This is a genomic window from Geomonas subterranea, from assembly GCF_019063845.1.
GTDB classification, from domain to species: domain Bacteria; phylum Desulfobacterota; class Desulfuromonadia; order Geobacterales; family Geobacteraceae; genus Geomonas; species Geomonas subterranea.
On the sequence record NZ_CP077683.1, the window covers coordinates 1322841 to 1380511 of the forward strand.

Sequence of the window (57671 nt, forward strand, 5' to 3'; positions counted from 1 at the left end):
CCACTGGGCCAAAAGTTTCTTCAGCAGCGAGAATCTTCCAGTCAACGGCGTGATGCCAATGGCGGCGTTCAGTAACTTCGATTCCTGGGGGGCGCGATCCAGCGCGAGCAGGGTGTACTTCGCGGAGTCGTTCCAGAGGCAGGATTTTTCCAGGGCAAAGGCGTAGTACATCAGAAAGAGGTGGGACTCGGACAGTTCGATGGCCTTCAGGTACTGGGCGTGCATCGTCGTGATGTCGTGCTCCAGGCACGCGACCAGCCCGAGCAGGACATGAGCGGAAGCTGGATCTTTTTTCAACAGGGAGTGGGCTGACTTCTTGTAGGTCGCCAGCTTCACCCCCTGGGTCACGTCCCTGCGGCTGAATGCGCCCAGTTCACGCAGAAGCTTCCCGAAATCAGGCTGCTTGCGGAATAACATGGGGCCCCTCAGCTAAGCCCGGTGCCGCAAAACCTGCATGAAGTCTCGCGCCATTTGCTGAACTCGCCGCACTTTGGGCATTGCCGGTAATGCCCCTCTACCGTGCGGAGCGGGCGTTGAAAAAAGGTGATCATCACCGTGGGAGCGAACAACCCGTTCAGCAGAAACCACAGCAGCGGGTTGCGTCCCTTGGTGTAGGCGACCCAGGCACCGAGAGTCCCCGGCAGGAGGAAAAAAACGAGAACAAATCCCCATTCCATCATGTTGGTAGGCATGTATGCTCCATACTCGGCGTGCCCGTTCCCTTTCTATCGGGAAAGGGGCTCGCTGTTGCTCTCCTCCCCTGCGGGAGGGTAAGGGGTGGGGGAAGATACCGGGGGGGCGCTCTCAGGTTCTGGGTTCGGTCCTGGTGATGGTGCTGCGCAGTTCCAACCCGAGCAGGTCGGCGGCTTCGTGGACCGCGTTAAGGTAACGTTCTCTGAAGTGCGGCAGCCCCCCGGTAGGGTTGCCGTGTTCATCCCACGGCAGCTCCGTGCGTGACAGCACGATGAGGATCTCCTCCAGGGCATCCCTTTGCTTTCTCAGCTCGCGGATCTCTTGCAATGCCTCGCGCAGCAGCTCTGCCCCGTCCGGGTCCTCGGAGATCGCGGATTGCAACTTCTGTAGCATATCGGTCATTGGTGACTCCTCTTGAGTGGAGCGCATGGTAACAGCGACTGCGTATACGAGTCAACAGCCTTTATGGGGCTGAATTCCCGTGAAATTTCAAACTTCGGCGGACTCCTCCCTGCCCGTCGCCACATTTCTTTTAATTGCCAAAGCGTAACAAAGGCTTTATGCTCTCCAGTCGCAGTCACCACTACTCAAACAAAGGATGATCATATGACAAGATTTGTGACGCTTCTTATCGGCTCCGCACTCGCCTCTCTCATCGCCTCGAACGGCTTCGCAGCGGATGCCGCCCCCGTTGCAGCCCCGGCTGCGACACCTGCCGCGGCACCTGCAGCAGCTCCGGCTCTGGCACCTGCAGCGGTAGTCGCCCCCGCTCCCCCCGCCAAGGACGAGGCGAACTCCGCCACGATCAAGGTCGCTTTCATCGACATGGCCAAGGTAGCCGCTGAATCTCCGGAGGGAAAGGCCGCGAGCGAGTCGTTAAAGAAGAAGTCGGAGCAACTGCGCAACAAGCTCGACGCCAAGACCAAGCAGCTCGAGAAACAAAAGGCCGCCATCGAGGCGAAGCTCCCCACCATGACCCAGAAGGAACGCGCCGCCAAGGCGGCAGAGTTCCAGAAAAAAGTAGAAGAATACCAGAAGCTTGCACGCAACAGCGAGCTGGAGGTGAACAAGTTGCAGGACAAGCTGACCAACGAGATCGGAGGCATGATCAAGAAGGCAGCCAGTGACTACGCCAGGGCTAACGGCTACCTGTTGGTGGTCGAGGAAAAAGGGGTTCTCTTCACGGATGAGAAGGTGAAACCCAAAGACATCAGCGACGAGGTTGCCGCCGAGCTCGGCAAGAAAGGGAAAAAGTAATCTTCCTCGCCTTCAAGCCGCACCGCTCACCGTTACACCATTCGCCGCCTGGGACCTCCCGGCGGCGAAGTTATTTCCAGCCCAGGGTCCGCCCACCGCTTTTATCCAAAAAAATTAGTAATCGTTAAGAAAAAAATTCAATCGTTGATAGAATGTCACCCTGTTTCTTGGGATAGCAAATTCCGGGCTGCACAGGGGACTATCGATGATGCCACGACTTTGTCTTATCTCGCTCTGTTTGGCGCTGGTCATCTCCTGCCGGTTCGGGGTCGCTGAAGCGACTCTCGGTGAACCGGCCGACACCATCGCCAGGGACACGAAAAAGTTTTCCGGTGTGCTCCAGAAATCCACCAACCGGGCCAGGTACCGCGTTCAGTCCATCGCGTCAGGGGCCACGGCCACTACGGTGCGGGAGTACGTCGCCCCTTCCGGCGTCGTGTTCGCGGTGGCCTGGAACGGCCTGGTTCACCCGGACCTGCAGGTGCTGCTCGGCAACTATCACGACGACTACCGTAAAGGACTTTCGCGGAACGCGCGCCAGTCCGGACGCAGGGGAGCCCGGGTGACGACCGAGCGGTTGGTGGTGGAAACCTGGGGGCACATGCGCAATCTGCAAGGGCGGGCCTATCTTCCCGGGCTCCTGCCCGAAGGAGTGAGCCTCGATGAGATCCGTTAACCTGACGGCAGTCATGATCGTGGTAGCTGTACTGGTCTCATTGGCGGGGTGCGGCGGGGGCGGGAACAAAGGACCGGTCCTGAGGTCGATATCGGTAACACCGGGCAATTCCACACTCTCCGTCGGCGCGACCGGGCGGTTCACCGCTACCGGCACCTACTCCGACAACAGCACGCGTGATATCACCAGCCTAGTCACCTGGAGTTCCTCCAGTCAGGGTGTAGTGACCATAAGCAACGCGACGGGAACCAGGGGGGCGGCCACCGCGTTTTCTGTGGGAAGTACCACCGTAACGGCGACGCTGGGAGCGATAACGGGGTCCACCAACCTCACCACGACGCCGGCATCCGTCCCCGCCGCCAACGTCATGCCCCTGACCGTGAACGGATCGCTCTGCTCCGCGGGAAGCTACCTCAACAAGGCCTGCGTCAGCGTCACCATCTGCACCCCGGACCTCTCCGTCTGCCAGACGGTGAACGACATCCTGCTCGACACCGGCAGCTATGGATTACGGGTCTTCCAGCAGGCGATTCCCAACCTGACCCTGCCGCCGGTGGCCAGCGGCGCCGGTTCTCTCACGGGTTGCGTCCAGTTCGCCGACGGCAGCTCCCTGTGGGGTCCGATCCAGTCGGCCATGGTGAAACTGGGGAATGAGCCGTTCGTACCGGTCCCGATCCAGGTGATAAATTCGAGCTTCGGTTCGCTCCCCCTCCCCTGCTCAAACGCCGATCCCACCCCGGTCTCCTCGGGCTTCGCGGGGATCCTCGGTGTCGGGGTCTTCAAGGAGGATTGCGGCCTTGGCTGCGTCTTCACCGCGGCCAACGGCGTATATTACAGCTGCACCGGAGCAACCTGCGTCGGAACCACGGTCCCTCTGGCCGACCAGGTCCAGAACCCCGTTGCCGTGTTGCCGGTGGACAATAACGGGCTGATCGTGAGCATGCCGTCGGTCCCCATCGGCGGGGTACCGTCGCTGGACGGATCGGTCGTTCTTGGCATCGGCACCAGCACCAACAATACCCTTTCCGGCCCGGTGGTCCTGAGAACTGACTCCACCGGGGACTTCACCACCGTCTTCAACGGCGTGACCACGAACGGCTTCGCGGATACCGGTTCCAACGGCCTGTTCTTCCCCGATACCGACCCGGGCGTGCTCCCGGTATGCCCGTCGCCCAACACCGACTGGTACTGCCCCCCCGTGACCCGGTCTTTGCTGGCGACCAACGTGGGGGCCACGGGCACACCCGTTTCCAACGTGAGCTTCAACATCTCCAATTTCAACACCCTGCTGAGCAGCCCCAACAGGGTGTTCAGAGACATCGGCGGGCCATCCGGCTTCGGATTCGATTGGGGACTCCCCTTCTTCATGGGGCGCAGCGTCGCCTTTGGCATCGAAGACGAGACATCGGTTCTCGGCACCGGACCCTACGTCGCCTATTGACCGATTCTCATCATGGTTCTTCGAAAGCACCTTGTCTCCCGGCAGGGTGCTTTTTTACATGCATGATCGCAGAGCTGTACTTGAGTTTGACCTGGCCCGCACCTTCAGATAGTATCCTCTGTGTCGTATCCTGTTATCTGCGTATCCGGAGGGTATCCCTTTGTTCAGGTCATTACTGATTGTCCCCGCCGTGCTCTTTGCCTTAGCCCACCCTTCGTTTGCCGCTCCTCAGGTTCCCGCGAGCAAGCCGCAAACCGCGGAACAGGAACCGCAAGCGAAGCCTTCGGCAACGGAGCGAGCCGTGGTGACCAGCCACAAGGCCCGCATCGGCGGTAAAGAGCTCTCCTACCAGGCTTGTGCCGGAACGCTGCCGGTGCAAAATGACGCCGGTGAAACCGAGGCCGACATCTTCTACGTTTCCTACCGGGTGCAGCAACCGTCCCCGGCCAAACCCCGTCCCCTGCTCTTCGTGTTCAACGGCGGTCCCGGCGCCGCTTCCGTGTGGTTGCACCTGGGGGCGCTCGGGCCAAGGCGTGTCCAGATGCTTGCCGACGGCAACATGCCGCAGCCCCCGTTCCACCTGGTCGATAACGCTTCCAGCTGGCTCGACGTCGCCGACCTCGTGTTCGTCGATCCCGTGGGTACCGGCTACAGCCGCGCCGTCAAACCCGACCTCACCAAGAAATTCTTCGCCGCGCAGGCCGACATAGATTCCCTGGGGCGCTTCATCCGGCTCTACCTTACCCGCAACGGGCGCTGGGACGCACCGGTCTTCCTGGTGGGCGAGAGCTACGGGACTTTCCGTAGTGCCGGACTTGCGGAATACCTGGCGGAGCACGGTGTCGCCCTGAACGGGCTGATCCTGGTTTCCAGCGTCCTCAACATGCAGACCATCTCCTTCGATTACGGCAATGAACTCCCCTACCAGCTTTTCCTGCCAAGTTACACGGCGACGGCCTGGTATCACCACAAGCTCGCACCCGAAATGCAGGCCGACCTCGACCGCACCCTGGCGCAGGCCGAGCAATGGGCGGCGACGGAGTATCTCTGGGCACTTAACAAAGGGGACCGGCTCACCGCGGCGGAGCGCAAGGAGATAGCGGAGAAGCTGGCCCGGTTCACAGGGCTCAGCGTCAACCTGGTCCAGAACCGGAACCTGCGGGTAGACAACAGGGATTTCGCCAAGGAGTTGCTGCGCGGCGAGGGGCGCATCGTCGGCTTGATGGACAGCAGGTTCAACGCGGAGAACCCCGAGCCAGGCAAACACCTGGCGTTCGATGCGACCATAGCGACCATTCGCCCCCCGTTCACCAGCGCGGTGAACGCTTACCTGCGGGAGGAGCTTGGCTACCAGTCGGACCTGGAGTATTTCGTGCTGGGGGGCGGCATCGGCCGTTGGGATTGGGAGGCGAAAAACAGCTACGCGGACACCGGGGAAAACCTTCGTAACGCCATGGTGAAGAACCCCTACCTGAAAGTCCTCGTGGCCTCCGGCCTGTTCGACCTGGCCACCCCGCACTTCGCCACCGACTACACCCTGTCACACCTGGGGCTGGGAGGAGATTTGCGCCAGAACATCTCCGTGAAACGGTACCGGTCGGGACACATGATGTACCTGGAGGAAGACTCACTGGTACGGCTAAAAATGGATGCTGCAGAGTTTATCGGCACAACCTTGAAGCGCTAGTTCACGTTATTGCCAGAGCGCCGCAGGGGCCGGAGTCTCGATCCTGTCCTGCTCTTCCCTGGGGAGGGCGGAAAAGAAGTCGAGCCCCGTCTGCCTCTCCACCTCGCGCACCGGGACCAGGTACTTCGGCATGTCCCGGGTGTCCAACGCTTCATTGGGCATGATCAGGGCGAGCGCCTCGTGCCGGGCCGGATCGAGGATCACCTTGTACAGCGCGGACGGCACCGCGACATGGTTGCGGCCGATGGTCTTCAAGGCCCCGCTGTAGACCGGCCCGCTGTAGATGTAGAGTTCTCCCCGCTTCTCCACCCACTTGCGCACCTTCCCTTCCAGGTCGGCCCATATGCCGCGGTTCATCCCCTCGCCGGCCTGCGGCACCATGTTGGAGAGGTAGAAACTCTCCGACATGGCCTGTTCATCCCACGCCATGTCCGCGGCGGGCGCCATGTGCCCCCGGTCATAGCCAGAGCCCCTGTAGTCGGAGAGTTCCGCGCGCTCCCCCTTGGGAAGATCGGCATCGGGACGGAAGTTGTTGGCGCGCTTGAGCTTCGCCTTCAGCCGCTCCCTGGTCATCCTCTCGACGACCCATACTGGCGTCTTTTTCAGGGCATCGTGGCTCAGCAGGTAGCCTTTGCGGCAGAGAATATCGCCGCTTTGCCCGGGAACGCCATAGGCGGCGAACTCCTGGCATTCCTCGACAGGTCCGCCGAAGGCGGAAACAGCCGATAACAGGACCAAAAAGACGATATTGAGGAGAGTATTACGAGGCATGGGACCGCCGGAAGGCTCCGCCGAGGCGGGCGTTTTCGCGGCAGTTTAACAGGATGAAGCGGTGCCATGCAACAGTAATGGCACCCTAGAGGAGATCCCGCTCTGTGGGGTGGGACTCAGAAAAAAATTCCGCAGACTGTTTACACAACTGAAATCTGGTTTACTATTGTGACGATTAGGTTTGGCTAATACTCACCGTGAGAGGTACAACTGACAATGCACGAGGGATTCCACTCCGAACACAGCCACAGAGCGTCCACAAAGAGTTTCCGTCCGACGGGTATGACCGAACAGATCGCAGAAGTTAAGGCAAAGCTGATTCACAATGTCAGGCGCAACTCTAAGAGGTATGGTGCGTTGACCTCTTCGCGCATCCTGACCGTCCTTGCCAAAGGGCTGCCGAACGAGCTTCAGCATGGGGTGCTGGAAGCGATATCAACAGGCACTCTCGCCAATGACATACGCACCCTGGTCACTCCCTCCGGTCAGCTTTTCCTCTATTCCCAGGAGCACATGAGCGTCGAAGATGCCGCCGCCAAGGGGAAACTCGAGGAAGTGAAGCATGCCATGGCCGACAAGATCCGCAGGGACTCCAGAGTCATTACCGCCCTCACCCCGCTGAGCGCCATGTTCACTCTCTTCACGGACATCAAACCGGTGAAAATCTGTTCCCTTCTCAACGAGATGCAAACCCAGCTGCAGTACCGGGATATCAAGACCGTGTCGGCCTTCAGTGGCGAGCTGTATCTCTACTGCGACGCGCATATCACCGACAAGTACGCCGCCTTGCTGGTTCGTTCCGCCGTCACCGACGCATCCCGCACCATCGTGGAGACGGTGCGGGAGGAATCGCGCGTCTATCCCCGGCCGACCAGGGTGAGCCTTTTCACCAGCCAGGTTTTCGGCATCCCCTCAGCGACGTTGCAGCCCTGTATCGTACGGGTACTGAATTCACCGGAGTACGGCGACATCCGCAAACTGGTACACCCGGACACAGATGCCGAATATCTCTACTCCAATCTCCACATGAACGAGGAACAAGCCTATACCTTGATGAACTGGATGGAGGAAGAGGGACCAGCTACAGGGAGAGCGCTACCACCTCCGCGATGTCCCTGACCTGGGTCCGGCTCCCGGTCATTTCCTTTATACCGTCCTCGAACATGGTCATGCAGAAGGGGCAGCTTACGCAGACAGTTTCCGGCTGTTGCGCCAGCGCCTCCTGCACGCGGTTGCGGTTGATGGGCGTCCCTTCGTGCTCCTCGAGCCACATACGCCCTCCCCCGGCTCCGCAGCAGAACGCGTTCTCCCTGTTGCGCCCCATCTCGAGGACCTCATTCCCCGTTGCTTTTTTCAGCACCTCGCGCGGCGCCTCATAGACGTCGTTGTGGCGCCCGAGATAGCATGAGTCGTGGAACATCACCCTCCCCAGCTCCGCTTTCCGCGCCGTGGCGAGCCTGCCGTCCTCGAGCAGTCCCCTGATAAGCTCGCTGTGGTGCACCACCTCGAGCTCCAGCCCGAACTGACGGTAGTCGTTCTTCAAGGTCGTGAAGCAGTGCGGGCACTGCGTGATCACCTTGGTCACCGCCTTGACCTGGAACTGCCGCACTGTTTCCCTGGTCATCTGCTCAAAGAGGTATTCGTTTCCAAGCCGGCGCGCGCTGTCGCCGCAGCATCTCTCTTCCCTGCCCAGCACTCCATAGGAAACCCCGGCCGCGTCCAGCACGCGTGTCAGCGCAACAGAGGTCTGCTTGTTGCGGGCGTCGAAAGCGCCGGAACAGCCGACGAAAAGAAGGTACTCGGTAGCACCCGCCTCGAAGGGGCGCAGGCTCAACTGCGAACTCCACTTGCTCCGCTCCGACGGTGCCATGCCCCACGGGTTGGAGCGCTGTTCCAGGTTCTCGAACAGGTTCAATAGCTCTTCTGGAAAACGGGCCTCCATCTGCACCAGGTGCCGCCGCATCTGGACTATCTTCGGGAGGTGCTCGATGAAGACCGGGCACGCCTCCATGCAGGCGCCGCACGAAGTGCAGCTCCAGAGGGCGGCCTCCGTGGTGCTCCCCTTTTCCCCGTTGCCGATCAGCGAGATGCAGCGCTCCGCCCCGGCGTCCCCGGAAAGCTTCTCCATGACGGCGCCGTTTCGCAGCAGGTTCACCTTGATGGCGTGGATCACCCCGCGCGGGTTGAGGGCCTTGCCGGTGGTGGAGGCGGGACAGGATTGTTGGCAGCGTCCGCATTCGGTGCAGGAAAAGGAATCCAGCAGGTCCTTCCAGGAGAGCCGGTCCAGCGTCGCCGCACCGAAACTGTTTCCTTCCACGAAGGTCTCGCGCTCCTGCGTGTTGCTCTTTCCCATGTTGCGCAGAAAGACGCCCGGTATGGCGGTAAGTATGTGCATGTGTTTGCTGTAGGGGAGAAAGTTCATGAATCCCAGGAGCACCACGGCGTGGATCCACCAGAAGACGATCCCGGTTGTTGCCAGGGCACCGGCGGCGGTGGTGGCGGCAATCACGCGTGCGGCAAGGTTCGACACCGGCGTCGCGGCTGTTGCGGCAAGCGCCCCCTGGGCGATGCGAACGCCGTTCAGCCCGAAGTAGGCCAGCATGAGGGTGGCGATCATCGAGAGGATGAAGTACGCCTCAAAGGTGCGGGCGCCCTGAAACGGAGGGCTCACCGTGCGACGCACCGCCGCGACCGCCACTGCGAGCAGTGCCGCCAGGGAACAGATGTCGAAAAGGAACAGCAGCGCGCCGCGCAGCAGGTCGGGGAGCAGCGCGAAGGAAACCGCCGGGAAGATCCCGGAAACCAGGAATTCGAAGTTGGCCAGGGCCAGCACCAGGAAGGCCCAGAAGATGATGCCGTGGTTCAGGCCGAAGGGGCGGCTTATCACCCTCTTCTGCCCGACCGCGTAGACCAGCACCTCTTTGAGCCGGTCGAGGGGACAGTCGAAGCGGTACTCGTTCTTGCCGACGCTGATAAGTGCCAGCCTTCGATAACAACTAAAAGCAAAAACGGTGAGGGACGCGGTGAGCAAAAAGATGAAAACTGTCTGTTCCATGGGGACTCCCGGTGAGACGTAAGGACGAATGTACGTGGTAAATGGTGCCGGCTACATCGGCGGGGTTCACGATGTCTCACTTTGCGCCTCAGCGCCCCGGCGCCTTTTCGTTGACTGTTTTGGGGGGATGGCTATGGCCGCTGCTTCAGCTCCCGCACTCGCGCCGTCAGTGCCGGCACCACCTGGAACAGGTCCCCTATGATCCCGAAGGTGGCCACTTCGAAGATGGGCGCCTCCGCATCGCGGTTGATGGCGATGATCACGTCGGAATCCTGCATTCCAACCAGGTGCTGGATGGCGCCGGAGATGCCGCAGGCGATGTAAATCTTCGGGCGTACCGTCTTTCCCGTCTGCCCGACCTGGCGGTCCTGGGGAAGCCACCCCGCGTCGACCGCGCTACGCGACCCGCCGACGACGCCGCCCAACTCCTCGGCCAGTTCTTCCAGCATGTTGAAATTCTCCCTGGCCATCAGTCCGCGGCCGCCTGATACGATGAACTCGGCACCGGCCACGTCGACCTTGTCCTTGGCCCCTCTTTCCGTTATCACCTCCAGCACGCGGGTGAAGATGGAAGTCTCGGAGATGGTGCAGGTCTCGTGGATGACCCTGCCGGTCCTGTCGCTGTTCCGCTGAGGCATGGGCATCACGTGCGGGCGCACCGTGGCCATTTGAGGGCGGAAGCGGTCGCACATGATGGTGGCCATGATGTTGCCGCCGAAGGCAGGGCGAGTCTGCATCAGGTTTCCTTTCGCGTCGACACCAAGGCCGGTACAGTCGGCGGTGAGCCCGGTCTGGACTCGGGTCGCCACCGCCCCGGCCAGGTCGCGCCCCATGCCCGTCGCACCCATCAGCACCACTTCCGGCTTGTGCTTTTCGATGAGATGGCACATCGCCTCCAGGAAGGGCTCGGTGCGGTACTGGCGGAACACGGGGGCGTTCACCAGGTAGGCCTGGTCGGCCCCATAGCTGAAAGCGTGGCTGGCGAGGTGTTCCACACCGCTGCCGATCACTACCGCCGAGAGAGGCACTCCGAGCTGGTCGGCGAGCTCGCGCCCTGCTCCGGTCAATTCCCAGGAGACCCTGGCACCCTCGCCGTCGTTGTGCTCGATGAAGACCCAGACTCCTTTGTATGCCGAGACCTTGCGGCGGCGCTCCAGTTCTTCCTCGTCCACCTCTGCGCCGCCGTGCTTTTCAAAGCTGGCGATGATGGCGATCTCCTCCGGCGTGTAGAACATCTCCAGCGCGCCGGCCGGGCAGGCCTTGACGCACTTCACGCAGCCGATGCATTTTTCCGCCTCGATAACCGGCTCGCCCTGCTCGCTCATCTCCACGCCGTTCACCGGGCAGACGCTTTGGCAGCGCGCGCCGCAGGCAACGCACTTGCCGGGTATGACCCGTGCCTTGCCGCGCGGTTTCTTTAGTTTCACTGGTTCAGTCATGGGGCACCTTGTTAGTTGTGTCGGTATTGTCCTGTAGGGGCGAATAATCACTCGCCCTGTCCACTCTTACCTGCGGGAGGGGACGGTCGAGGTCGTTTGTGACTGGTGTTTGTTAAACCGCCAGCATGTCGCCGTCGATGAGGCGGTCGAGCAGCAGGTTGGCGGCGCCCGCCGGATCGTTCATGCCGTCGCCGATGATCTCCCCCTCCTTGCGCTCCGGAGAAAAAATCCGGCTGACCCAGGTGGGCGATCCTTTCAGCCCGACGCTGTTCACGTCCAGCCGCAGCTCTTCGTTGCTCCAGCACTCCACCTGCGCCCTGGCGGAGGAAAGCCGCATGGGCACCGTCGGGTAGCGCGGGCGGTTCAACTCGCGCACCACGGTGATCATGGCGGGGAGCCGCGCCTCGACGATCTCGTAGCGTCCCTCCAGCTTGCGGCGCACAACGATCGTCTTTTGCAACGGGTCGATCTTCTCGATCCGATCCACGAGCGTCAGCTGAGAGTACCCCAGACGCACCGCGATGCCCGGTCCCACCTGCGCGGTGTCGCCGTCTATGGTCTGCTTGCCACAAAAGACGATGCCCACTTCATCCTGCTCGCTCAATTTGCTGATGGCGGCGGCCAGGACATTGCTGGTGGAAAGCGTATCGGCCCCGCCGAAGGCACGGTCCGAAATGAGGATGCTGCGGTCGACGCCCAGCGCGAGCGCCTTCCGTAGCGTCGCTTCTGCATTGGGCGGTCCCATTGAAAGAGCAACCGCCTTGAAGCCATGGCTGTCCTTGAGGCGCAAGCTCTCCTCTAGGGCGTGGCTGTCATAGGGGTTGATGATGAACGGTATCCCGTCCCTGATAAGTGTATTGGTTACAGGATCTATCTGGACTTGCGTAGTATCGGGAACCTGCTTTATGCAGGCGACGACCAACATGCTAACCTCCTGGTGTATACGGCATTTTACTTTTGCTGCTTACTTACCGGTTTATGACATTACCGCCATACTCTTTTACCGGCTTATCCATCGTGTCACCCCATGCTACCCATGCTGCCCAGTGCGAATATCTTTTTAGGGGCGTATTGGGGACGGGCGCCGAGGTACATGAGTGTATTGCTGCCCCTGATAGAGAATCCCTTACGGGCGAGCAGCGATGCGGCCGCGACGTTACCGGCGGGAACATCGAGGAACACGGAGCCCCCGGCGGCCGCCAGGGCAAGATCGAGTAGTGGCGCCGCTTGCCCCTCGAAGAGCGCACCCCACGGCCCGAGCTGCGTTCCCTGTTCCCATTGCTGGATGCAGACAAACGAGTAAGTGCCGCAGATGACGCGCCCCCTGCCGCACGCTACACTCAACAGCGCATCGCGCCGGTCGCCCCACCCCGCGCTATCCACCTGCCGCAGCATCTCATGGTCGAGACGCGGGGAGGGTGACCATGACGGAGGCGCCCCCCCCTCCCCTACCCAGCGGTTAATGCTGTCGATGGGGAGAAAGCCGAGCTTCTTGTACAGCTCGACTCCTTTCGCCGAAGCGGTCAGCCAGACCGTTTCCACGCCAGCCTCCAGCAGAGCCTGCAACGCCCCCGTCAAAAGTTCCGTGCCGATGCCCCCCCTGCGCGCCACCGGCGCCACCAGAAGGTTCCCGATCCAGCCGCTTTTGTCGTGGCGCAGCGAGGTGACATACCCCAGCGTCTCGCCGCCTGCGCGCTTTACCAGGCACCCTTGCGGGAACGCCTGCAACAGAAACTCCATCTCCCATCTCCCGCAGATCCAGCCTTCAGCCAGAGCCATGGTGAGAAACGAGTCGACATCGGAAGGAAGAAGCGGGCCTGGCATGTCATTTCGCCGTTGTCACGGCCAACTGCAGGTTCTCGCCGATCAGCCCCACCGCGTCAGCCCGGCACTGCTTGCAGTGCTTGAACTGCCCGATGGTCTTCTCGTTGTCGCGGCGCAGCGCGTCCAGATGATCCGCGGAAGGAGGCTCGATGTGAGCGAAATCGGCCTGTGGAATCAGCGGCATGATGTTCATGACGAATGCGCCCAGCTCTTTGACCTTTCTCGAGATGAGCGGTATCTGCGCGTCATTGACACCAGGGATGAGGACCGTGTTGATCTTTATGGTCATACCCAGTTCTGCGGCCTGGCGAATCCCTTCGAGCTGGTTGCGCACCAGGAGTTCGCCCGCCTCACTGCCGCTGTAGGTCGTGCCCTGGTAATGCACGTAGGAGTAGATCTGGCCGCCGACCACCGGGTCGAGGGTGTTCAAGGTCACGGTCAGGCTGTGCAGCCCCAGCGCCTTCAGGACCGGCATCTTGTCCGGCAGCAGCAGCCCGTTGGTGCTCATGCACTTGATAAGGTCCGGAAACTCGCGGTCCACCAGTTGGAAGGTCTCGAACGTCTCGTCGTTGAAAAGTGGATCGCCGGGACCGGCAATGCCGATCACCTTGATGATGGGTCCCGTCACCGGGCTTGCCATTACCTCGCGCACCCTGACGATCGCCTCCTCCGGCGTGAGCAGCCGGCTGGTCACGCCCGGCCGCGATTCGTTGGCACAATCGTGACGTCTGGTGCAGTAGCCGCACTTGATGTTGCACTTCGGGGCCACAGCCAGGTGCATCCTGCCGTTTTTGTGGTGGTTGCCACCGAAGCAGGGATGGCCTTGAATCTTCTTCATCTTCTCGCACGAGGTTGCCATGGTATCCTCCTTGACCCGTTCCTGAAAAAGAAAATGCCCGGTCGGATCTCTATCCGCCGGGCATCGTTGCCGTCATTGTCAGATACATCGTTGTACCTTTGCCTCCTATCAGCATTTAACGTGCCACTGACAGCGCAAGGCAGTGTCTACGTTTTTTCCGACTACTCCAGTCGATGACACGGCCAGGGTGGAACTAAACAGCAAAAAGTGATAACAATCGGCGATTTAGCTGTAGCAACCGCCGCTTGCGCGCACGGCAGTGGCCCCGCCTTGAGTGTTGCCAGCAGTCTTGCTTCCTTTCACGAGCACCCCGCCTTCCGCCACCAGTGCTTCGACTAATTTTTGGGCATTGCCTAAGCTGACGGCATTCCCCCTGCTCCAACTCAGGCTCCCTATAACGCGGAAACATGGAAAACCTGAGCCCCTGCAGGGCTCATGGGTAGAGCAGGGACAACGGATTGGATATTGCAGGCTTTCGCCCATGGTCATTTCTTCTGCACATAGGGACGTTATCAGCCGGGCCCGGGGTGCCTTCATTGGCCTGGCGGTAGGTGATGCGCTCGGGGCACCGGTCGAGTTCATGACCCGTGGGGAAATCAAGGACAAGTACGGTGTGCTGAAGGAGATGGTTGGCGGCGGTTGGCTCAGGTTGAAACCTGGGCAGGTGACCGACGATACGGAGATGTCTCTATGTCTGGCCCGGGCAGCCGTAAAGGAAGGAGCCTGGAGTCTGCAGGCCGCCGCCAATCATCTGGCCGGGTGGCTCAAGTCCAAGCCGGTCGATGTCGGCGACACGTGCCGGCGCGGCATCAGGAATTACATGTTGCGCGGCGTGCTGGAGACCCCTCCCAACGAGTGGGATGGCGGCAATGGAGCGGTAATGCGGACGCTGCCTGTCGCACTCTGCACCGTCGGGAGCGATCTGTTATTGGAGCGAATCACCCTCGAGCAGGCCCACCTCACCCACAACCATCCCTACTCCGATGCAGCCTCGATATCCCTCGGGCGATTGCTGCATTTGGCGCTCACCGGGCGATCGATGCTACAACTGCGCAGGGAAGCAGACCAATTCATCGCCACTCACCCATCCTTTACTTTCGACCCGTACAAAGGGCTTGCTACGGGCTACGTGGTGGACACGATGCAGACGGTCTTTCACTGCTTCTTCCGCTCGCGCTCTTTCGAAGGGTGTATCGTCGATACTGTGAATCAAGGTGGTGACGCAGACACGACCGGTGCCATAGCAGGCGCCCTTGCCGGTGCATATTACGGAGAAGAGGCCATCCCGTCCCGGTGGAAAAAGAAACTTCCCAGGGAGTTGGTTGTTGAAATTTCCGCTCTTGCCGAACAACTGGTGTGCATGTCGCCCTTGTTGCAGGGCATGACCGGTGATGAGCGGCAACCGTAGCTGAGGAGCCCGTTGGCATTGCCCCTTTTACAGCATCTACACCGTGCACATGAGCCGCTTGACGCGGTACTCACCGCCGATGACCAGGCACTCCCCCTCACCTTTCAGAATGGAGTTGGGCAAAAGCTCGCTGTAGAAGAAAATCTTTGCCAGTGGGACCTGCACCTCCCATACGATGAACCCGAACTCCCAGGCACGCTCCTCGTCGGTGGTGAAGGAATTAAGGTTGTTGAGCCGAACGATCTCTTCCCGTTTTGATATCGTCTCCAGGACGTCGTATTCGGATCGGTCGAAGGTGCCGCGATACAAGGTGAGATGCTGACGCCCCGGATACCGTTTGGCGAGCTCGTACTGGCAGTACTCGTAGAGCAGGTCAAGCTGCGAGTTTATGGCGGAGGTGCGCGCGCTTCCCTTGGTGCGGTCTACTGCGTACTGCAGGTAGTTTTCGTCGTGAATCCCGGAGATGCGCACGTTGTGGAAAGTGGGGGCAAGCCCCATTCTGCTCTCTACCCACCCCTTCAGCACCGCCCCCTCCACCGAGTTCGAGTCCATCATCCACCCCCTGAGGAAACGGAGGTAGCTGTTTTTGAGACTCTTGCGTGCCGTGGCGGTTTCCTGCTGCCACTGGTGCAACTGGAACTTCACCGACATGTAGTCGTTGAAGACTGAAGCGCGTTCATCGTGCGCCGCGATGCCATCAAGCTTGTCGAAGAAAAACCGGTTCACCGCGCGTACCCCCTGGATTTCCAAGGGCTGCGGGTTGTCGTTGAAGTGGCGAGAGGCGATGACCCAGGGGGGGAGGTTGCAGTGGTTGAATGAATTCTCCATTGAATCACCACTAAAGCAGATTGAGATTAAGGCTAAGGTTGAGATGAAAAACGCACTCTGCAGAGGCAGCTATTACAAGATCCTGACAAGATCCTTCAGAATCGGCTCTATCTCGCCTTCGACCACGTACGGCTCGACGCCAAGACGTTCGAGTTCCATCCTGGGAGCTTCGCCTATCATGGAACAGACCACGGCGCGACACCCCTCGAGGGCGACGGCGGTGTCTTTCAAGGTGTGGGCGCGCAGCGGGTGCTCCGGGTCGAAACGGCAGTATTTCTCGACGGGCCGCTCCTCCAGGAAAGTAACTGCGTCGTCTTCGACCCGGTAAATGAGGAAGCGCTCAACGTGCCCGAAGTGCTGATTAATTTCCTTACCATCCCTGGATGCAACCGCGAATAACATGAAGACCTCCGATTAATCCTACGCTGAACCTCCCCTCTTCCTTGGTGAGAGGGTGCCTGGAGGGCGGGTGAGGAAGTTGACTTAAACTGCAGGGTTGGCACTGGCAACGCCCTCACCCCTACCCCTCTCCCAGAGGGAGAGGGGGTGACAATTTCTGCAGGGGGTGACGTACTCTCCCTCTGGCAGGGGGGGGACGTACTCTCCCAAATCCTGCGACTGCGAGGTGTTACGCCTCTACCGGCGCGAAGCTGAAGCACTTCTTGGAGCAGGTCCGGCCGCAGGCCCCGCATCCGATACAGTTGCCAGGATTCTCGACTTTCATGAACATCTTCGCCGAATCGTCCTCGTCCAGCTCTTCGAAGCTCAGCACGTCATGAGCGCAAACCTTGTAACAGCGGCCACAGCCGATGCAGGTTTCGTCGTCGATGGAGACGATGAATTCAGGGGTCCACTCTTTCCTGCTTTTGGTCAAACCGGTAATAAAAGCCATGATGATTCTCCTTTGTTTATTGGTCATATTTGCTTGGATGTCCCCTCCCCTGGAGGGGGAGGGTCAGGGAGGGGAACGCGCCCCCCCTCCTTCACCAGCTTCCACCCTCCAAGCGAAGGCTATCAGTCATCTTCGAGGAACGATCCCACCTGGTCCTTGTTCATGGCCTTGCGCAGCCAGGGTGGCGGGTTGCCGCGCAGCACCTCCTGCATCTTCTCGATCGACTCCTTGAGACCCACCTCGACGTTGGTCTTCATCGGGTGGATGCGTTTGGCCACAAGCTTGGCAGCAGCAGGCCCGCCGATCTGCATCGTATAGACGATTGCGCAGCCCGAGAGCAGGTTGGCCCTGGCGGCGATACGGTCCTCTTCGTCGCTGCCGTGTTCACTCACGGAGACGGTCTGGATGTAATGCGCCTCTTCCGGGCCCACCTCCCAAATGTGGAAGGACTCCGCCTGGCCGAAATGCATATCGATGGTTTCGCCCGTGCTGGTTGTAAAAGCGATCTTCATAGCTCGGTCTCCTTGAAAGCGGGTTAAGGTTGAGGTCAAAACCTCAACCTGCTTCTAATTGTGCGCCAGCTTCTGGGCTTCCTTTGCGTTGGCCTGGAAGATGTTGGCCAGCTCGAAAATCAGGTTCAGCGTTCCCTGGTACCCCACCCACATCTTGTGGTGCGCGCCGAGCCGGTCGAAAACCGGCATCCCGGTCCTTAGGTGCGCGCCGATTCCGAGCTTCTTTGCCGCCTGACGACCGTTGGAGTTGGCGACCAGGAGGTCCGCACCCGCCGCACTCTGCTCCAGGTCTTCCAGATCTCCGACAAACAGGTTCTCAACCGGCAACAGGTCAAGCCCCCGCGTCCTGGTTGCTGCGATGGCTACCTGTATGTCGCAGCCGAGGCTTGCGAGGAAATTGGTCATTCCCTTCAGATGGTCCGCCTCCAGCGCCAGAGCGATCTTCTTCTGCCCGAACTGGTAGTGGCAGTCGACCATGGCGTCCATGAGGCGGCTTCTCCAGCGCTTGAGCTGCTCCGGAATCGGACGGCCAGAGATCGCAGCGAGGGTCGTCATCAGGAGGTCGGACTCGACGAGGCCGGTGATGGAGGTGAACCCGTAGCCCGGAATGCCGAATCTGTCCTTGAGGATTCCGGCGGCGTCGGCGAGCGAATCGCCGAAGTACAGCGTGGCCACGCTCCTGCCGGCAGCCTTGATCCTGTCGACGCCGACTCCTCCTACCGACAAGGCCGACACGGTGGTGCCGATGTGGCCGTCCAGCGCGTTGGAAATGTCCGGGACCACGAGAGGATCCAGTCCGAACGCCCGGCAAAGCTCAGCGATTTCCTCGACTTCTGCTGGCGTCAACTGGCATCCGGGGAGAATATTCACCTGTCCAGGTATGGGGATGTCCCCTTCCGGGACCGTCAGGACGATCGCTTCGACGGCAGCGGCATACCCTTCCTGCATGGAGCCGCAGTAATCAGGGGTCGAGGCGTGGATCACCGGAATGTGATCGTGCTCAGGATGCGCCTCGCGGAACTGAACGATGGCGCTTCTGACGTCGTCGCCCATGGTCTCGGTGAGCCCCGTGGTCATCACCCCCACCACCGCAGGCTTGAATTTCTCCATGACCCGGTTCAGGCCGATCTTCACGTTCTCCCAACCGCCGAAGATGGCGGCATCCTCACTCATGCTGGTCGAGTTGAGGGCGATGGACTCCTTGAAGTGCCGGGAGAGCTGCAGCCTAATGAAAGTGGAGCATCCCTGCGCGCCGTGCAAAAGGCCCAGCATCCCGTCTATACCGAGATAGGCCAGCGTCGCCCCCAGCGCCGGGGAGTTCTTTTGCGGGTTCACTGTCGCGTTCTTGCTGGGCACCTTGACCCGCGATCCCTTCATATCGAGGGAGGCCATCCTGTCCGCGTGTCCCGAGGTCACGGCCAGGTCAGCTTCCAGCGCTGCGGCATCCTTCTCCCACGGCGCCCTGGCGTTGAGAGCAGGCCAACTGGGGTTATTCACCGTCAGATCAAGCTGCTTCGCGAAGGTCACCATGCCTGCGTATCCCGCGTAGGGATGCGAGCGGCCGTGGTTGATATCGAGGAAAGGGGTCTTGGTTTTCAGGGCCAGGTACTTGGTCTTGCCCCCGGCCACGATCAGGTCTGGGAGCTTGTCATACATGACCGAGAGTAGCCCCGCCGTGCTGGTGTCGGTGATGATGGAGGCGTCCTCGTGCATCAGCGCCTTCATCCGGTAGAAGTCCTCCAGGGTCGAGTTCTGGGTGCCGGCGGCGAGTATCTCGACCCCGAGTTCCGCCAGTGCGTTCACCATGGACCAGGTCTTCACCCCACCCGTGAACAGCACCGCCCTCTTCCCTTCCAGGCGCGCCCGGTAAGGAGCAAGTTCGGCGCGGCAGGCGGCCTCGCTTTCGGCTATCAGCCTCTCCACCCGGTCCTGCATCACCCTTTTTTCCAGACCATTCACGCGGTCGTCGAGTTCGCGCGCGATGTCCCGCAACGCCTTAGCGACGTCGGTCATGCCGTAGAAGGATTCCTCGAGATACGGGATACCGTAATCCTTCTGCATCTTCTTGGCGAGGTTGGTCAGGCTCTTGGAGCAGACGATGACGTTCAGTTTCGCGCGGTGCGCGTAACGCAGCTCCTCGAACTTGGCATCGCCGCTGATGCAGGATAGGACGCGGATCCCGAGCCGGTCGAAGAGCGGCAGCATACCCCACAGGTCGCCTGCGATGTTGTATTCGCCGATGAGGTTGATGTCGTAGTCGGTGGTGTACTCGGGCTCGGCGGTCCCGATCACGTATTTGAAGAGAGTTTCGCCGGCAAGGCGGTTGCCGATGTTCTTGTCACCGATGAAGCCCGGGGTGTTCACCGGGATCACCGGGACGCTCACCTTGTCACTGGCGGCCTTGCAGACGGCCTCGATATCGTCGCCGGTCATAGAGGTAACGCAGGTGGCGTACACGAAGATCGCCTTCGCCTCCGGGTAGCGCGCGGCCAGTTCCTGGATGGCGCGGTAGAGTTTCTTTTCGCCGCCGAAGATCACGTCGTTTTGCAGCATCTCCGTGGTGAAGCCGCGGCGGTAGAGCTGGGAATCCGAGGAGCGGGCGCCGCGGTTGTCCCAGGAGTTCCCGGCGCAGGCGATGGGACCGTGCACCAGGTGAATTACGTCCGTGATGGGCATGAGGACCACGCGCGCGCCGTCGTAAGCGCAACTGCGTTCAGTCCCCTCCCCCGGTTCGGACTTTTTGCAGAACTTGGGAGCCCCAGCGTCGTGTGTTTCGCAATCTGTCGTGTCGTACCAATCCGGCTTCGCCATTGGAGCCTCCTTTCCTTTGCGGGGCTGAAACCGTTAGCCACGGAGAACTTCTGAGTACTTCTGAGAAAACCAAAAGAAGTTGTTTAAAACCCTAAGCTTCTGCCTCTCTCAGATTTTCTCCGTGACCTCCGTGGCTAACGGTTTTGGTTTTAACGCATCATCTCGAACTGCCTGTCGTCGCAGGTCTCGTCGACGACGTCGATGAACTTGTTGCAGATGGTGGACATCATGTTCATGACGCCCTGGTAGCCGATGAGCGGCTCGCGGTGCAGGTTCACCCTGTCGAAGATGGGGAAGCCGAAGCGGAACAGCGGCACCTTGGCGTCGCGCGCCGCAAACTTGCCGTGGGTGTCGCCGATGATGGCATCCACCGGTTCGGTCATCACGAGGCTCCGCAGGTGCCAGAGATCCTTGTTGACGTAAACCTTCCCTTCCTTGCCAAACGGCGAGGAGTCGAGCAGCGCCTGCAACTCCTTCTCCAGCTTCTTCGTTCCCTTGGAGCAGAGCACATGGGTCGGCTTTGCGCCCACCTCGAGCAGGAAGGAGACCAGGCCGAGCAGGTAATCGGGATCGCCGTAGACCGCGAACTTCTTGCCGTGAATGTACTGGTGCGCGTCGGTCAGGAGGTCGACCGCATGGCCACGCTCCTCCTTGAGCGACGCGGGGATCGGCTTGCCCGTGAGCTCGGAGAGCTTCAACAAAAAGGCGTCGGTCTTGGCGATACCGAAGGGCATCGGGATGCTGGCGTGCTTGCCGGAGTAGTTGTCCTTGAGCCAGCCGTAGGTCTTGGCGGTGGAGTAGGTCCCAAGGGCCAGGGTGACCTTCCCGTTCACGGAGTCGGCCGCGTCCTCGAGCTTGGTCCCCCCGGGGTACGGACGGTAGGTCCCGTCGTTCGGGGAGTCGAAGACATCGGAGATATCGGCCAGGACGGTGTAGGGGATGCCGAATGCCTCGAGAATCCGCTTGTACTCCCTGATGTTACCCGTGTTCGCATCGAAGCCCGGGAGCAGGTTCAGCTTCCCGGTGCAGCGCCCTTCCACCTTTTTCCCCTGGGTGAGGGTCTGCAGGATGGCAAGCAGCATGGCGTCGTAGCCGTGGATGTGCGAGCCGTTGAAGCTCGGGGTGTTGGCGTACGGGATGGGGAGATCGTTCGGGACGAATCCTTTAATACGGGCGTTCTTGATGAAGGCGGTCAGGTCGTCGCCGATGATCTCCGGCATGCACGAGGTGAAGACCGAGATCATCTTCGGCTTGTACAGCTTGTAGCTGTTCTCGAGACCTTCGTGCAGGTTGTTCTGGCCGCCGAACACGGCGCCGTCCTCGGTCATCGCGTCGGAAACCGCCGGAGCCGGCTCGCGGAAATGCCGGTTCAGGGTGGAGCGGTAGTAGGAGGCGCACCCCTGGGAACCGTGCACGAAGGGGAGGCTTCCCTCGAAGCCGTGGGCTGCCAGCTCCGCACCGAGCGGCTGACAGGCGTGGGCCGGGTTGATCACCAGCGCCTGGCGCGCGAAGTTCTTCTCCTTGTATTCCTCGGTATTGATCCAGGCCGCCACCCTGTTCACTTCAGCTTCAGGTATTTCGGTGACCGGCTTGACTTTTAGTCCAAGATTGTTTGCCATTGCATATCTCCTTTGGCGCGAGACTCATCCGTCACACCGCCATGCAGTTAGGTCTATTCCCCTCCCCTTGCGGGAGGGGGTTAGGGGGTGGGGGTAGGTGCCAGAGCCTGCTCCGCTTGCGGCTTCACCCACCCCCCTGCCCCCTCCCGTCAAGGGAGGGGGAGCTGTCTCAGAGCCAAAGTTGGTCAGCCCTAGAACGGCGCCTCTACCAGTTTCCATGTCGGGCTGTTGACCGCCATGTCGATGTCGCGGGCGAAAATCGGGAACCCCTTGTAGCCGTGATAGGGGCCGGAGTAGTCCCAGCTGTGCATCTGGCGGAACGGGATGGCCATCTTCTGGAACAGGTACTTCTCCTTTATGCCGGAGCCGATCAGGTCGGGCTTAAGGATGTGGGCGAAGTGCTCCATCTCGATCTCGGAGGCGTCGTCGTAAACGACTGTGGCATCAGGCATTTCGGACGCGGTCCTGTCGTAATCGTCGGTGTGGGCGAACTCGTAGCCGGAACCGACGCAGGTCATGCCGAGGTCCTCGTAGGCGTTGATGGTGTGGCGGGGGCGCAGACCGCCCACGTAGAGCATCACCTTCTTGCCGTCCAGGCGCGGCTTGTACTCCTCGATGATCGCCTGCATCTGCGGATCGTATTTCGCGATCACCGCCTCGACCTTCTCCTTGATGCTGTCGTCGAAGAGTTCGGCAAGTTTTCTCAGGCTTTCCCTGATCTTGGTCGGGCCGAAAAAGTTGAGCTCGATCCAGGGGATGCCGTATTTCTCCTCCATGACCTTGCACATGTAGTTCATGGAACGGTAGCAGTGGATCACGTTCAGCTTCACCTGGTGCGTGGCCGCGATGCGGTCCATCTCGCCATCGCCGGTCCAGACCGCCTTGACGTTGAACCCGCACTCCTCGAGCAGAGGCTTGGTGGACCATGCGTCACCGCCGATGTTGTACTCGCCGATGAGAGCGATGTCGTAGGGGCCGACCGGCTCCGGGAACTCGCGGGTCTCGATGATGTAATCACGGATGGTGTCGTTGGATATGTGGTGCCCCAGGGACTGGGAAACACCGCGGAATCCCTCGCAGTTACAGGGTATGACGGGAATGTCCAGTTCCTTCGAGGCTACCTTGGCGACCTGATTGATGTCGTCGCCGATCAGGCCGACCGGGCATTCGGAGAGAACCGAGATCCCCTTCGCCAGCGGGAAAAGATCCTTCGCTTCCTGGAGCAGCGTGGCGAGTTTCTTGTCGCCGCCGTAGACGACGTCCTTCTCCTGAAAGTCGGAGGTGAACTGCATCGGGAAACTGTTGACGCCGGTAATGCCGCTCATGAGGTTACGCCGGGTTCCCCAGGAGTACCAGCCGCAGCCGACGGGGCCGTGCGATACGTGCACCATGTCGCGGATCGGGCCCCATACCACCCCCTTGGCGCCTGCGTAGGCGCAGCCGCGGGCGCTCATCACGCCGGGGACGGTCTTCTTGTTCGATTTCACGCAGGCCGAACCGGAAGCCTGGTCGTTGGGGGCGAGGTGCGCGGCGCGCTTTTTCTTCCCCTTCTCGGGATAGAGCTCCAGGACCTCGTTGATCATGGCCTGGGTGGACTCTTTGGTGATTCCTTCTACTGTCTTGATTTCAGTGGACATAAGTTCCCTCCGGCTCCGGTTGCCCGGGCTCGCAGTTATTGGTGATCCCCCTCCCCTGCTCCGCATACCCTCGCCCTACGGGAGAGGGTGGCCGAAGGCCGGGTGAGGGCGTTGGCAGGAGTGAGATGACAGCTACAGGATGGCCCTCACCCCGCCCCTCTCCGAAAGGGAGAGGGAGTAAACGGGCGGTTGGCTACTTCGTTGCCGCCTCTGCCACCCCGACCACCGACTCGTCGTCGGCTTCCATGATGCCGAACTCCATCAACAGTTCCTCGAGTTCGTCCATGGTGAGCGGGGTCGGCACCACCAGCATCTTGTTCTCGTAGATCTTGCGGGCCAGTTCGCGGTACTCTTCGGCCTGCTTGTGCTCCGGGGAGTACTCGATGACGGTCATCCTTCTCAGCTCTGCGCGCTGGACCTGGTTGTCGCGGGGGACGAAGTGGATCATCTGGGTGCCGAGCTTGGCGGCGAGCGCCTCGATCAGTTCGTCCTCGCGGTCCGTGTTGCGCGAGTTGCAGATCAGTCCGCCGAGACGGACCTTGCCGGAGGTGGCGTACTTCAGAATTCCCTTGGCGATGTTGTTGGCGGCGTACATGGCCATCATCTCGCCGGAACAGACGATGTAGATCTCCTCCGCCTTGTTCTCACGGATCGGCATGGCGAACCCGCCGCAGACGACGTCGCCCAGAACGTCGTAGAAGACGAAGTCGAGGTCAGGGGTGTAGGCGCCGTTCTCCTCGAGGAAGTTGATGGCGGTGATGACGCCACGCCCTGCACATCCCACACCCGGCTCCGGACCGCCGGACTCGACGCACTTGACGTCGCCGTAGCCGACCTTGAGCACGTCCTCGAGTTCGAGATCCTCGACGGTGCCGAGCTCGCGAACCAGGTCCATGACGGTGGACTGGGCCTTGGCGTGGAGGATCAGACGGGTGGAGTCAGCTTTGGGGTCGCAGCCGACGATCATGACCTTCTTACCGAGGGATGCCAGACCTGCCACAGTGTTCTGGGTGGTGGTGGATTTGCCGATGCCGCCTTTGCCGTAGATCGCGATCTGTCTCATGTTCCTTCTCCTTTTTTTGTGCCCCGCTGCCGCCGCCGTCCTTGCGGTGACCGCTCGACCGACTTCGTCAGCCACTCTGACAAACCCTTCGGTCTCGTCCGATCTCCTCCGGTCCGGTTGTGGCACGGGGCTCTTTTGGTTTCGAGGCGAATTCCAATAAAAAAGGGCGCACCGTATTGCTACGGTGGCGCCCTTGCCTTCTTCTCTACTTGGAATACCTCGCTGTATCCCTATTCGGTTTTGATCTTACCTTTTGCAGCTACCGTGCCAAACTGTAACTTGCTACTTTTGCTTACGTATATCGTTTACAATTTGCCGATTCCGTAACATGTCGAGCTGTTCATCGAGGCATCTGCCTAAGTATTGTGCACCTTCTGGGGGGGCAGCTTCGACCGCACCGCTCACCGTTCCGGTCTATGCCGCAAGGGAGACGGAGCGCGCCTGGTGCAGCTTTACCAGGTCCTTCTCGCCAAGCGGGCCCTTGATGCGCTGCGCGGTGTGGCGCACCAGCGCCATCAATTCCTGCGCCTCGGCGCGGGTGATCGGGATACCGATCTGGCGGTAGCTCTCAACGATCCCGTTGGTGCCGGAGTGCTTGCCGGCCACGATGTGCCTGGCGAGCCCCACCTCCTCCGGCGGGAATACCTCGTAGTTTCGGGGATCCTTCAACACGCCGTCCGCGTGCAGCCCGGATTCGTGGGAGAAGACCTTTTCCCCCACCACCGCCTTCCAGGCTGGCACTTCGCGGTTGGAGGCCCGCCCTACCAGTCTCGAAACCGCGCGCAATCGCCTGGTGTCGATGCCGACGTCGACGCCGCAGGCGACCTTCAACGCCATCACGACCTCTTCGAGCGCCGCGTTGCCGGCGCGCTCCCCGAGACCGTTCACCGTCGTGCTGATGTAGCGCGCCCCTCCCCTGACACCGGCAAGCGCGTTTGCCGCGGCAAGACCCAGATCGTTGTGCGTATGAACCTCGATATCCAGCTCAGGCACAGCGGTCGTTAGGCGCGCCACCTTCTCGCACATGGCGAAGGGGTCGAGGATGCCCAGCGTGTCACAGTAACGGAACCGGTCGGCGCCGTTATCGCGGGCGGTACGCATCAACTCGATGAGGAACTCGCCGTCGGCGCGGCTGGCATCCTCACCACCGACACAGACGTACAGCCCCTTCTCCTTGGCGAAGCCGAGCGCGCGCTTGAGCTGTTCCTGCACCCAGTCTCTGCTTTTGTTGATCTTGTGACGGATCATGATGTCCGAGACGCTCAACGAGATATCCACGGCGCCTATGCCGCAGGCGATGCTCGCCTCGATGTCCGGGATCAGGGCGCGGTTCCAGGTGATGAGGCGGGCCGACAACCCCAGATTGACCAGAGCCCGGATTGAGTCGCGCTCCTCCTCGCCCATGGCCGGAATGCCGCACTCAAGTTCGTGCACGCCCATGGCGTCAAGGTGCCTGGCGATGGCGATCTTCTCGCGGGTGCTGAAGACGACCCCTGCCGTCTGTTCGCCGTCGCGCAACGTGGTGTCACCGATAAAAACTTTCGCTTGCTCACCCATGTCGCCTCCTTCCGAAGCACAAGCTCCGTTTCCAAAGCGTAGCGGGCGCCGTTGCCCTTGAACTGCCGTGAAGCATTCACCTTGAAGAGCAGGAGCTGTGCCAGTGGGAACAAACGAGCCAGTATACGCGAACCACTGGCGACTCATGTTGCCGGATTCAAACATAAAATGACTTTATGATGGTGCGGGCCTGCAGGCGTGGCACTACAAGGAGTGGGCGGCAAATCAGGACGCAGCTCGCCTAAATTTGCGGCAATAGCCCGCGCGGGAAGCGTGAGAGCAGGCACCGCCCCTTTCCCGTGGAGCTGCTACTTTATGCCAACCTCACCGGGGGAGGAATGCCGCCTCTTTGATATTTTTCGTTGTTCATCATTAATTGAGATGTTATTCTGCCGCGATTGCTGCTCGAGATTCACCCGTCATTGCAATGCATTGAACAAAGGAGAGATGAGATGATTGAGAAGTTTGCCAAAGTAATAACGGTGGTAACTGTGCTGGTGGCGTTGGCTGGATGTGGCGGCGGTGGCGGCGACACCTCGGGCTACACGGGGAAGACCTCTGCTAGCGCCCTGACGGTCAGCAATGCAACCGAGATGTCGATCGATGTCGTCGACGGTTATGGTAGCCTGTCGGCATTAGGAGGGATTGCAAAGAGCGTTGCCGGAACTCCGGAAGGCTCGCTCACGATAAAGGAACTCGCCGACATCTTTGATAGAAGCGTCTCCTCCGTGGTTCAGAAACCGGCCGTGGCCAAGACTGTAGCGGAAACTACCAGTGGAAGCCAACCAGGATACAGCGGTTCGTTCAGCTACACCGGTTCTTTCGATCCTGCGACCGGAAGGCTGGCGGCAACCTTCACTTATAATGCCTACCAGGCGAGTGCTGATTCCGCCTATATTTCGGGCAGCGTGTCCGTCAACGGCTATGTGTCCCAAGAGAGTGGAGAGCTGGAGCGGCTGACCATCGTTATCAATTCCCTGCAGATCGGAGGAATTGGAGTGAATCACGGTGCCGACTCAGGGCCGGTGATCACGGTGAAAGGCAAGATGACTCTCGTCAATGGTGTTGACCAAACCATCACCGTGTCCATGATCTTCACCGAGGGCACCAGCGGCAGGACGTACTGGTACAAGGATTTCACCACAGTCGTCTCTACTGGTACGACGACCATGCAGGGAACCTTCTACCACCCAGATCACGGCTATGTCGTGCTGACCACACTGACCCCGCTTTCCAACACCACCACCGCCTATGGGGATCCTATTTCAGGTCAACTTCTGTTCACCGGGGGGAGCGGATCGAAAGTTCGCCTTACCTATACCGGTACCGGTATCGGTTACTTGCTTGAATTGGATGCGGCAGGGACCGGAAGCTACACCGCGTTGTAATCATCATGTTCTGACAACACGGTAGGCGCGGAAGGGGTGCATGTATGGCACCCCTTCCCTTTTCAAGGGTATCCGGGGGAGAGACTGCATGGGTAAAGAGGAGAACTCTCTGCAGAACGTCCAGCAGGGCGCTACGGTCGTCATAACCCACCGCGTGAAAGACGGGCAACAGGAAGGATACAACGACTGGCTGGAAGAAATTGGTCCCTTGTGCAGGGCGTCCCTCGGCCATCTCGACTGGCATATAGTTCGCCCCATTGCCGGCCTGTCCGAAACCTACACCATAATGATCCGTTTCGACACGGTGGAACACCTGCAAGGATGGATGAATTCGGAGGAGCGCCGGCGGCTGATCGAGAAAGTGCGCCCTCTCCTCGCGGGGGATGACGATTTCTTCGTTCGCAGCGGACTCGACTTCTGGTTCACCCCGCTGGGAGCGAAGGCAAGAGTGCCGGTCCGCTGGAAGCAGTTTCTCGTGACATGGTCGGCCATCTTCCCGCTGGCGTCATGCGTGCCGCTCGTCGTGGTTCCGCTATTACGGTGGATCGGGGTCCCCTCTCTTTCCTACCTTGACGCCCTGCTCGTTTCCGGTGTGATCGTTTTCCTCATGGTCTACCTGGTCATGCCGCGCTATACCCGGCTGGTGCAACGCTGGCTTTTTGACTGATAACCTCAACCGCTCCGCTCCCCGTCGTCGGCCCAAATTTCCCGCTAGTAGTGTCTTACAGCTCCGAATAGACATGGGCATTCAGAACCCGTCTCCGACAAATGGCTGATGGCCCAAGCCTTTGCTTGCCACTCCCTCTTGGAAACTTGCATTTCCCCTGGTGAAACTGAAAGAACGTGCGCGCCTGAACGTAGTTCCAGCGCCAGGCATTGATCATGGTGGAGCTGATTTTGTTCCTGCGCTGATTAAGTTCATTAACTGTGATCCAAGTTACATCTATACAAGACATTTTACTTCAATCTTCACGTATACGGCGAGGATGCTTTCAGTCTCATGGTGTGGCGTGCAACGTCATTAGCTGTAAAGGAGGACGTGATGGCTTCCAAGGATCGCAGCAGCGGTGCCAGGTTGGACTCGGCGGATTTTTGCGTTTTACAGGTGCAACTTTCAAGGGGGTCGGTGGCAAGCTCCCCCCCGCAGATGCACTTCATGACGGTCGACAATCGCATGGAGACCCTCGACTTCGTGCAGAACAACATGGATTTGTGCGCGAAGAACATCCTCAAACTGCTCCGGGGCAAAGGCGACAAATAAAAATCCCCGGGAGTTCCCCGGGGATCGATAGCGCCATAACCCGTCGCCGGCAGCAATCCTGCACCTGCCTTACTTTCGCCCGAGCGCTATCTTGGCGATGAAAGCGCGCATCCGCTTCGCATTGGTGCCGAGGTCGGAAATGCCGACCCGCGACACGGAGCGGATGTCCAGCAGCGACCGGTCCCCGGCCGGGACGATGCGGATCACGATGTCGTCCTTGAAGCCGAACCACCTGGTGGTATCGGTTGCCTCTATGGTCCCTTCCGCCGGGCGTTCAGCCACGATATCCCACCCAAGTTCCCTTACCGTCAGCAGTGCCGTCTTGTACGCCTCGTTGGCCGGCAGCGCCAAAACGACAGTCTTCAATTCCGGGTACGCCTTCATCTGCTGGGTGGCGACCTCCACCCCGCCATACCTGACGGCCGCACGTCGCTCGGTGCTGATGGCGACGAAGCGCGGGGGATTGTTGAGGTCGGTGCTTATGTCATGGATGCGCGGATAGTTTTGAGCCTGGACCTTCCAGTACAGCGGGATGCCAAACGCGATCAGGGCGAGGATAAGGGCGATCAGTGACACGAAGATCCCCTTGAAGTGCCTTCTTCTGACCGAGATCACGCTCGAGGCGAGCGCGACGACGGCGCATCCCAATCCTGTGTAGCCTGCCGCCTTGATCATGGAGAAGCCGGTCTTGAAGTTCCAGACGTTAAGCCTGGCACCGGGGCCGGAGGCGAAGAGCAGCAGCATCGCGAACGCGGCGCAGGCAACCGCAAAAAGCGGCAACACCATCGCGGTGCTGCGGACGGAAGTTTTCATCTCCTCCTGTTCCATATCGCCTCCCTTCCCTGCTGATAGTTGCCCCTCTCCTTACCGCCCCCCCTTCTCAGGCACGATACCGGCAATGACTCCAGCGCCGTTGGGTAGTTCGATGGGGAGACGACGCACCCCGGTCGCCCCTGCGTGCTCCAGCATGGCGAAGAGTTCCCCCTGGCTGTAGGACTGCCCCTCCGGCGTTCCCAGCAGCATGTTCAGCGAGAAAAGCGCGGGGAAGACCGGCGCGTCTCTCTTGTCGTCCAGCACGAACTCCTGGATCAGGATCAGCCCGCCGGGTTCAAGGGCGGATACGGTCTTTTTCAAGACCCTGGCGCACGCATCGGGACCGATCCCGTGCAGCACATGCGACAGCCAGGCCACGTCGAACCCCTCAGGCAGGTCGTCCTGCTCGAAATCAGCGGCGACGAAACCGATGCGGTCGGAGAGCCCGAAACGCGCCACGGTCTCTTCAGCGAAGCTCCTGGTGGTCGGGAGGTCGCAGATAACGGCATCCAGTCGGGGGTTGTGACGGCAGAAGTGAATGGCGTAGGTGCCGGGGCCGCCTCCCAGGTCGAGCAGGCGCCGGCGTCCTTGCAAATCGATCTGGGGGACGATCCTGGGGGCGATCATCATCGCCAGGTTGAACATCCCCATCAGGAAACTCTCTCTCGAGCTCTCCACATCCTCATGGGAAACCCGTTCCCGGACCGGCTGTCCCGATTTTACCGCCTGGTCAAGCCGGCTCCATCCCCCCACGAGGTGGTGGTGGTGCATGATGATATGCCCGAGATACTCCGGCGAGGTGCGGCTCAGAAACGTGGAGGAAAAGGGGGTGGCCGCGTACTGCCGGTCTTTCTTCTCCAGTAGACCGAGGGCGGCTAGCGCGTCCAGCAGCATGGCGAGCCCGCGCGCATCGCAATCAAGGGTACCGGCCAGTTCGGCGGCACTCATCGGGGCCGAGGCGAGCGGGGTAAAGAGGTTCAGCTTGACCCCGGCGTGCAGGGTGCAGGTGCTCCAGTATCCACCCGACAATTCCAGAAGTGTTGCCGGCGTCCATTCTTTCAACTCCATTCTCCCCTCCCTGAAAAGCATCCCGAGCCCCCGGGGCCCACATGAAACATGGCGATGCTGCTGTAATCATTAAACGTGGCAAGTCTACCCGCCAGCGGAAGCAGCGTCAAGCAGGCGTATCCAGAGTGCCCCGGGCAAAAATAAGGGAGGGGTTTCTAAGCCCCGCCCTCACCTCTTGGTGCCTTGCCTGCCGTCCCCCTATTTAACCAGAGTGGGCGGCAGGATCTCGTGTTCGCGCTTGAACTGCAGCTTCTTGGTGCCGCGGTTGTTCGTGTACTTCGACAACTCCAGGTCGATCTTTTCCGGCACCCGCTCCCCCGCCTTCGCCAGCAACTGGCGCAGGTGCATATCGGCCCCGGCGGCATGACTCGATGCGTCCTCGATGACGCGCGTGGCTTCGGCCGGGTTGTGGAAGCCGGTCGAGTTCTCGGCGCCCAGGAAGATCAGCCGGTAAAACGCCTGTTCGTAGTGCTCCCTGGCCATCGCGTACAGGTCGTTGTCGAGCTGCTTGCCGGCGGCACGCGCCTTGTTCGCCATTTCAAATAATTTGGCGTCGGTGGCGACCGCGTAGCCGGTCTTGAGGTAGCGGTCAATGAACCGGTCCTGGATGGCGATAACCTTCTGCCGCAACTGCTGCGGCGTTTCGCTGTGACATGCGGCGCAGGTGGACATGCTCCCCTTGAGCGGACTCATGATCCTGTGGTCGGTCAATTCCTCATTATTGGAGGTCATCATCGGCATGTGGCAGTCGGCACAGGTCACCCCCTCGAGGTAATGGGGGCTCTGGTTGGAGTAGAACTCGTACTCCGGGTGGCGAACGAACCCGAGTTTGAACCCGGTCACGGCCTGGGTCCACTCGAGGTTGGCCGGCGAGCTCTTGATCTGCTTGATGATGTTCTCGATGGTGATATGCCCTTCCCTGCTCCCCGCCCAGGGGAAGACGACGTCGGTGGAGTGCATCTCCTTGTCCTTGGGAATCATGTAGGTCACATGGCACTGGGCGCAGACGAAGGTGCGTTTTTGTTCACGGCTCAGTTTGCTCTCGTCCAGGCCGATTTCCCGGAGCGCCTTGCCGAGGGTGAAGCCGCGCGAGATCCTGAGAGCCATCCCTTTGTTGTCGTGACAATCGATGCAGGCGACGCCGAGAGTCTGGTTTGCCTTCGGAAGGCGTGCCAGCACATCTTTGTACGGGGTCGGGAAGTAGGCCGGTCCCATCTCCTTGGCCAGCTTTGGCGCGTAAGGTGTTTTGCAGGTGAGGCAGGCGCCTCCGGCCTTGATCCTGCCGGGATCGACCTCCAGTTGGTCCTGCACCATGTAGTAGTGCCCGCGCGGTTCGTTGTACTCGGCGCCGAAGCCCCAGCCGTTATAAAGCAGTGCCAGGAAAGGGTATTCGTCGAGCTTGTCGCGTCTCTCCTCCCCTACGTCGTACCCCCTTTTGTACTTGCTGAGCCCGGCCGGCGTCGGCTCGCTGGTAAGCTTCCACTGCTGGTAGTGGATCGGGTACAGTTTGCCCCAGCGCGCCGGATCTATGGCCGCATCGGCTGGATCAAGCGGTGCTTCCGTTACCTGCGCAGACTGAACCTCAGCGGCGCGGTGGCTGCAACCGGCCCAGATCCCGGTGCCTGCCAGCATGGCAAGGACGGCGACAGTGCATCTTTTAGCGGTGTTGACACCCATCTGTAATTCCTCCTTTTCATGGCGTTGAGACGGCGGCTACGGCGAAAACCAAACGACATGAGTCTACCATCATTTTTTTGAAAGGCTGATTGAAGGAGGGGAAATGACAGAAAGAAGGACGGGGGAAGCTCAAAACGGGGTGCGCGTTATCTATGTGGGAGGCGTTTGAGATTGCGGCGCGTGGGCGGAGGCCGGCAGATCAGCCGATGGTGAGCCGGTTCTTGCCGGCGGCCTTGCTCTGATACATCAGGGCGTCCGCGCGAGACAGCAACGTCTGCACGGTATCGTTTTCAACGGCCATGGTCGCCCCGATGGAGATGGTGACCCGAAGGGCTTCGCCTTCCACCAGTACGAAGGATTTTTCGACCAGCCGGCGCAGACGCTGTCCCAAGTGCTTCAGATTGGCAGCGGTTACGTTGCGGATGATGCCGACGAATTCCTCGCCTCCCCAGCGGCCGTACAGGTCGAACGGACGGGAGTTGGCGCTCAGGGTACCGGCGACGAACTGAAGCACCCGGTCCCCCGTCTCGTGTCCGTAACGGTCGTTGACCCCCTTGAAGTCGTCGATGTCCATGAAAAGGATGCCGAAAGGGATATCGTACCGGTTCAGCTCCTCGAGGCGGGACTCGAGTTCGCGGTCGAGATAGCGGCGGTTGGCAAGCTGGGTGAGCCCGTCAAGCAGGGCCAGCTTTTCCAGTTCCTGCAGGCGGAGTTCGTTGACGGCCTGGTGGCTGCTGTCGGAGAACATCTCGACGCCACCTATCACCGTGCCCGAGTCGTCGGTGAGGGGGATGACGCGCACCGACACCGGTATCCGGTGGCCGTTTTTGTGGTGCAAAAAGACCGCGGCGTCGTGAGGGAGCCCCTCCTCGATGGTGGAGGCGAGTGGGCATTCGCTGCAGCAGAGGTTCAGGCCGACATCATCGACGTGGCAAAGGATGTTGTCGGCGCATGGCTTGCCAACGACCTCCTCGGCGCTGTACCCTGATATCCTTTCCGCCGCGTGGTTCCAAAAGACGATTTTCCGGTCCAGATCGACGATGTACAGCCCATCCCGCAGGTCACCAATGATCTTTTTGTACGACTCTTTGCTGAGATACATCGACTAGAGGCTCCTTGGGCGGAAAAGGGAGGCCGGACCGCTACCCGAAGGAGGGACGGAGGCTACCGCTGCATTAAAGGATTGGGGGCGAATGGCTAATGAGTATACCGTTGCCACCAACGTTGTCAAAGGATAAAGCCTTTGCTTCCGGCTAGACTCCCAGGATCAGCCCTTCGAGGAGGCCGGAATCGCTGACCTTGAAGGTGGAGAACCCGAACTCGCGCATGGTGGTGAGCACGACGAGGATGCCGGCGATGATCAGGTCCTCGCGCCCGGGCTCAAGACCTGGCACCTGCAGGCGCTCCTGCGGCGTGAGCGGGAGGAGCCTGTTGAACATCGTCTCGACCTTGGCCAGCGGCAGCGTGTGGTTGTTGACCTTTTTGTAGTCGTAATCGGTCATGCCGAGGTCGATGGCGGCAAGGGTCGTTGCCGTACCGGCCGTACCGACCAGGGTCGCCCCGCTGAAACGCTCCGCGAGCCCCTCCCCGGCCAATTCACGTCGCAACGACGAGAGTTCACGCCGGATCTTGTCTTCCATCTCGGCAACCCCGGCCTTTCCCTCGGTGAGGCGGACCACCCCGATCGGGAGGCTGCGGGAGAAAAGAGGCTTTTGCTCCGAGGCCAGCGTGTATTCCGTGCTCCCTCCCCCCACGTCGAACACGGCGAGGTCCTCGTTCTTGTTGTCCAGGATGGAGGCTACCCCTCTCAGGGTGAGCATCGCCTCCTCGTTGCCGTCGATTATCTCCAGGGCGATGCCGGTCTCTTCGAGCACACGCCTGCAGAAACCGGCGCCGTTTTTTGCGTCCCGCACCGCCGAGGTGGCCACCGCCCTCAGGCGCACCACGCCGTGGCTCGCCATGTCGGCGGCGAACTCCTTCAAGGCGGCAAGCGAGCGTTCCTGCGCCTCGGTGGAGAGTCCGGTTTCGCGGGTGAAGCCGCCTCCCAGCCTCGTGATGATGCGCTTCAAGAGCACCTGCCGGTATGGGGTTCGGGTGGCGATCTGAAGCCGGGCGGTGTTGGTGCCGAGGTCGATGGCGGCTACCTTGTCGGTCATGGGTGGAGTCCTTTTCTTTGGGCGATTATGGAGAAGCAGAGCTGGGATATCTTGGTGAAACTGATGACGATGTCGCCGTAGAGTAGCCCCGCGACGATGCTGCACTTGCCGCTTTTCAGCCGGCGCAGGTGGCTTGCCTGCAGTTCGCTCTCCAGGGAGGCGATTTCCAGCTTGAGGTTCGTCATATCCTGAACCTGCTCCCCTTTCAGCACCGCCTCGCACAGGACGACCACCTCCCCCACCTTTGCGGCGACACGTTTGAGTTCCTCCATGGCGCTGGCGGAGAAACGGAGCCGCTCCTCCTTCTTGCGCATCAGGTAGTTGAGGATCGCCTCGGCCTGGTCCCCCACCTGCTCGATCTCGTTTACGAGCTCCAGCATGGTCGGTATCTCGACCGCGCGCTCCAGTGACAGCGTCTCGCGCGAGAGCGCCACCAGGAACTGGGACATGTCGCGGTGCAGCACGTCCAGCACCACTTCCTTGTCGCGGACGGCGGCGGCGACCTTCGGATTGAAGCCGTCAAACTGCGACGTGAGCTCCGCGTACATGGCAGCGGCGATCCCCCCCATCCTGGCGAGCTCGTTCCATGCCTGGACCAGGGCGATGGTGGGGGTCTTGATGACGCGCACGTCGATGAAGCGCGGGCGCGGCTCGCTCTCGGAGCGCCTGGTGGGGAGCAGCGTCTCGGCGGAGCGGGCGAAGAAGCCGATGGTGGGGAGAAACATGAGGAGCGACGCCACGGTGAAGAGCGTGTGGGCGTTGGCCAGGTGTCTGGCTATGTGGGGGCGCAGCGCCTGCACCACCGCCTCCGGCGGCGCGCCGCGATGCCAAAGGGATAGATCGCCGGGCGAAACCAGTGCCACGGCCTTCAGGAATAACGGGAAGAAAGTCAGGGCGAGGGCGATGGCCACCAAGCTGATGCCAAGATAGATGACCACCGCGCGTTTGGCGGTCTGGGTGCCGCCGATGGAGGCGATGAGCGGAATCAGTGCCGCCCCGGCCACCTCGCCGATGACCATGGCGATGGCGGCGTCATAGGGCAAAACGCCCGCCGAGGCGAGGGCGATCACGATGCCCAAAGTGGCGCTGCCCGACTGCACCAGGAAGGTGAGCAGCGCGCCGAGCAGGACCGCGACCAGGCGCACCGAGGGAAGCCCCTGGTGCAGACCCGCGATGATGGCGCTTTCGCTGAGCGGCAGGCACGCACCTTCCAGGATGGAGAGGCCGAAGAAGACGAGACCGATCCCCAGCAGCATCCCGCCGGCGTCGGCAAGCCTGCGCGTGCGGGAGAACAAATTGAGGAAGACCCCGATGGTTATGGCTGGCAGGGCTACGGCGGAAACGCGGAAAGCGATGAACTGTATGGCGAGGGTGGTGCCGATGCCGGTACCGAGCAGCACCCCCAGTGCCTGGTACAGGGAAAGGAGGCCGGCGTTCACGAAGCCGACCACGAGGACTGACGCCGCTGAGCCGGACTGCAGGATGGAGGCGAGACAACTGCCGATCAGGGGGGCGGCGAGGCGGTTGCCGGTGGTCCGCTCCAGCACGCGGCGCAGGCGTTCTCCGGTTACCTTTTGCAGCCCCTCCGACATGGTGCGCATGCCGAGTATGAAGAGCGCAAGGCCACCGAGTGCCTCAACGATGTACGACCAAGGGGTGGGAAACATGGTAATGCCAGTCCAGCAGTGTTAAGGCGAAAATCGCCTCGAGAATAATGGGCGCCCGCCGGTCATGGCGGCCGGCGGGCGCAGTGGTGCTATCAGGATTCGGTTACTCCCGTGACGGATAGGGGTGTAGCGGTTAGCCGGAGACTTTTTCTTTAAGTTCCTTGCCGACCTTGAAGAAAGGTAGCTTCTTCGCCTTCACGGAGATGGATTCGCCCGTCTTGGGGTTTCTCCCGGTGTAGGCGTCGTACTCCTTCACCACGAAGCTGCCAAACCCCCTGATCTCGATCCGGTCGCCGGAAAGAAGGGCCTCGGTCATCGACGCGAAGACGGCATTGACGACTTCCTCCGCCTTCTTGAAGGAGAGGGTCTTTTTAGCTGCGAGAGATTCAATGAGTTCTGATTTGTTCATTGTCCACCTCCGGAAACCAGCTTCTTTAGCAACATCCTTTTAGGTATTTCTTGGTCAGGTACTTCACGTCGTCGGTGCGCCCCTGGCGGTTCAGAATCGGGATGAGCCGCTCGGCGGCAGCCTTGGCCATGCCGGGCTGCTCCAGGGACTTGGTCCACAACTCCATGGCGCGCTCCGTGTCGCCGGTAGCCTCGTGCAGTTCGCCAAGCATGAACTGGGCCTGGTCGGGGATTATATTGAGCTCCAGCATCCGCTGCGCGACAGCTATCGCCTGGGGGTAGCGCCCGCCGCCGGCCATCAAATGAATGAGGGCCAGGTACACGGTCGCGTTCTGGGGATTGAGCGCCAGTGCTCGATTCAGGAGCGCCTCGCTCTCATGAATTTGCCCCGCCCTGAACATTATAAGTGCCACTTCGTATAATACAATGTCATTTTCACCAGATAACAACATTTCCTGCAAAATTGTGAACGCCTCGCGATCGTTGCCCTCATGAATCATGAGGTACGCCTTGGCGAATTTGGGACCGAGGTCGGCGTAGCGTCCGGGGAGGTCACCCGGGAGCGGCTGGACCATGAGGAAGAACTGGTCCTCCTCGGAAAGGCTCATGCCCATCGGCGCGGGCTCCTCGTGATGGTGGTCGCCGTGCCCCTTGCAGGTCGTGCAGGAGCCTCCGCCGTGCGGCTTGTAGTTGCCGGCGCCGGCGGGTGCGGCGGGCTTGGCCTCGGCCTGTGCCTCGGGCTGCTCCAGTTTCGCGGCCTCGGCGCGGGCGCGCGACTTGATGCCGGGATCGGCGGCGAGGTCGGCGGCGAGACAGAAGTGATCGTGCGCCTTTTGTGCTTCACCGGCGCGCAGGGCGTGCTCCCCCTCCTGCAGGTTCAGCTCGCCCAGTTTGTCGCAGGCCTGGTCCATGGCCTGGCGGATGGCTGCGGCTTCCTGGTGCTCCTCGGCCGGGCAGAGCTTCAGCGCTTCCTGAAAGTCGACCCGCGCATCCGAGTAGCGCTCAGCGGCGAGGTGCTTGGCACCCTGATTCTGGTAATGACGGAAATCCTTCTTGCCGAACAGTCCGAAAAACATGCAGCCTCCGATTGGTGGAATGAAATGAATATTATGCGCGTACCAGTTCGGTGACGCTCTCGAGGTGGTAGGTCTGCGGGAACATGTCCACCGGTTTCGAGCGGGTCACCCGGTACCCGTTGCCGCAAAGCGAAGCGAGATCGCGGGCCAGGGTGGCCGGGTCACAGGAAACGTAAATGATTTTGCGTGGCGCGAGACCGGCCAGCTCAGCGGCAGCCTCGGCGCCCCCCCGCGGAGGGTCGAGCACCACCAGGTCGAACGAATCCTTCCGCTTGACCAGACGCCTGACGGCCTGGGCCACGTCGCTGACCAGGAACTCGGCGTTTTGAATCCCGTTCGCCTCGGCGTTGGCCACGGCATCCGCGATGGACGGCGCGTATCCCTCCACCCCCATCACGTGCGCCGCATTGTGCGCCAGCGGCAGAGAGAGGTTGCCGTTGCCGCAGTACAGGTCGAGCACCCGCTCCTTACCGGTCAGCCCCGCCCACTCGCATGCGGTGCGGATCAATTCGAGATTCTGCCGGTAGTTGACCTGGGAGAAACCGCCTCGTCCGAAACGGAGCTTCAGCTCCCTGGAGCCGGGAGTGAGGCTCGCCGGGACCCGGTAGCTCAGCGAGTCGATGCCGAAGGCCTTTTCGAGCTCCCCTTTCCGGCCGCTGCGCACGAACACCCCGGCGACGGAGGGGAGCCGGGAGCGGTCCCGGGTCAGAGACTCGAGCAAGGGAGCACCGCCCCCCCTGCTGTGCACGATGGCGATCCCGTCCCCGTCGTCACCGGTCGAGAGGTCTATCTGGTGGACCGACTCGCATTGGGGTAGCCCGGGGAGGAGCACCCTGAATTCCGCGGCCATACGGTTCAACAGCGGCTGCGCCAACGGGCAGCCGGTGCCGAAATCGACGACGTCATGGGAGCCGGTGCGGAAAAAGCCTAGTCGCAGCGCCCCAGCCGCGACGGTGACCTTAACTTGAACGCGGGAGCGGTAGCCGTAGGAATCGGGCGACGCAGCGACCGGCAGCACGCTCTCCCGCTCGACCTTGCCGATGCGCGACAGGGTGTCAGCGAAGATGCCCCCCTTTTGTTTCACCTGCTCGGAGTACGGCAGGAACTGCCAGTCGCAGCCGCCGCACTCCCCGAAGACCGGGCAGACCGGGGCGATGCGCAGCGCGGAGGGCTCGACCAGTTCGACCAGTTCCCCCTCCAGGAACGAGCGTTTCTCCCTGACCACGCGGATCCTGGCGTGGTCGCCCGGAGCGGTGAAGGGAACGAAACAGGCCTTCCCTTCCACCCTCCCGAAGCCGGCGCCGCCGTAACAGAGACTCTCTATCGCGATGATCCGGTCAGCCATGGATACCGCGCGGCACGAACCCCGTTTTTCGTCCACGGACGCGGGTCAGTTCGGACTGGACCAGTTTCCTCGGGAAATCGGGGGTGTTGAAATAGCCAAGGGAATGCGCGGCGAAATCGGAGATCACCCGCTCCACGGTCTCGTCCACGGAGAGCGAGGCCACCCCCTGGTGCTCGATTTCCTTCTTGTAGCTCACGCTGGCGCCAAGCAGTTTCCTGGCCGCCTCGTGGGATTCATCGTCGGGGAAAAGGCCGGGTGAAAGCGGGACTTCGCAGCATATCTGGATGCGGACCTGGTGGTAATCGCCGAAGTAGCGGCGTGTGGCATCGAAGAAGCGAACGGTGAGCCCGTTGGACAGCGGGATCTCCCTGATCAGTTTTTGCATGTAAAGTCGGTACTCCTTGGAAAAATCTGGTCATTTTTTTAGCATGTTATGGGGATTCTGTAAATAGCGATGATATCGAAGGGAAAATGGGAACAGCTGTGAAATGCAGCTTGCTTTTTGCGGTAAAAATTTGTAGACTCACAGATTGTTAAAAGAAGCCACATCCCTCCCAGGAGCAAAAATGAGCAAGGAAGAAGCAATAGAAGTCGAAGGAACGGTCATTGAGCCGCTTCCCAACGCGATGTTCAAGGTGAAGCTGGAAAACGACCACATGGTGCTGGCGCACATTTCAGGCAAGATGAGGAAGTTTTTCATCAAGATCCTGCCTGGCGACAAGGTCACCGTCGAGCTCTCTCCCTACGACCTGAGCCGCGGCCGCATCACCTATCGCGCAAAATAAACCCCTTCCCCGTACGTCACCGGCGTCTGTCCCTGCCACTCTCAGCATCGCTGCAAGGCACCTACGGATAACATAGGACCCAATACCGGTTTAGCTGCGTGCACCGCGCGCAGCACACTGAACCTTTATTCAATCCCACAGTAAGAAGAGGAAGAACCAATGTACACTGCAGCCGATCTGAGAAAAGGTTTGAAAATCACCATCGACAACGAGCCTTACATCATCACCCACTTCGACTTCGCCAAGCCGGGCAAAGGGCAGGCCCTTTACCGCACCAAGATGAAGAACATGATCACCGGCTCCACCCTGGACCGCACCTACCGCTCCGGCGAGACCTTCGAACCCGCGAGCCTCGAAGACCGCGTGATGCAGTACCTCTACAAGGAAGATGATCACTACTGCTTCATGGACAACAGCACCTTCGAGCAGATCCACATCAGCGAAGACGCCATGGGCGACGCCAAGAACTACCTGATCGACAACCTCCAGGTGGACGTGCTCCTGTTCAGGGAGAAGGCGATCGGCGTGGACGTGCCCAACTTCGTCAACCTGCGCGTCGTGCAGACCGACCCCTGGGTCAAGGGCGACACCTCCGGCAGCGATTCCAAGCCCGCCACCGTCGAGACCGGCTACGTGCTGCGCGTACCGCCGTTCATCGAAGAAGGCGAACTGATCACCATCGACACCCGCACCGGCGAGTACTCCACCAGGGTCAAGGGGTAAGACATGTCGGGAAGTTGGCCACTGGCCAGGCGCTCACAGGCCCTGGCCCAGCGTGGCGCGATCTTCACCAGGATCAGGATGTTTTTCCAGGAAAAGGGGTATCTCGAGGTCGAGACCCCTTTTCGTATTCCCGCTCCCGCCCCCGAGACCCAGATCGACGCCATACCCAGTGACGGCTGGTTCATGCAGACTTCGCCCGAACTCTGCATGAAGCGGCTCCTCGCCGCAGGTTATCCCCGGATTTTCCAGATCTGCCGCTGCTGGCGCGACGGCGAGCGCGGAAGCAGGCACCTGAGCGAATTCACCATGCTCGAGTGGTACCGGGCGCAGGCTGACTACCGCGTGCTGATGGACGAGACCGAGGAACTGGTCAGGGCCGCCGCTGGAGGTTCCGGCATCACCTATCGCGGCGTGCAGATCGACCTCTCCCCCCCCTGGGAACGGATCACGGTCCGCGACGCCTTCCTGCGCTACGCCGGCACCATCGCAGAAAGCGCCCTGTCCGGGGGCACTTTCGACGAACTCATGGTCGAGAAGGTCGAGCCGATGCTCGGTATGGGCCGCCCCACCTTCATCTACGATTACCCCGCCAGTTGCTCCGCACTGGCCCGCCTGAAGAGCGAAGATCCGTCGGTGGCCGAACGCTTCGAACTCTACATGGGAGGGCTCGAGATCGCCAACGCCTTCTCTGAACTGATCGACCCGGTCGAGCAGCGCGCAAGGTTCGAGGCTGAGGCCGCTGAGCGGCTCCGCCAGGGCAAACCCGCCTACCCCATGCCCGAAAAATTCCTCGACGCGCTTTCCGGGATGCCGGAAGCAGCCGGAATCGCCCTCGGCCTCGACCGTCTGGTGATGGTCCTTCTCGACGCAGAGAGCATCGACGACGTCGTCGCCTTCACCACCGAGGAGCTTTGACCGAGCTCGCGGCCGGCGACCAGTGGTCGGCGGCCGCGGCGTTCCCCTCACCCCTGTCCTAGGTCACAGTCCCCTCGCCCTTTGGGAGAGGGTGGCCGAAGGCCGGGTGTGGGTTCTTGCCTCAGCGAGATGTTGCTTCCTATCGATGCAAATCCCCCTTTTCAGAGAAGCGACGGACCACACCCTCACCTAATCGTCAACCGTCCACCTTGAAGTGGTTGACAACCTACTCCCGCGCGTGCTAAATGAGCGCTTGGAGGATCACTCATGGAAAAACTCATCTCTGAAATAGCTCAAAGAATCATCGCAGGCGGGTCCATCACCCAGGACGAGGCCGTCCGGCTCTCGGACGCCCAAGGCTCGGAACTCTTCGACCTGTACCGCGCCGCCACTCGCGTCAAGGAGCACTTCGTCGGCAACGAGGTGCACCTCTGCTCCATCATCAACGCCAAGTCCGGCCGTTGCGCCGAAAACTGCGCCTTCTGCGCCCAATCCGCTCACCACACGACGGACGCACCGGTTTACCCGCTGGTCCAGGAAGAGCAGATGGTGGAATGCGCGAAGACGGCCGAGACCAACGGCTCCGCCTGTTTCGGCATCATCACCAGCGGCACCACGGTCAAGGGGCAGGAACTCGAACAGATATTGGCCGCATTGCGCCGCATAAGGAAGGAAACCTCCATCCTCCCCTCCTGCTCCCTCGGCATCATCGACGAGGAGACCGCGCTGAAACTCAAGGAAGCCGGGATGGACACCTACCACCACAACCTCGAGACCGCGGAGAGCTTCTTCCCCAACATCTGCACCACCCACGAATACCAGGATGACGTCAACACGGTCCGCGCCGTTAAGAAAGCCGGTGTGAAGGTCTGCTCGGGGGGGATTTTCGGCATGGGCGAGAGCGCCGCGCAGCGCGTCGAGATGGCCTTCACCCTCAAGGACCTGGACGTAGACTCCGTACCGATGAACTTTCTGAACCCCATCGAGGGAACCAGGCTCGAGGGGGCCAGGAACATCACCGCGCAGGAGTGCCTTAAGACCATCGCCATCTACCGCCTGATCCTGCCGGCAAAGAGAATTACCATCTGCGGCGGCCGCGAGAAGAACCTGCGCGACCTGCAGTCCTGGATCTTCTTCGCCGGCGCGAACGGCACCATGATCGGCAACTACCTGACCACCCTTGGGCGCAACGTCGACACCGACCTGACCATGTTCAGCGATCTCGGCCTCACCACGGTCATGTGCGCGCACTAAACCACGACCGTTTGCCCCCTCGCTCATAAGGACATCCCCTCTCCCCCCGGGAGAGGGTGGCCGCAGGTCGGGTGAGGGAGACGCCGTTACCATCCGGTACATCCCTCTCCCAGAGGGAGAGGGATGGGGCAACCGGCAGGGGCGAATGATTATTCGCCCCTACAGTTGAACCTGACTGAAAGGAAAACAGCATATGCCTGCCAAAAGCATCTTCATCACCGGGACCGACACTGGAGTCGGGAAAACCATCGCATCGGCCACCATCGCCATGCTCCTGCGGAAAATGGGGCACAGTGTCGGCGTCATGAAGCCGGTCACCAGCGGCTGCATCGAGCGCGACGGCGCTCTGGTCTCCGAAGACGCGGAACTCCTCGCCTTTGCCGCCGGCGTTCCGGTAACGCCGGACTCCGCCACGTACCTGCTCAGGGCGCCCCTTGCCCCTTCCGTTTCCGCCAGCCAGGACAGCGTCCGCATCAGCTTCGACGCCATCAAGGAGGCCTACCAGAGACTCGCCGCCAACTACGATTTCATCATCGTGGAAGGTGCCGGCGGTTTGATGGTCCCCCTGGCCGGGGGGATGCTGGTGGCAGACCTCGCCCTGCACCTGGGGCTTCCCATCGCGGTGGTGGCACGCCCCAATCTCGGCACCATCAACCATACCCTGCTCACCACCTTCACCGCGCGCACCCTTGGGCTGCAGGTGAAAGGGGTCATCGTGAACCGCTACCCCGACGCCCCCGACCAGGCCGAATCCTACGCGCCGCACATGATCGACTCTCTGTCCGGCTCGCAGCTCCTCGGCCTCTTCCCCGACATCCAGGCGGAAAACGAGCGCGAACTGGTCACCCGGCTTACCGACCGGCTGCTGCAGATGCCGGCGACCGGAATCATGCTCAGGGAGATGTTCGAATAACCTAGAACCGGTTCTACGTTCTACGTACCGGTTCCAGGTTGACGGGATTACATCCTTGATGGAAACTTCACCTTGCCTTGTTCCACCGCTTGATGCCTTGAGGGGCGGCGGTGGCTTCTTTTTTGGAGGACAACATGGTTGAACTCGATACCGAAACGCTCAGACGCTACGACAGCGACTACCTGTGGCACCCCTTCACCCAGATGAGTGAATGGGAAAACGCCGAGAACATCATCATCACCAGGGGGGAAGGCTCCTTCATCATCGACTCCGACGGCAACCGCTACCTGGACGGTGTGGGCGCCATCTGGACCAACGTGCACGGCCACTGCCGCAAGGAGATCAACGACGCGGTCAAGGAACAGGTGGACCGGCTCGAACACTCCACCCTGCTCGGGCTCTCCAACGACCGCGCCGCACTCCTGGCCAAGCGCCTGATCGATATCGCCCCCCCGGGGCTCGCCAAGGTGTTTTACTCCGACAACGGCTCGACCGCGGTCGAGATCGGCGTGAAGATGGCCTTCCAGTACCAGCAGCAGACCGGAAACAAGGCCAAGCAGAAGTTCATCCGCTTCGACAACGCCTACCACGGTGACACGGTCGGCTCCATGAGCGTGGGCGGCATCGCCATCTACCACGAGGTATACGCCCCCCTGCTCTTCCCGACCATCATGGCCCCCTCCCCCTACTGCTACCGCTGCCCCCTTTCCTCTGAAGGGGATTGCGGCAGTTGCGGCCTTCTCTGCCTGAAGGAACTCGAGCGGCTCATGAAAGAACACGCGCATGAACTGGCTGGTCTCGTGATCGAGCCCTCGGTGCAGGGGGCCGGCGGCATGATCGTGCAGCCTCCAGGCTTCGTCAAGGGGGTGCGTGAACTGTGCGACCGCTACGATGTCCTCATGATCGCGGACGAGGTCGCCGTCGGCTTCGGCCGCACCGGAGCCATGTTCGCCTGCGGCAAGGAAGGGGTGACCCCGGACATCATGGCCATCTCCAAAGGGATCTCGGCCGGCTACCTGCCACTAGCCGCCACGCTCACCACCCGCAAAGTCTACGACGCCTTCTGGGGCGCTTACAGCGACCTCAAGACCTTCTTCCACGGCCACACCTTCACCGGGAACCCCATTGCCTGCGCGGCCGCGCTCGCAAGCCTCGACCTCTTCGAGAAGGACCGCCTGCTGGAGCAGTTGCCGGAGAAGATCGACTACCTCCAGGACCGGCTGCAACGGCTCATGGAACTGCCCCACGTCGGAGACGTACGCCAGGAAGGGATGATCGCCGGGATCGAACTGGTCCGCGACCGTCACAGCCGCGAACCGTACCACTGGGAGGAGCGTGTCGGTGTCCGGGTGTGCCTGGAAGCCCGGAAGCACGGACTGTTCCTCCGCCCCTTGGGGAACGTGATCGTCGTGTTCCCTCCCCTCTCCATCTCGATGGACGAACTCGCCATCCTCATGGACGGCATTGAGGCCTCCATCCGCTGCATCACCGGATAGGCTGCCGACCCGCCGCGCCCGACGCAGAAACATCTGGCATCTGACAAATTCATCCAGTAATATAATGAACTTCGCCTCTACTCCCCTCTCCCGCCCGGAGAGGGGCAGGGGTTTGGCGGCTCAGGCGGCACCGGGCTCGGAGGGCGAGTCCCCCGGCACCAATGACGCCGGTTCGTCCCCCGTCCGCCCTGCGGTACCCTCTCCCGGTGGGCGAGGGAGTGACGGTCGCCGCCACGGCGCACAGCATCATAAACAGAGCATGTTACAGAGTAAAAGCTCGAGGAGCACTTCATGGAACTGATCGACAGCCATTCCCACATATACGGACACGAGTACGCGGAGGATTTCGAGGAGATGATGGCCCGCGCCAGTGAAGCGGGGGTGGGCACCATCATGGCGGTAGGCGCGGACATGGAGTCCAGCCGCGAGGCGGTTGCCTTGGCGGCCGCGCGCCCCAACATCTACTGCGCGGTGGGTATCCATCCCCACGACGCGGCCGGCGTGACCGAGGAGGACTACCAGGCGGTGCGCGAACTCGCCCTGGGAAACCCGAAGGTGGTTGCCATAGGCGAGGTGGGGCTCGACTTCTTCCGTGACCGTTCGCCCCGCCCGGCGCAGGAAGAGGTGTTCCGGCGTTTCATCCGGATGGCGCGGGAACTCTCGCTGCCGCTCATCATCCACGACCGCGACGCCCATGACCGCATCCTCGCCATCCTCAAGGAGGAAAAGGCCCACGAAGTGGGGGGCGTTTTGCACTGCTTCTCCGGCGACCTGGCCATGGCGCAGGAATGCATCGCGATGAACTTCATGATCTCCATCCCCGGCACCGTCACCTACCCCTCCAACGAGGCGCTCAGGGAGGTGGTGCGCGGGGTGAAGATCGAAAGGCTCATGGTGGAAACCGACGCACCCTACCTCACCCCGGTACCGCACCGCGGCAAGAGGAACGAGCCCGCCTTCGTGAGGTTTGCCGCCGAGCGGATCGCGGAACTGAAAGGTCTTTCCCCCGACGACGTGGGGCGCATCACGTCCTTCAACACGAGGAGACTGTTCCGGATCGACCAGCCGGCACAGGAGGACACCATCGCCTACAAGATCCGGGAATCCCTCTACCTCAACATCACCAACCGCTGCTCCAACCGCTGCACCTTCTGCCCCAAGTTCGAGGAACTGTCGGTCAAGGGGCATGAGCTGAAGCTCTCGCACGAGCCCGATTTCGCTGAGGTGATCGCCGCCGTGGACGCGGCATCGGATTATAACGAGGTGGTCTTCTGCGGGTTCGGCGAGCCCCTGATCCGGCTGGACCTGGTCAAGGAGGTGGCTGCCGAGCTGAAACGGCGGGGTTTGCGGGTGAGGATCAACACGGACGGGCAGGCAAACCTCGTGCACGGCCGGAACATACTGCCGGAACTGAGCGGGCTGGTGGATTCACTGTCGGTCAGCCTGAACGCCGCCAACGCCGCCGATTACGACAGGCTCTGCAATACCCCGTTCGGGGCGGCGGGATTCGCGGGTTTGTGCGATTTCCTGCGGGAGGCTCCCCGGTACGTGCCCCAGGTGACGGCGAGCGCGGTGACGGTGCCAGGGCTTGATGTCGACCAGGTTCGTAAACTCGCCCTGTCGCTCGGCGTCGAATTCCGCGAGCGCGAGTACTCCGAGGTCGGCTAGGGTGCGTCGGCGGGGGGGAGCGTGAAGTAGAAGGTCGATCCCTCGCCTGGCACCCCCTCGCCCCACACCCTGCCCCCCATCCGCTCCAGCATGTGGCGCACCATGGAAAGGCCCAGGCCGTGGCCGCCGAAGCGGCTGCCGTCATGCAGTTTCTGGAACGGGGTGAAGAGTTTTTCGGACTCGGTCATGTCGAACCCCTCCCCGTTGTCCCTCACGTAACAGATCCCGCCGTTTCTGCCGAAGGAGATCCTGGTGCAGCTTTTCAGCGCGCTGTACTTCCAGGCGTTCCCCAAAAGGTTTTCCATCACGCTGGCCAGCAGCCTCTGGTCGCCGGTGACCACTACGCCATCCTCCACTTCCAGCGACACCTCCCTTTTGGGATCGGTGATCCTCAGGTCTGCCAGGATGCGCCGGGCCAGGAGACTCAGGTCGACGGGCTGCAGGGTCGGCCGCGCCGATTTCACCTCGGAAAAATCAAGCATCCTGTCCAAGGTCCTCTCCATCCTCTCTCCGCCACTTATGATGCTGGCCAGGTACTCCTTGGCGGGTTCGTCGAGCCGGTCACCGTAACCTTCCAGCAACAATTCGCCGTAGCCGTAGATCACCCGCAGCGGAGTGCGCAGATCATGGGAGACCGAATCGTAGAGCAATTCGAGCTCTGCGTAGGCCTGGCTCAACTCCGAGGTCCGCTCTGCGACGCGCCGTTCCAGGTGCTCCGACGCCCTGCGGAGCTGGTCCGACAACCGCCTCTCGTTGGCGAGCCGCATCGCGTTGCGAACGCTCACCCCGATCACAGGCGCGATCCCCTGTATAAGGTTGAGATCGCTTTGCAGCAGCCCTCCTGCCCTGCTTGCGTCATCGACGGCGAGCACCCCCAGCGCCTCACCTTCACAAACGATGGGGGCACAGATGAACGATCTGACCCCGAGGGCGTGGATAAGCGAGAAGTTTTCCGGAACCGCCTGCAGCCTGATATCCTCGATGTCCCCGACCAGCACCGGTTGCTGGGTGTGGAAGCAGCTGACCAGCACCCCGCGGGGGGCACCGGAAGCAAGCGGGAACTCGATGCGGCGCACCCGCTCCTCCTCCTCGGGGCTCAGGCCGAAACAGCCGCGCAAAACGAGGGTGTTGTGCTGCGGATCGAGCAGGACCACGATGCCCCGGCCGTACCCGAGCCTGGTATGCAGGATGTGGTTGACGCTGGAGAGGATGCCGTCAAGTTCGGACCGGGTGGATATGACCTGGCCGATCTCGTTGACGGCGAGGGCGCGATCGAAGTTCTCCTGGACCTGGGAGAGGAGCCTTTCGCTTGAACTGCGCATGCTGGTGAGCGACGAAAGGAGGGCCTTGCGCTCGAAATGATGACTGAGCATGGTGAACCCAAGGTAGAAGAGGAGCGCGAGCAGAACCGCAGGGCCCATGAGCGTGGGGCTCCAGTAGAGCGCGCCCAGCAAAGCGACGAGCAGCAGCAGCGAGCAGGTGCGCTGCGCCAGCAGCAGCCGCGAGGCCAGCGAGGGGCGCCACCTGATCAGGTAGCGGCACACCGTGCCCCCCTTGAATACGCATTCGGTGTGCACGATCTCGGGGAAGTCATGTCCGAAAAGCAAAAACGCGGCCTCGAAGAAACCGATCCGGTTCTCGCATTGGCTCGGATTCTCCCGCACCCCCTCGTTGAAGGCAACGGTGAGTTCTATCTCGCGGGGACCGGTTTTACGGGCGCTGCAGCGGGAAGAACGGGTGAACCTGGGAGCTATCCTGTTGATGAGATAAAAGATGTACTCGGGCCCCACCATGCCGAGGAAGAACGACCTCAGGGGACCGAGGACGTCGGGCGAGGCGGAGTAGCGGCCGGCCTCACGGGCTATCGCCTGGTCGCCGGTAACCTGCACCAGCTTTTCGTGGAAAAGGTCGACCTGGCGCTGGCTGAACCAGTGCCCGGGGTCCGAGACTTCGTGCCGCTTCATACCCGCGTGAGCCAGCAATCCCGAAATGTCTACATCCGGGTACTTTTTCCGAAGTAGTTTCAGGTAGGAGTCGAAAATACGGCTGTTATAGAGGGGCGTGTCCGGGGACTGTGGCATCCGCAACCTTTCAGGTGTCGATTGCGACGGATTTTAGCGGTAACGCTGGCGGGAATCAATCAGTTTATTCCCTATGCATCCCCACTTCACTCAATTCACATCCACATATTCATATGATTTAAAATGGAAGACTTAATCAGCAGCCATTAGCATTGACGGGTGAACACGATCAGAGTGTCCACTCCAGGACTACGACGTGCCGGATCCAGCCAGCCTATATCTTTGGACATAAACGCATTAATATGTGATTCAAAATACTGACTTTATTACTGCATGCTCCGATAGTAACATTGCCGCACAATCCTTGCGCCAATATCGATGCATCACATCCGGGTTGACGGCGCTGCGTCCACCGCCAGTTTTAAGCGCAGATAATTGCAGGTTTTTAATAGTATTTGACCGCAAAAAGAACGGATGAAAGAACACGCTGCGTTGGTGTGGAACGTGCATTATAAATGTCTCTTTTAACGCATGCCGGGCACCCCTTCCCTCTCCCGAGAACCCGCATGCACCATTGCACCGGAGCCTGACCTGTGACACAGGAACGAGCGAACATGCCTTTCGGCGACCTGCTGACGGAGTTGAAGAGACTCCCCGCACTGGACCGCTACAGCCTTACGCTGTATCGCAGGTGTGCCGGTGCGGTTGCGTCCATTGGTCGTTTCGAACCCTGCGCCACGATGGTGGAAGATCATCTATGCCGGGAGGTTTCGCGTCAGTTCTTCGAGGAGAACATGGAGGTGTTCTTCGACGAGGGGACCCCTTCAGTCTGTCGCTACGGTGGCGGCTTCTTCGGCTTTCTCATCCCCTTCAGCATGTCCGGCGAAGACTTCTGTCTGGTTGGAGACGGCGTACGCGAGGCATCCATCGATCTGTGGCAACTGGCGTCACTGGCCAGAGACGGCGGCGATGCCTTTTCGCTGCTCCCATACGTGGAATCGCTTTGCACGGCGAGCTACGAGGAGGTCGAGAACGTCGCCGAGCAGGTGAGACTGAAAATCGAGCAGTACAGGCTTCCTGAGGCGGCTGGAAGTGCGCACGCCGCCGTGGCGCAGGGCCAGGAGCCGGTTGGCGACGCGGAGTTGGCGGCGGTGTCCCAGGCCATGGAGAGGCTCGACAAGGCCGCCACCGTCACCGCCTGCATCGCCATCTGCTGCGAGACCATCGTCTCCGCATTTCAAGCCGCGAGTATCGCGGTCGCTCTCCCCGACAACGATGGAAAATCCTTCCCGGTAACCGGCGTGTGGGGGCTTCCCGACGAACTGGGAACCGTCAACGCGGACTCGCTGCACCTGTTCGTTGCGCCGGAAAAGGTGAAGAAGACCGTGCTATGGGACGGCAAGATGCGCGCCCTCCTTCCCGAAATAAGGGCAGCCGTCTGCACCATCTTCCCTTTGAAGGCGCAGGGGGAGCGGCTCGGATTCCTGGCGCTGTTCGACACCGACGTCCACACAAACGCCGCGCTGCTCATCTCCATGCTGGCCGGCGCCATGGCGGGAAAGCTCTCCTCGATCGGCAAGGACGCGACGCGCAGCAAGGAAAACGCCCTCTCCGAACGCCTCATGTCGCTCACCGACACGCTTTTGCAGATAGACAGCAAGGACCTCCTCTACGAATCGATCCTGAAGATCGCGTCGGAACTGATCGATGCGACCCAGGGATCGATCATGCTGATCGACAAGGACGGCGTCGGGATGCAGATCGTTTTCACCCAGGGCATGACGCTCAACGTTGCGCGCTGCCTGCAGCTCAAGGTGGGCAAGGGCATCGCGGGCATGGTCGCCAAGACCGGGCAACCGCTGCTCGTCAACGACGTCGAGAAGGACAGCAGGGTCGCGATGGCCAACAGGTCGCGTTTCAAGTCCAAGTCGCTGATCTGCATCCCCCTCAAGCTGAAGGACAAGGTGATCGGGGTGCTGAACCTCTCCGACAAGAAAAACCTGCGTCCTTTCACCCACTCCGACCTGCAGCTGCTCACTTCCTTCGCGAACCTCGCCTCCCTGATGATCGAGCGCACCGAGGTGCTCGAGGAGTCGGAGCGCTTCGAGCAGCTCTCGGTCACCGATCCCCTCACCGGCCTCTATAACCGCCGCTTCCTGAAAAGCAGGCTCGAGGAGGAACTAAACCGGAGCATGCGCCAGGGGTTGAACCTCACCATCATCTTCATCGACCTCGACTTCTTCAAGAGCTACAACGACCTCTGCGGGCACCTGGCCGGGGACGAGGCGCTCAAGCTGACCGCCGACATCATCAAGGATTCGCTGCGCGACATGGACATCGTGGCCCGTTACGGAGGCGAGGAGTTCTGCGCCGTGCTGCCGGGCACTTCGAAGGTCGAGGCGATGATCGTGGCGGAGCGGATCCGCGCCGGAATCGAGAGCAAGCGTTTCCCCGGCGAGAGCGACATACCGCTCAGGCGGCTCACTGCCAGCCTCGGCGTAGCCTCCTTCCCCGAGGATGGCAGGTCGTTCAACGACCTGGTGCACGCCTCGGATATCGCGCTCTACGAGGCGAAGGCGCGTGGCCGCAACCGCATCGTGGCGGCGCGCACTTCCTCCGAGCGTGGTGAGCCAAAGCACGAGATACCCGAGCACCGCCCCGTGCAGACGCAGAGCGCCCTCGCCAAGACCCTGGATTTCAACGCCTATCTCGAAGCTTCTCTGCAGTCCAAAGGGTGAGCCCGAAAGTTCCGCGCACCTTCTCCCACCCTGGAACGGCTCCCGCCGCCCCCCCCTGTGGCCTATCGGCCTCTTTTTTCAATGACACACATCGTTTTATAGTGAAAAATTATTCAGATTATGCTATTAATCGCAGCGCGTAACTGGTGGATGTCCTGCATCTCTTTCACAAGCACTGGCATACAGTCATGAGGTAGTGATGAAAGACGCCAGCAAGATTTTACAGTTTGCCCGGCCGGACACAGTAATAGAGTTTTCTCCCGGTACCGAGAAGGAGGCCGGGCTCAATAAGCTGATCAACAAACTTAATTTCATCAACTTCCAAGAAGAGTCCATCCTCGTCAACTTCAGGCACACCAAGTACCCCCGAACCGTAACCCTCGAAGCAGCCCCCCTTCCCTGTCTGAACAACAAACTCGAATGCCGCTGGGTGTCGGTGGACTCCATCAACGCCGCGACCAACGGCTGCGCCTTCGAGAGCATCTTCGTGGTCAGCGGCCACCGCATGATCACCGCCACACCCGAACTGATCAGCATCAGTGACGAGGGGGCCGTGTTCCTGCTTCCCGAGAAATGCATCGAGGTCAACTACCGCAAGTCCCGGCGCCACCCGTGCCATGGGGTCTCCGGCGAACTGTTCCAGAACGGAGCCCGCTTCCAGGGGACGCTGATCGACTTCAGCGCCGTTTCCTTCAGGGTCCGGGTCGAAGGGGACGGCGGCCGCGCCTTCAACTGGATCAACAGCGAGGCCCCGGTCCAGGTGGTCTTCACCGGTGACGGCACCACCCTGTACTCTTCCGAGTGCCGCATCACCTCGCAGACGCTTGGGCACCGGGACCGGATCTACCTGCTCGAGCCGCTGCAGGCGCGCATGCAGCGCTTCAAGGCGAAGGAGATCCGCAGCTGCCGGCACGAACTGCTCCCGCTTCCCAACGCGGTCTTCAAACACCCCTTCAGCCACAAGATCATCGACCTGAAGGTCCTCGACATCTCCGGCTCCGGGTTCTCGGTCTGCGAGGACGTCGAGGCGAGCGTTCTCCTGCCGGGGATGATCGTACCCGAACTGGAGCTGCGCATCGGCAACAGCTTTTCCACCAGGTGCGTTGCGCAGGTCGTCTACCGCGAGGATGCCTCCAGCAAGGAGAACGCCCCGGTGGTGAAGTGCGGACTATGCTTCCTGGACATGGACATCAGAGACCACGTCAGCCTCTTGTCGCTACTGTACCTCGCCAAGAACCGGCACTCCTACGTGAGCACGCAGGTGGACCTTGACGAACTCTGGCAGTTCTTCTTCGATACCGGCTTCATCTATCCGGAGAAGTATCACTTCGTTCAGCTGAACAAGGCCCACCTCAAGGAGACCTACCGCAGGCTCTACACCGAAAACCCCGGCATCGCCCGGCACTTCATCTACCAGGAGCACGGCAACATCCTGGGGCACCTGGCGATGCTGCGCTTTTATCAGGGGACCTGGCTTGTGCACCACCACGCAGCCAACAAGTCCGAATCCAACCAGGCCGGCATGATCGTGCTCGACCACCTGTGCAACTCGATCAACGACACCTACAACCTGCGCTCGGCGCACATGGACTACCTGATCTGCTACTACAAGCCGGAAAACAGGTTTCCCAACAGGATCTTCGGCGGCTTCCTGAAGGAGGCCGGGGACAAGAGGAGCTGCTCCACCGACACCTTCGTTTACTTCCACTACCAGCGCACCTTCTCGGATGACTGGAACTTCTCCGGCCCCTGGGGGCTCACCCGCACCACGAGGGAGGACCTGCTCGAACTGGAGGCGTTCTACGAGCAGTACTCCGGCGGGCTCATGCTGCACGCCCTCGACCTGGAACCGGGGATGAGCGAGTGCGAGGAGTTGTCACACGATTACCGGGAGGCGGGATTCTCGCTGCAGCGCCACCTCTACACCTTGAAGCGCGACGGTGCGATCAAGGCGGTGTTCATGATCAACATCTCCGACGTCGGGCTGAACCTTTCCGACCTCACCAACTGCATCAAGGTATTCGTCCTGGACCAGGAGCAGTTTCCCAGGGACATCCTGCTCATAGCGCTCTCGATCATCACGCACAAGTACCAGCAAAACGACATACCGGTGATGGTCTACCCGGAAAGCTACGCCGAGGCCACCAACCTCCCCTACGAGCGCAAATACATCCTCTGGGCCTTCAATGCCCAGACGCAGACCTCCAACTTCATCAAATACTTAGGAGACCTCCACCCACGCGGCAAGTACAAAAGGGCGCCAAAGAGCGCGGCCCAGGGGACCTAGGGAAGAAACGATGACAACTCCGCTTTACAACAGCAGCATCATCGACATATACATCAAGCTGATCAGGAGCAAGTACAACTTCGTCAACATCGAGGAGTTGCTGAGCTACGCCAGGATGACCCCGCTGGAGGTGACCGACCAGGGGCACTGGTTCACCCAGGAGCAGGTCAACCTATTCTACGAACGGCTGCACAAGCTGACCGGCAACGACAACATAGCGCGCGAGGCAGGCAGGTACGCGGCCTCCCCCGATGCCATGGGAATCCTCAGGCAGTATTTCCTCGGGCTGGTGGGTCCGGCACGCGCCTACAGCCTGATCGGCGACACCGTCAACAGGAACTTCGTCAGGTCCTCCGTCTACAGCTCCAAACAGCTCAGCGCCAACAGCTACGAGATCACCGTAACCCCCCGTCCGGGATGCCATGAGGAACTGTTCCAGTGCCAGAACCGGATGGGGTTCTTCGAGGCCATCGCCAACCTCTTCCAGCCCAGGCTTCCCCACATCGAGCATCCCCAGTGCATGTTCCATGGCGACCCCGTCTGCCGCTACATCGTCACCTGGGAATCAACCGGCGCCGGCTTCTGGCAATTCACGCGGAATTACGCGGCGATCGCCATCTTCGTCCTCATCGCCTTCTGCTACCAGGCGAACCAGATAAAGACCATCTACCTGGTCGCACCCTGGGCGCTGGCCCTGCTCCTCACCATCAAGATCTGCTCGTTGCGCAGCGAGAAGGACGCCCTGCTCACCAGCCAGAAAAGCCTCAAGGATCTGACCGACAACCTCTTCAAGCGGATGGAGATCAACTACAACAACGCGCTCGTCACCAACGAGATAGGCCAGGCGATCAGCAGGCAGACCGAACTGCACGACATCCTGTCCAACGTGATCCAGATCCTGGAAAAGCGCCTCGATTACAGCCGCGGGCTGATCCTGCTCAGTAACCCCGAGAAGACGAGGTTGGTGTTCCAGGCGGGGTTCGGCTACCAGGACGAGCAACTGGCCTTTCTGGGGAAGACCACCTTTCACCTGGACCGGCCTGACTCCAAGGGGGTCTTCGTCATCTCCTTCAGGGAGCAGCGCCCCTTCCTGGTCGCCGACGTCAAGGACATCGAGGGGAACCTCTCCGGCAAGAGCCAGAACTTCGCGAAGCAGCTTTTGTCCCAGACCTTCATCTGCTGCCCGATCATCTGTGATGGGGAATCACTGGGAATCATCGCGGTCGACAACCTGAAGTCAAAGCGCCCCCTGGTGCAAAGCGACGTCTCACTCCTGATGGGGCTCGCACCCGTCATCGGCATCAGCATGCGTAACGCCAAACTGCACGAGGCGAAGTCCAACCAGTTCAGCTCGTTCCTGAAGGTCATGGCCGCCTCTATCGACGCCAGGGACCCGCTGACCGCGGGCCACTCCGAGAAGGTCACCGAGTACTGCGAGGAGATCTGCGAGGAACTTGGGCTTCCGCGCGCCGAGCGGGAGATGATCCGGGTCGCCTCGCTTTTGCACGACTACGGCAAGATCGGGGTTCCGGACGCCATCCTGAAGAAAAACGGCAGGCTGTCCGACCTCGAGTACGAGATCGTCAAGACCCATTGCCACAAGACCCGCGACATCCTGGAACAGGTCAATTTCGAGGGGATTTACCGCGAGGTGCCGGAGATCGCCGGCGCGCACCACGAGAAGATCGATGGCACCGGCTATCCGAAGGGGTTGAAGGGGAAGGACATCCCGCTAGGCTCGAAGATCATAGCGGTGGCCGACTTCTTCGAGGCGGTGACCTCGCAGCGCCACTACCGCGCCCCGATGCAGGTCGAGGAGGCCTTCCGCCTGCTCAGGGAGGGGGCCGGGACTCATTTCGACCGGCACATCGTCGATGCGCTCATCACCTGCCGGATGCGCGCCATTGGGGAGAGTGAACCCGCGTCGCGTCAGGAGGCCTGAGGTTTGCGGCCGCGGCAGGAGATGATCGGGGTGTAGGTGAAGCGGCGGGGATTGGCGAAGAAGGCGCGGAATTCGGTCAGAAATTCCTCGTAGCCACCTTCGTACTCGTCGAAGCCGTAGCCTGACCTCTTGGCGGCCACCTCGACCTTTCTGGTCCAGTTGAAACCGTCCACCTCCTTCAGTTCGCCGAAGATCTGGTGATGCGCCTCGACCTTCACGTCGATGTCCTGGTAGCCGAGATCGTAGAGAAAGGAGTACAGCTTCCGCCCCACGTACGGGTCAAAGTTGTCTTTTTCCTCGAGGCTCTTCATGGTGGCGGCGACGGCGCGCTCCATGCGCGGAGAATGGCCGAAATGGCTGAGACAGTTGTGGTCGAGGTCGATGAGGCATAGTATCCCCCCCGGCTTGAGCGCGGCCGAGATGTTGCGCACCAGGTCGAAGCAGTCGGCGAGGTGGTACTCGAGGACGAAGCGGCACCAGGCGAAATCGAACTCGCCGAGCCCGGCGAGGGGCTGGTAGAGGTCGCGGCGCTCGAAGCTCACCGTGTCCGAACCGTAGTGCTCCCGGGCGAAGGCGAGGCGCTGCTCGGACAGGTCGACGCCCACGGCCCGCCCACCCGGCTGCACCAGTTCCCCCAGGACGCTGGTCGTCTTGCCGGGGCCGCAGCCGATATCGATGACGCTCATGCCCGGCGCGAGCCCTGCCCACCGCGCCTGCTTCTCGGTCACAGCGTTGTCTGTTTTCATGTCGAGCCGGAGGGATTCCCCGGCGTGTTCCATCAGGTAGCGTCGTTCCGGATTATGCATCAGCTGCTCCCATTAACCGATTTGAATGATCCGGTTTTTAGCACGAATGGCGTGGCGTGGTCAACCAACTCCGCCATGTTACCCGTTGGCGTGCCGGTTCGTCAACGGTGCCGGTGAAACAGCTCAGCATCCGACTTTAATTTCCAGGAGGGGTTATGAACTACAGGAAGAGCCTGATTGCCGGGGTGCTCGCTTCGGCGGTCACGCTGGGTGCCGGTGCTCCGTCCGGAGCGCACGCCGCCGGTTATGCAGTCTTCACCCACGGTGCCAGCGCGTTGGGCCAGGGGAACGCCGTGACCGCCCACACAAGCGACGCCAGCACCATCTTTTACAACCCGGCCTTGATGAACAAACTCGAGGGGACCCAGCTGCAGATCGGCACCACCGCCATATTCTCCTCCCGCGAGTATGCAAGCTCCATCGGAGGGTCCCCCTCCTCCGACGAATCGGTCTTCTTCCCGAGCCATATCTACATAACCCACAAGTTCAACGACCGGGTGAGCGCGGGCCTCGGGATCTTCAATCCATTCGGCCTGGGCACCAAGTGGAACGACGACTGGGACGGCCGCTACATCGCCACCAGGTCCAACCTGAGAACCTTCGACATAAACCCGGTGCTCTCCTACCGAGTGCTCCCCTCGCTGAGCCTGGCCGCCGGGGTCGACGTGATGCTCATCGACGCCACGCTGCAGAGAAAGATCCCCTCAGCCGCGCTCACCCCACTGCTCGGATACGCACCGGGCACCGACATCAACCAGAAGTTCAAGGGGGACGGCACCGGCGTCGGCTTCAACGTGGCCGCCGCCTGGGAACCCTGCGAACACCTCACCGTCGGCGCCTCCTACCGCAGCCAGGTCTATGTCGACGTATCCGGTGACGCGACTTTCGCGAGCCCCACCCCGTTGGCGCCACCGGTCACGGTGCTGAACAGCGGCGGCAAGACCGATCTCACCCTGCCGCCACAGTTCACCGCCGCCGTCGCCTTCAAAGGGATCGACAAGCTCACCCTGGAGGCGGGCGTGCGCTGGGAGGGGTGGTCCAAGTTCCAGAACCTGGACATCCGGTTGGACAACCACAACCGGTCGTTCACCCCGAGAGACTGGAAGGACAACTGGGGGCTCAACCTCGGCGGCAGGTACCAGGTCGATCCGAAAGTCGCGCTCCTGGCAGGTTACGTCTACGGCGACAGCGCCGTACCCGACAGCACCTTCGACCCCTCCATTCCCGACGCGAAG

At 61.0% G+C, this 57671-nt stretch carries 50 protein-coding genes (2 of these 50 cut by a window edge); 20 read left to right on the forward strand and 30 right to left on the reverse strand.

What is annotated here, in order from left to right; genetic code table 11:
• From KP001_RS05710 to KP001_RS05720, 3 genes are all read right to left on the reverse strand, one after another.
• Positions 1–417: the beginning of a hypothetical protein gene (locus tag KP001_RS05710; RefSeq protein WP_217288592.1), read on the reverse strand. 450 nt of this gene lie to the left of the window's left edge; the window shows 417 of its 867 coding nt (coding positions 1–417); it begins with the start codon at positions 415–417; the stop codon falls past the left edge of the window.
• An 8-nt stretch (positions 418–425) separates the two neighbouring features.
• Complete coding sequence (locus KP001_RS05715) at positions 426–692, reverse strand: zinc ribbon domain-containing protein (protein ID WP_217288593.1); 267 nt, start codon at positions 690–692, stop codon at positions 426–428.
• 112 nt (positions 693–804) lie between these two features.
• Positions 805–1095, reverse strand: coding sequence for a hypothetical protein (locus KP001_RS05720; RefSeq protein WP_217288594.1), 291 nt, complete (start codon positions 1093–1095; stop codon positions 805–807).
• 204 nt (positions 1096–1299) lie between these two features.
• Here KP001_RS05720 and KP001_RS05725 point away from each other — a divergent pair, with 204 nt between their 5' ends.
• The 4 genes from KP001_RS05725 to KP001_RS05740 all read left to right on the forward strand — a co-directional run bounded on the left by KP001_RS05725 (position 1300) and on the right by KP001_RS05740 (position 5754).
• Positions 1300–1950: an OmpH/Skp family outer membrane protein gene (locus tag KP001_RS05725; protein ID WP_217288595.1), complete on the forward strand. Its 651-nt coding sequence runs from the start codon at positions 1300–1302 to the stop codon at positions 1948–1950.
• Positions 1951–2158: 208 nt separating this feature from the next.
• Complete coding sequence (locus KP001_RS05730; RefSeq protein ID WP_239027905.1) at positions 2159–2626, forward strand: DUF2844 domain-containing protein; 468 nt, start codon at positions 2159–2161, stop codon at positions 2624–2626.
• Positions 2613–4067 carry a DUF3443 family protein gene (locus KP001_RS05735; RefSeq protein WP_217288597.1) on the forward strand — a complete coding sequence of 485 codons (1455 nt, stop codon included), beginning with the start codon at positions 2613–2615 and terminating at the stop codon, positions 4065–4067. The genes KP001_RS05730 and KP001_RS05735 overlap by 14 nt, the downstream gene beginning before the upstream one ends.
• Positions 4068–4368: 301 nt before the next feature.
• On the forward strand, positions 4369–5754 hold the full coding sequence (locus KP001_RS05740) for a S10 family peptidase (RefSeq protein WP_239027906.1): 1386 nt from the start codon (positions 4369–4371) through the stop codon (positions 5752–5754).
• 6 nt (positions 5755–5760) lie between these two features.
• Here KP001_RS05740 and KP001_RS05745 read toward each other — a convergent pair whose 3' ends face one another.
• Complete coding sequence (locus KP001_RS05745) at positions 5761–6525, reverse strand: DNA/RNA non-specific endonuclease (protein WP_217288599.1); 765 nt, start codon at positions 6523–6525, stop codon at positions 5761–5763.
• Positions 6526–6741: 216 nt separating this feature from the next.
• Between KP001_RS05745 and KP001_RS05750 the strand changes: the two genes are divergently transcribed.
• A complete protein-coding gene (locus KP001_RS05750; RefSeq protein ID WP_496198570.1) occupies positions 6742–7644 on the forward strand; it encodes a YdhW C-terminal domain-containing protein in 903 nt (300 codons plus the stop codon).
• Here the strand turns inward: KP001_RS05750 and KP001_RS05755 are convergent.
• The 5 genes from KP001_RS05755 to KP001_RS05775 all read right to left on the reverse strand — a co-directional run bounded on the left by KP001_RS05755 (position 7607) and on the right by KP001_RS05775 (position 13702).
• A complete protein-coding gene (locus tag KP001_RS05755) occupies positions 7607–9580 on the reverse strand; it encodes a (Fe-S)-binding protein (protein ID WP_217288601.1) in 1974 nt (657 codons plus the stop codon). The two genes, KP001_RS05750 and KP001_RS05755, sit on opposite strands and share 38 nt — an antisense overlap.
• Positions 9581–9711: 131 nt before the next feature.
• On the reverse strand, positions 9712–11019 hold the full coding sequence (locus KP001_RS05760) for an FAD-binding protein (protein WP_217288602.1): 1308 nt from the start codon (positions 11017–11019) through the stop codon (positions 9712–9714).
• Between the two features lie 112 nt (positions 11020–11131).
• Positions 11132–11944: an electron transfer flavoprotein subunit beta/FixA family protein gene (locus KP001_RS05765; RefSeq protein WP_217288603.1), complete on the reverse strand. Its 813-nt coding sequence runs from the start codon at positions 11942–11944 to the stop codon at positions 11132–11134.
• A 95-nt stretch (positions 11945–12039) separates the two neighbouring features.
• A complete protein-coding gene (locus KP001_RS05770; RefSeq protein ID WP_239027907.1) occupies positions 12040–12759 on the reverse strand; it encodes a GNAT family N-acetyltransferase in 720 nt (239 codons plus the stop codon).
• An 85-nt stretch (positions 12760–12844) separates the two neighbouring features.
• Positions 12845–13702 (reverse strand): radical SAM protein, encoded by an 858-nt coding sequence (locus tag KP001_RS05775; protein WP_217288605.1) that lies wholly within the window; start codon positions 13700–13702, stop codon positions 12845–12847.
• A gap of 481 nt (positions 13703–14183) precedes the next feature.
• On the opposite strand from KP001_RS05775, the gene draG reads away from it, so the two are divergent.
• The gene (gene draG, locus KP001_RS05780; protein ID WP_217288606.1) at positions 14184–15110 is read left to right on the forward strand and encodes an ADP-ribosyl-[dinitrogen reductase] hydrolase; all 927 of its coding nucleotides are present in this window, start codon (positions 14184–14186) and stop codon (positions 15108–15110) included.
• Positions 15111–15146: 36 nt separating this feature from the next.
• On the opposite strand, the gene KP001_RS05785 is transcribed toward draG, so the two are convergent.
• The 9 genes from KP001_RS05785 to nifV form a co-directional block, all read right to left on the reverse strand.
• Positions 15147–15938 (reverse strand): NAD(+)--dinitrogen-reductase ADP-D-ribosyltransferase, encoded by a 792-nt coding sequence (locus KP001_RS05785; protein ID WP_217288607.1) that lies wholly within the window; start codon positions 15936–15938, stop codon positions 15147–15149.
• Positions 15939–16010: 72 nt separating this feature from the next.
• Positions 16011–16340, reverse strand: a complete 330-nt coding sequence (locus tag KP001_RS05790; protein WP_217288608.1) for a NifB/NifX family molybdenum-iron cluster-binding protein — start codon at positions 16338–16340, stop codon at positions 16011–16013.
• Positions 16341–16566: 226 nt separating this feature from the next.
• On the reverse strand, positions 16567–16830 hold the full coding sequence (gene fdxB / locus KP001_RS05795; RefSeq protein WP_217288609.1) for a ferredoxin III, nif-specific: 264 nt from the start codon (positions 16828–16830) through the stop codon (positions 16567–16569).
• Between the two features lie 122 nt (positions 16831–16952).
• Positions 16953–17342, reverse strand: coding sequence for a nitrogen fixation protein NifX (gene nifX, locus KP001_RS05800; protein ID WP_217288610.1), 390 nt, complete (start codon positions 17340–17342; stop codon positions 16953–16955).
• A gap of 54 nt (positions 17343–17396) precedes the next feature.
• A complete protein-coding gene (locus tag KP001_RS05805) occupies positions 17397–20153 on the reverse strand; it encodes a bifunctional nitrogenase iron-molybdenum cofactor biosynthesis protein NifEN (RefSeq protein ID WP_217288611.1) in 2757 nt (918 codons plus the stop codon).
• 149 nt (positions 20154–20302) lie between these two features.
• The gene (nifK, locus tag KP001_RS05810; protein ID WP_217288612.1) at positions 20303–21772 is read right to left on the reverse strand and encodes a nitrogenase molybdenum-iron protein subunit beta; all 1470 of its coding nucleotides are present in this window, start codon (positions 21770–21772) and stop codon (positions 20303–20305) included.
• Between the two features lie 191 nt (positions 21773–21963).
• On the reverse strand, positions 21964–23409 hold the full coding sequence (gene nifD, locus KP001_RS05815) for a nitrogenase molybdenum-iron protein alpha chain (RefSeq protein ID WP_217288613.1): 1446 nt from the start codon (positions 23407–23409) through the stop codon (positions 21964–21966).
• 193 nt (positions 23410–23602) lie between these two features.
• The gene (gene nifH, locus KP001_RS05820; RefSeq protein ID WP_217288614.1) at positions 23603–24472 is read right to left on the reverse strand and encodes a nitrogenase iron protein; all 870 of its coding nucleotides are present in this window, start codon (positions 24470–24472) and stop codon (positions 23603–23605) included.
• Between the two features lie 414 nt (positions 24473–24886).
• Complete coding sequence (gene nifV, locus KP001_RS05825) at positions 24887–26029, reverse strand: homocitrate synthase (RefSeq protein WP_217288615.1); 1143 nt, start codon at positions 26027–26029, stop codon at positions 24887–24889.
• A 452-nt stretch (positions 26030–26481) separates the two neighbouring features.
• Between nifV and KP001_RS05830 the strand changes: the two genes are divergently transcribed.
• The 3 genes from KP001_RS05830 to KP001_RS22190 all read left to right on the forward strand — a co-directional run bounded on the left by KP001_RS05830 (position 26482) and on the right by KP001_RS22190 (position 28678).
• Positions 26482–27417: a hypothetical protein gene (locus KP001_RS05830; protein WP_217288616.1), complete on the forward strand. Its 936-nt coding sequence runs from the start codon at positions 26482–26484 to the stop codon at positions 27415–27417.
• Positions 27418–27505: 88 nt separating this feature from the next.
• Entirely contained in the window at positions 27506–28084 is a 579-nt protein-coding gene (locus tag KP001_RS05835) for an antibiotic biosynthesis monooxygenase (RefSeq protein WP_217288617.1), read from the forward strand.
• A gap of 459 nt (positions 28085–28543) precedes the next feature.
• Positions 28544–28678 (forward strand): hypothetical protein, encoded by a 135-nt coding sequence (locus KP001_RS22190; RefSeq protein ID WP_275423354.1) that lies wholly within the window; start codon positions 28544–28546, stop codon positions 28676–28678.
• A 69-nt stretch (positions 28679–28747) separates the two neighbouring features.
• Here the strand turns inward: KP001_RS22190 and KP001_RS05840 are convergent, their stop codons facing one another.
• From KP001_RS05840 to KP001_RS05885, 10 genes are all read right to left on the reverse strand, one after another.
• Positions 28748–29491: a DUF1499 domain-containing protein gene (locus KP001_RS05840; protein ID WP_239027908.1), complete on the reverse strand. Its 744-nt coding sequence runs from the start codon at positions 29489–29491 to the stop codon at positions 28748–28750.
• A gap of 51 nt (positions 29492–29542) precedes the next feature.
• Complete coding sequence (locus KP001_RS05845; protein ID WP_217288619.1) at positions 29543–30559, reverse strand: methyltransferase; 1017 nt, start codon at positions 30557–30559, stop codon at positions 29543–29545.
• 198 nt (positions 30560–30757) lie between these two features.
• Complete coding sequence (locus tag KP001_RS05850) at positions 30758–32236, reverse strand: ammonia-forming cytochrome c nitrite reductase subunit c552 (protein ID WP_217288620.1); 1479 nt, start codon at positions 32234–32236, stop codon at positions 30758–30760.
• A gap of 199 nt (positions 32237–32435) precedes the next feature.
• Positions 32436–33338, reverse strand: a complete 903-nt coding sequence (locus tag KP001_RS05855; RefSeq protein WP_217288621.1) for a sensor domain-containing diguanylate cyclase — start codon at positions 33336–33338, stop codon at positions 32436–32438.
• 151 nt (positions 33339–33489) lie between these two features.
• The gene (locus KP001_RS05860; protein WP_217288622.1) at positions 33490–34392 is read right to left on the reverse strand and encodes a Ppx/GppA phosphatase family protein; all 903 of its coding nucleotides are present in this window, start codon (positions 34390–34392) and stop codon (positions 33490–33492) included.
• Positions 34389–36059: a Na/Pi cotransporter family protein gene (locus tag KP001_RS05865; protein ID WP_217288623.1), complete on the reverse strand. Its 1671-nt coding sequence runs from the start codon at positions 36057–36059 to the stop codon at positions 34389–34391. The genes KP001_RS05860 and KP001_RS05865 overlap by 4 nt, the downstream gene beginning before the upstream one ends.
• Before the next feature lie 133 nt (positions 36060–36192).
• Positions 36193–36468, reverse strand: coding sequence for an HU family DNA-binding protein (locus KP001_RS05870; RefSeq protein WP_183349941.1), 276 nt, complete (start codon positions 36466–36468; stop codon positions 36193–36195).
• A gap of 25 nt (positions 36469–36493) precedes the next feature.
• The gene (locus KP001_RS05875; protein WP_217288624.1) at positions 36494–37543 is read right to left on the reverse strand and encodes a tetratricopeptide repeat protein; all 1050 of its coding nucleotides are present in this window, start codon (positions 37541–37543) and stop codon (positions 36494–36496) included.
• A gap of 31 nt (positions 37544–37574) precedes the next feature.
• Positions 37575–38888 carry a 23S rRNA (uracil(1939)-C(5))-methyltransferase RlmD gene (gene rlmD / locus KP001_RS05880; protein WP_217288625.1) on the reverse strand — a complete coding sequence of 438 codons (1314 nt, stop codon included), beginning with the start codon at positions 38886–38888 and terminating at the stop codon, positions 37575–37577.
• Positions 38881–39273: a hypothetical protein gene (locus KP001_RS05885; protein ID WP_217288626.1), complete on the reverse strand. Its 393-nt coding sequence runs from the start codon at positions 39271–39273 to the stop codon at positions 38881–38883. The genes rlmD and KP001_RS05885 overlap by 8 nt, the downstream gene beginning before the upstream one ends.
• A 181-nt stretch (positions 39274–39454) precedes the next feature.
• Here KP001_RS05885 and infA point away from each other — a divergent pair, with 181 nt between their 5' ends.
• The 7 genes from infA to KP001_RS05920 all read left to right on the forward strand — a co-directional run bounded on the left by infA (position 39455) and on the right by KP001_RS05920 (position 46642).
• Positions 39455–39673, forward strand: coding sequence for a translation initiation factor IF-1 (gene infA, locus KP001_RS05890; RefSeq protein ID WP_012530490.1), 219 nt, complete (start codon positions 39455–39457; stop codon positions 39671–39673).
• A 159-nt stretch (positions 39674–39832) separates the two neighbouring features.
• Positions 39833–40396 (forward strand): elongation factor P, encoded by a 564-nt coding sequence (gene efp / locus KP001_RS05895; RefSeq protein ID WP_216499312.1) that lies wholly within the window; start codon positions 39833–39835, stop codon positions 40394–40396.
• Between the two features lie 3 nt (positions 40397–40399).
• Complete coding sequence (locus KP001_RS05900) at positions 40400–41311, forward strand: EF-P lysine aminoacylase GenX (protein WP_217288627.1); 912 nt, start codon at positions 40400–40402, stop codon at positions 41309–41311.
• 267 nt (positions 41312–41578) lie between these two features.
• Positions 41579–42565, forward strand: coding sequence for a biotin synthase BioB (bioB, locus tag KP001_RS05905; protein WP_217288628.1), 987 nt, complete (start codon positions 41579–41581; stop codon positions 42563–42565).
• A 193-nt stretch (positions 42566–42758) separates the two neighbouring features.
• On the forward strand, positions 42759–43478 hold the full coding sequence (bioD, locus tag KP001_RS05910) for a dethiobiotin synthase (protein ID WP_217288629.1): 720 nt from the start codon (positions 42759–42761) through the stop codon (positions 43476–43478).
• Between the two features lie 134 nt (positions 43479–43612).
• Entirely contained in the window at positions 43613–44974 is a 1362-nt protein-coding gene (gene bioA / locus KP001_RS05915; RefSeq protein WP_217288630.1) for an adenosylmethionine--8-amino-7-oxononanoate transaminase, read from the forward strand.
• A gap of 291 nt (positions 44975–45265) precedes the next feature.
• Positions 45266–46642, forward strand: a complete 1377-nt coding sequence (locus KP001_RS05920) for a TatD family hydrolase (RefSeq protein WP_217288631.1) — start codon at positions 45266–45268, stop codon at positions 46640–46642.
• Here the strand turns inward: KP001_RS05920 and KP001_RS05925 are convergent.
• Positions 46639–48606 carry an ATP-binding protein gene (locus tag KP001_RS05925; RefSeq protein ID WP_239027909.1) on the reverse strand — a complete coding sequence of 656 codons (1968 nt, stop codon included), beginning with the start codon at positions 48604–48606 and terminating at the stop codon, positions 46639–46641. The genes KP001_RS05920 and KP001_RS05925 overlap by 4 nt on opposite strands.
• Positions 48607–49256: 650 nt before the next feature.
• On the opposite strand from KP001_RS05925, the gene KP001_RS05930 reads away from it, so the two are divergent.
• From KP001_RS05930 to KP001_RS05940, 3 genes are all read left to right on the forward strand, one after another.
• Positions 49257–51401, forward strand: a complete 2145-nt coding sequence (locus KP001_RS05930; protein WP_239027910.1) for a sensor domain-containing diguanylate cyclase — start codon at positions 49257–49259, stop codon at positions 51399–51401.
• 199 nt (positions 51402–51600) lie between these two features.
• Positions 51601–53688, forward strand: coding sequence for a PilZ domain-containing protein (locus KP001_RS05935; protein ID WP_217288633.1), 2088 nt, complete (start codon positions 51601–51603; stop codon positions 53686–53688).
• A 10-nt stretch (positions 53689–53698) separates the two neighbouring features.
• Positions 53699–55630 carry an HD domain-containing phosphohydrolase gene (locus KP001_RS05940; protein ID WP_217288634.1) on the forward strand — a complete coding sequence of 644 codons (1932 nt, stop codon included), beginning with the start codon at positions 53699–53701 and terminating at the stop codon, positions 55628–55630.
• Here the strand turns inward: KP001_RS05940 and KP001_RS05945 are convergent.
• Positions 55618–56436: a methyltransferase domain-containing protein gene (locus KP001_RS05945; RefSeq protein WP_217288635.1), complete on the reverse strand. Its 819-nt coding sequence runs from the start codon at positions 56434–56436 to the stop codon at positions 55618–55620. The genes KP001_RS05940 and KP001_RS05945 overlap by 13 nt on opposite strands.
• 155 nt (positions 56437–56591) lie before the next feature.
• On the opposite strand from KP001_RS05945, the gene KP001_RS05950 reads away from it, so the two are divergent.
• Positions 56592–57671, forward strand: partial view of an OmpP1/FadL family transporter gene (locus tag KP001_RS05950; protein ID WP_217288636.1) — the 5' portion only. 198 nt of this gene lie beyond the right edge of the window; the window shows 1080 of its 1278 coding nt (coding positions 1–1080); the start codon lies at positions 56592–56594; its stop codon lies off the right edge, out of view.

Coding starts and splice junctions, on each gene's coding strand:
- KP001_RS05715 (WP_217288593.1), bottom strand. CDS start 692: ATGCCTACCAACATGATGGAATGGGGATTTGTTCTCGTTTTTTTCCTC.
- KP001_RS05720 (WP_217288594.1), bottom strand. CDS start 1,095: ATGACCGATATGCTACAGAAGTTGCAATCCGCGATCTCCGAGGACCCG.
- KP001_RS05725 (WP_217288595.1), top strand. CDS start 1,300: ATGACAAGATTTGTGACGCTTCTTATCGGCTCCGCACTCGCCTCTCTC.
- KP001_RS05730 (WP_239027905.1), top strand. CDS start 2,159: ATGCCACGACTTTGTCTTATCTCGCTCTGTTTGGCGCTGGTCATCTCC.
- KP001_RS05735 (WP_217288597.1), top strand. CDS start 2,613: ATGAGATCCGTTAACCTGACGGCAGTCATGATCGTGGTAGCTGTACTG.
- KP001_RS05745 (WP_217288599.1), bottom strand. CDS start 6,525: ATGCCTCGTAATACTCTCCTCAATATCGTCTTTTTGGTCCTGTTATCG.
- KP001_RS05750 (WP_496198570.1), top strand. CDS start 6,742: ATGCACGAGGGATTCCACTCCGAACACAGCCACAGAGCGTCCACAAAG.
- KP001_RS05755 (WP_217288601.1), bottom strand. CDS start 9,580: ATGGAACAGACAGTTTTCATCTTTTTGCTCACCGCGTCCCTCACCGTT.
- KP001_RS05760 (WP_217288602.1), bottom strand. CDS start 11,019: ATGACTGAACCAGTGAAACTAAAGAAACCGCGCGGCAAGGCACGGGTC.
- KP001_RS05765 (WP_217288603.1), bottom strand. CDS start 11,944: ATGTTGGTCGTCGCCTGCATAAAGCAGGTTCCCGATACTACGCAAGTC.
- KP001_RS05770 (WP_239027907.1), bottom strand. CDS start 12,759: ATGGAGTTTCTGTTGCAGGCGTTCCCGCAAGGGTGCCTGGTAAAGCGC.
- KP001_RS05775 (WP_217288605.1), bottom strand. CDS start 13,702: ATGGCAACCTCGTGCGAGAAGATGAAGAAGATTCAAGGCCATCCCTGC.
- draG (WP_217288606.1), top strand. CDS start 14,184: ATGGTCATTTCTTCTGCACATAGGGACGTTATCAGCCGGGCCCGGGGT.
- KP001_RS05785 (WP_217288607.1), bottom strand. CDS start 15,938: ATGGAGAATTCATTCAACCACTGCAACCTCCCCCCCTGGGTCATCGCC.
- KP001_RS05790 (WP_217288608.1), bottom strand. CDS start 16,340: ATGTTATTCGCGGTTGCATCCAGGGATGGTAAGGAAATTAATCAGCAC.
- fdxB (WP_217288609.1), bottom strand. CDS start 16,830: ATGGCTTTTATTACCGGTTTGACCAAAAGCAGGAAAGAGTGGACCCCT.
- nifX (WP_217288610.1), bottom strand. CDS start 17,342: ATGAAGATCGCTTTTACAACCAGCACGGGCGAAACCATCGATATGCAT.
- KP001_RS05805 (WP_217288611.1), bottom strand. CDS start 20,153: ATGGCGAAGCCGGATTGGTACGACACGACAGATTGCGAAACACACGAC.
- nifK (WP_217288612.1), bottom strand. CDS start 21,772: ATGGCAAACAATCTTGGACTAAAAGTCAAGCCGGTCACCGAAATACCT.
- nifD (WP_217288613.1), bottom strand. CDS start 23,409: ATGTCCACTGAAATCAAGACAGTAGAAGGAATCACCAAAGAGTCCACC.
- nifH (WP_217288614.1), bottom strand. CDS start 24,472: ATGAGACAGATCGCGATCTACGGCAAAGGCGGCATCGGCAAATCCACC.
- nifV (WP_217288615.1), bottom strand. CDS start 26,029: ATGGGTGAGCAAGCGAAAGTTTTTATCGGTGACACCACGTTGCGCGAC.
- KP001_RS05830 (WP_217288616.1), top strand. CDS start 26,482: ATGATTGAGAAGTTTGCCAAAGTAATAACGGTGGTAACTGTGCTGGTG.
- KP001_RS05835 (WP_217288617.1), top strand. CDS start 27,506: ATGGGTAAAGAGGAGAACTCTCTGCAGAACGTCCAGCAGGGCGCTACG.
- KP001_RS05840 (WP_239027908.1), bottom strand. CDS start 29,491: ATGAAAACTTCCGTCCGCAGCACCGCGATGGTGTTGCCGCTTTTTGCG.
- KP001_RS05845 (WP_217288619.1), bottom strand. CDS start 30,559: ATGGAGTTGAAAGAATGGACGCCGGCAACACTTCTGGAATTGTCGGGT.
- KP001_RS05850 (WP_217288620.1), bottom strand. CDS start 32,236: ATGGGTGTCAACACCGCTAAAAGATGCACTGTCGCCGTCCTTGCCATG.
- KP001_RS05855 (WP_217288621.1), bottom strand. CDS start 33,338: ATGTATCTCAGCAAAGAGTCGTACAAAAAGATCATTGGTGACCTGCGG.
- KP001_RS05860 (WP_217288622.1), bottom strand. CDS start 34,392: ATGACCGACAAGGTAGCCGCCATCGACCTCGGCACCAACACCGCCCGG.
- KP001_RS05865 (WP_217288623.1), bottom strand. CDS start 36,059: ATGTTTCCCACCCCTTGGTCGTACATCGTTGAGGCACTCGGTGGCCTT.
- KP001_RS05870 (WP_183349941.1), bottom strand. CDS start 36,468: ATGAACAAATCAGAACTCATTGAATCTCTCGCAGCTAAAAAGACCCTC.
- KP001_RS05875 (WP_217288624.1), bottom strand. CDS start 37,543: ATGTTTTTCGGACTGTTCGGCAAGAAGGATTTCCGTCATTACCAGAAT.
- rlmD (WP_217288625.1), bottom strand. CDS start 38,888: ATGGCTGACCGGATCATCGCGATAGAGAGTCTCTGTTACGGCGGCGCC.
- KP001_RS05885 (WP_217288626.1), bottom strand. CDS start 39,273: ATGCAAAAACTGATCAGGGAGATCCCGCTGTCCAACGGGCTCACCGTT.
- infA (WP_012530490.1), top strand. CDS start 39,455: ATGAGCAAGGAAGAAGCAATAGAAGTCGAAGGAACGGTCATTGAGCCG.
- efp (WP_216499312.1), top strand. CDS start 39,833: ATGTACACTGCAGCCGATCTGAGAAAAGGTTTGAAAATCACCATCGAC.
- KP001_RS05900 (WP_217288627.1), top strand. CDS start 40,400: ATGTCGGGAAGTTGGCCACTGGCCAGGCGCTCACAGGCCCTGGCCCAG.
- bioB (WP_217288628.1), top strand. CDS start 41,579: ATGGAAAAACTCATCTCTGAAATAGCTCAAAGAATCATCGCAGGCGGG.
- bioD (WP_217288629.1), top strand. CDS start 42,759: ATGCCTGCCAAAAGCATCTTCATCACCGGGACCGACACTGGAGTCGGG.
- bioA (WP_217288630.1), top strand. CDS start 43,613: ATGGTTGAACTCGATACCGAAACGCTCAGACGCTACGACAGCGACTAC.
- KP001_RS05920 (WP_217288631.1), top strand. CDS start 45,266: ATGGAACTGATCGACAGCCATTCCCACATATACGGACACGAGTACGCG.
- KP001_RS05925 (WP_239027909.1), bottom strand. CDS start 48,606: ATGAAGCGGCACGAAGTCTCGGACCCCGGGCACTGGTTCAGCCAGCGC.
- KP001_RS05935 (WP_217288633.1), top strand. CDS start 51,601: ATGAAAGACGCCAGCAAGATTTTACAGTTTGCCCGGCCGGACACAGTA.
- KP001_RS05940 (WP_217288634.1), top strand. CDS start 53,699: ATGACAACTCCGCTTTACAACAGCAGCATCATCGACATATACATCAAG.
- KP001_RS05945 (WP_217288635.1), bottom strand. CDS start 56,436: ATGCATAATCCGGAACGACGCTACCTGATGGAACACGCCGGGGAATCC.